The organism is Paenibacillus sp. FSL P2-0089 (genome assembly GCF_038595095.1).
Taxonomy (GTDB): Bacteria; Bacillota; Bacilli; order Paenibacillales; family Paenibacillaceae; genus Paenibacillus_AQ; species Paenibacillus_AQ silagei.
On record NZ_CP152006.1, the window covers coordinates 3,573,711 to 3,631,381 of the forward strand.

General features: G+C 47.8%; 47 protein-coding genes (1 of these 47 only partly in view). 44 read left to right on the forward strand and 3 right to left on the reverse strand.

Features of this window, described 5'->3' with window-relative positions; translation table 11 throughout:
* The 15 genes from NST69_RS14730 to NST69_RS14800 all read left to right on the forward strand — a co-directional run.
* A protein-coding gene (locus NST69_RS14730) for an ROK family protein (protein ID WP_342549845.1) crosses the window boundary here: on the forward strand, positions 1-206 show its 3' end. 712 nt of this gene lie to the left of the window's left edge; only the last 206 of its 918 coding nucleotides appear in the window; the start codon falls outside the window, past its left edge; the stop codon is at positions 204-206.
* A 27-nt stretch (positions 207-233) separates the two neighbouring features.
* A complete protein-coding gene (locus NST69_RS14735; protein WP_342549846.1) occupies positions 234-1,820 on the forward strand; it encodes an FAD-dependent oxidoreductase in 1,587 nt (528 codons plus the stop codon).
* Positions 1,821-2,540: 720 nt separating this feature from the next.
* A complete protein-coding gene (locus NST69_RS14740; RefSeq protein ID WP_342549847.1) occupies positions 2,541-4,073 on the forward strand; it encodes a PAS domain-containing protein in 1,533 nt (510 codons plus the stop codon).
* 265 nt (positions 4,074-4,338) lie between these two features.
* Entirely contained in the window at positions 4,339-5,808 is a 1,470-nt protein-coding gene (locus NST69_RS14745; protein ID WP_342549848.1) for a nucleotidyltransferase family protein, read from the forward strand.
* A 26-nt stretch (positions 5,809-5,834) separates the two neighbouring features.
* Positions 5,835-7,619, forward strand: coding sequence for an ABC transporter ATP-binding protein (locus NST69_RS14750; protein ID WP_342549850.1), 1,785 nt, complete (start codon positions 5,835-5,837; stop codon positions 7,617-7,619).
* Positions 7,620-7,642: 23 nt separating this feature from the next.
* Positions 7,643-9,424, forward strand: a complete 1,782-nt coding sequence (locus NST69_RS14755) for an ABC transporter ATP-binding protein (RefSeq protein ID WP_342549852.1) — start codon at positions 7,643-7,645, stop codon at positions 9,422-9,424.
* Positions 9,425-9,454: 30 nt separating this feature from the next.
* Complete coding sequence (locus NST69_RS14760) at positions 9,455-9,607, forward strand: hypothetical protein (RefSeq protein WP_342549854.1); 153 nt, start codon at positions 9,455-9,457, stop codon at positions 9,605-9,607.
* A gap of 72 nt (positions 9,608-9,679) precedes the next feature.
* The gene (locus tag NST69_RS14765) at positions 9,680-11,041 is read left to right on the forward strand and encodes a hypothetical protein (RefSeq protein WP_342549856.1); all 1,362 of its coding nucleotides are present in this window, start codon (positions 9,680-9,682) and stop codon (positions 11,039-11,041) included.
* Positions 11,010-12,494 carry a radical SAM protein gene (locus NST69_RS14770; RefSeq protein WP_342549858.1) on the forward strand — a complete coding sequence of 495 codons (1,485 nt, stop codon included), beginning with the start codon at positions 11,010-11,012 and terminating at the stop codon, positions 12,492-12,494. Before NST69_RS14765 ends, NST69_RS14770 begins: the two co-directional genes overlap by 32 nt.
* Before the next feature lie 16 nt (positions 12,495-12,510).
* On the forward strand, positions 12,511-13,332 hold the full coding sequence (locus NST69_RS14775; protein ID WP_342549860.1) for a hypothetical protein: 822 nt from the start codon (positions 12,511-12,513) through the stop codon (positions 13,330-13,332).
* Between the two features lie 3 nt (positions 13,333-13,335).
* Positions 13,336-13,995: a hypothetical protein gene (locus NST69_RS14780; protein WP_342549861.1), complete on the forward strand. Its 660-nt coding sequence runs from the start codon at positions 13,336-13,338 to the stop codon at positions 13,993-13,995.
* Complete coding sequence (locus tag NST69_RS14785; protein WP_342549862.1) at positions 13,995-15,353, forward strand: radical SAM protein; 1,359 nt, start codon at positions 13,995-13,997, stop codon at positions 15,351-15,353. Before NST69_RS14780 ends, NST69_RS14785 begins: the two co-directional genes overlap by 1 nt.
* 16 nt (positions 15,354-15,369) lie before the next feature.
* Positions 15,370-16,311, forward strand: coding sequence for a radical SAM protein (locus NST69_RS14790; RefSeq protein WP_342549863.1), 942 nt, complete (start codon positions 15,370-15,372; stop codon positions 16,309-16,311).
* A complete protein-coding gene (locus tag NST69_RS14795) occupies positions 16,308-17,462 on the forward strand; it encodes a hypothetical protein (RefSeq protein ID WP_342549864.1) in 1,155 nt (384 codons plus the stop codon). Before NST69_RS14790 ends, NST69_RS14795 begins: the two co-directional genes overlap by 4 nt.
* Positions 17,463-17,551: 89 nt before the next feature.
* Positions 17,552-18,049, forward strand: a complete 498-nt coding sequence (locus tag NST69_RS14800) for a DinB family protein (protein ID WP_342549865.1) — start codon at positions 17,552-17,554, stop codon at positions 18,047-18,049.
* A 29-nt stretch (positions 18,050-18,078) separates the two neighbouring features.
* Here the strand turns inward: NST69_RS14800 and NST69_RS14805 are convergent, their stop codons facing one another.
* Both NST69_RS14805 and NST69_RS14810 read right to left on the reverse strand, forming a co-directional pair.
* Positions 18,079-19,455: an MmgE/PrpD family protein gene (locus NST69_RS14805; protein WP_342550179.1), complete on the reverse strand. Its 1,377-nt coding sequence runs from the start codon at positions 19,453-19,455 to the stop codon at positions 18,079-18,081.
* A 146-nt stretch (positions 19,456-19,601) separates the two neighbouring features.
* Entirely contained in the window at positions 19,602-20,564 is a 963-nt protein-coding gene (locus tag NST69_RS14810; RefSeq protein ID WP_342549866.1) for a LysR family transcriptional regulator, read from the reverse strand.
* Positions 20,565-20,786: 222 nt separating this feature from the next.
* Between NST69_RS14810 and NST69_RS14815 the strand changes: the two genes are divergently transcribed.
* The 26 genes from NST69_RS14815 (at position 20,787) to NST69_RS14940 (ending at position 51,635) form a co-directional block, all read left to right on the forward strand.
* Positions 20,787-21,344, forward strand: coding sequence for a DJ-1 family glyoxalase III (locus NST69_RS14815; protein ID WP_342549867.1), 558 nt, complete (start codon positions 20,787-20,789; stop codon positions 21,342-21,344).
* Between the two features lie 14 nt (positions 21,345-21,358).
* Positions 21,359-21,910: a DJ-1 family glyoxalase III gene (locus tag NST69_RS14820; protein ID WP_342549868.1), complete on the forward strand. Its 552-nt coding sequence runs from the start codon at positions 21,359-21,361 to the stop codon at positions 21,908-21,910.
* Between the two features lie 26 nt (positions 21,911-21,936).
* Entirely contained in the window at positions 21,937-23,817 is a 1,881-nt protein-coding gene (locus tag NST69_RS14825) for a glucose PTS transporter subunit IIA (RefSeq protein ID WP_342549869.1), read from the forward strand.
* Positions 23,818-23,830: 13 nt separating this feature from the next.
* The gene (locus NST69_RS14830; RefSeq protein ID WP_342549870.1) at positions 23,831-25,246 is read left to right on the forward strand and encodes a 6-phospho-beta-glucosidase; all 1,416 of its coding nucleotides are present in this window, start codon (positions 23,831-23,833) and stop codon (positions 25,244-25,246) included.
* A gap of 199 nt (positions 25,247-25,445) precedes the next feature.
* The gene (locus NST69_RS14835; RefSeq protein ID WP_036726939.1) at positions 25,446-26,123 is read left to right on the forward strand and encodes an MBL fold metallo-hydrolase; all 678 of its coding nucleotides are present in this window, start codon (positions 25,446-25,448) and stop codon (positions 26,121-26,123) included.
* A gap of 27 nt (positions 26,124-26,150) precedes the next feature.
* Complete coding sequence (locus NST69_RS14840) at positions 26,151-27,116, forward strand: acyltransferase domain-containing protein (protein ID WP_342549871.1); 966 nt, start codon at positions 26,151-26,153, stop codon at positions 27,114-27,116.
* 165 nt (positions 27,117-27,281) lie between these two features.
* Positions 27,282-29,081, forward strand: coding sequence for a sensor histidine kinase (locus NST69_RS14845; RefSeq protein WP_342549872.1), 1,800 nt, complete (start codon positions 27,282-27,284; stop codon positions 29,079-29,081).
* On the forward strand, positions 29,078-29,923 hold the full coding sequence (locus tag NST69_RS14850; protein WP_342549873.1) for a response regulator: 846 nt from the start codon (positions 29,078-29,080) through the stop codon (positions 29,921-29,923). Before NST69_RS14845 ends, NST69_RS14850 begins: the two co-directional genes overlap by 4 nt.
* A gap of 255 nt (positions 29,924-30,178) precedes the next feature.
* Complete coding sequence (locus NST69_RS14855; RefSeq protein WP_342549874.1) at positions 30,179-31,474, forward strand: extracellular solute-binding protein; 1,296 nt, start codon at positions 30,179-30,181, stop codon at positions 31,472-31,474.
* Positions 31,475-31,559: 85 nt separating this feature from the next.
* Positions 31,560-32,444, forward strand: coding sequence for a sugar ABC transporter permease (locus tag NST69_RS14860; protein ID WP_036690801.1), 885 nt, complete (start codon positions 31,560-31,562; stop codon positions 32,442-32,444).
* Positions 32,445-32,456: 12 nt separating this feature from the next.
* Complete coding sequence (locus NST69_RS14865; protein WP_036726921.1) at positions 32,457-33,284, forward strand: carbohydrate ABC transporter permease; 828 nt, start codon at positions 32,457-32,459, stop codon at positions 33,282-33,284.
* A gap of 23 nt (positions 33,285-33,307) precedes the next feature.
* On the forward strand, positions 33,308-34,915 hold the full coding sequence (locus NST69_RS14870) for a 5'-nucleotidase C-terminal domain-containing protein (protein ID WP_342549875.1): 1,608 nt from the start codon (positions 33,308-33,310) through the stop codon (positions 34,913-34,915).
* Between the two features lie 574 nt (positions 34,916-35,489).
* Positions 35,490-35,945: a GntR family transcriptional regulator gene (locus NST69_RS14875; protein ID WP_339314306.1), complete on the forward strand. Its 456-nt coding sequence runs from the start codon at positions 35,490-35,492 to the stop codon at positions 35,943-35,945.
* Positions 35,938-36,627: an ABC transporter ATP-binding protein gene (locus NST69_RS14880; RefSeq protein WP_342549876.1), complete on the forward strand. Its 690-nt coding sequence runs from the start codon at positions 35,938-35,940 to the stop codon at positions 36,625-36,627. Before NST69_RS14875 ends, NST69_RS14880 begins: the two co-directional genes overlap by 8 nt.
* Positions 36,624-37,433, forward strand: coding sequence for a hypothetical protein (locus tag NST69_RS14885; RefSeq protein WP_339314310.1), 810 nt, complete (start codon positions 36,624-36,626; stop codon positions 37,431-37,433). The genes NST69_RS14880 and NST69_RS14885 overlap by 4 nt, the downstream gene beginning before the upstream one ends.
* 14 nt (positions 37,434-37,447) lie before the next feature.
* Positions 37,448-38,710, forward strand: coding sequence for a hypothetical protein (locus NST69_RS14890; protein WP_342549878.1), 1,263 nt, complete (start codon positions 37,448-37,450; stop codon positions 38,708-38,710).
* Between the two features lie 118 nt (positions 38,711-38,828).
* The gene (locus NST69_RS14895; RefSeq protein WP_342549879.1) at positions 38,829-39,818 is read left to right on the forward strand and encodes an alpha/beta hydrolase; all 990 of its coding nucleotides are present in this window, start codon (positions 38,829-38,831) and stop codon (positions 39,816-39,818) included.
* 256 nt (positions 39,819-40,074) lie between these two features.
* A complete protein-coding gene (locus NST69_RS14900; protein ID WP_342549880.1) occupies positions 40,075-41,544 on the forward strand; it encodes an N-acetylmuramoyl-L-alanine amidase in 1,470 nt (489 codons plus the stop codon).
* Between the two features lie 125 nt (positions 41,545-41,669).
* On the forward strand, positions 41,670-42,911 hold the full coding sequence (locus NST69_RS14905) for an MFS transporter (RefSeq protein ID WP_209870908.1): 1,242 nt from the start codon (positions 41,670-41,672) through the stop codon (positions 42,909-42,911).
* An 83-nt stretch (positions 42,912-42,994) separates the two neighbouring features.
* Positions 42,995-43,681: a response regulator transcription factor gene (locus NST69_RS14910; protein ID WP_342549881.1), complete on the forward strand. Its 687-nt coding sequence runs from the start codon at positions 42,995-42,997 to the stop codon at positions 43,679-43,681.
* Positions 43,668-44,657, forward strand: a complete 990-nt coding sequence (locus NST69_RS14915; RefSeq protein WP_342549882.1) for a HAMP domain-containing sensor histidine kinase — start codon at positions 43,668-43,670, stop codon at positions 44,655-44,657. The genes NST69_RS14910 and NST69_RS14915 overlap by 14 nt, the downstream gene beginning before the upstream one ends.
* A gap of 82 nt (positions 44,658-44,739) precedes the next feature.
* Positions 44,740-45,423, forward strand: coding sequence for an ABC transporter ATP-binding protein (locus NST69_RS14920; RefSeq protein WP_342549883.1), 684 nt, complete (start codon positions 44,740-44,742; stop codon positions 45,421-45,423).
* Positions 45,420-48,083, forward strand: coding sequence for an FtsX-like permease family protein (locus NST69_RS14925; protein ID WP_342549885.1), 2,664 nt, complete (start codon positions 45,420-45,422; stop codon positions 48,081-48,083). Before NST69_RS14920 ends, NST69_RS14925 begins: the two co-directional genes overlap by 4 nt.
* Before the next feature lie 73 nt (positions 48,084-48,156).
* Entirely contained in the window at positions 48,157-49,041 is an 885-nt protein-coding gene (locus NST69_RS14930; protein WP_342549886.1) for a CPBP family glutamic-type intramembrane protease, read from the forward strand.
* A gap of 297 nt (positions 49,042-49,338) precedes the next feature.
* The gene (locus NST69_RS14935; protein WP_342549887.1) at positions 49,339-50,088 is read left to right on the forward strand and encodes a MerR family transcriptional regulator; all 750 of its coding nucleotides are present in this window, start codon (positions 49,339-49,341) and stop codon (positions 50,086-50,088) included.
* 20 nt (positions 50,089-50,108) lie between these two features.
* Positions 50,109-51,635 carry a right-handed parallel beta-helix repeat-containing protein gene (locus NST69_RS14940; protein WP_342549888.1) on the forward strand — a complete coding sequence of 509 codons (1,527 nt, stop codon included), beginning with the start codon at positions 50,109-50,111 and terminating at the stop codon, positions 51,633-51,635.
* Positions 51,636-51,639: 4 nt separating this feature from the next.
* Here NST69_RS14940 and NST69_RS14945 read toward each other — a convergent pair whose 3' ends face one another.
* Positions 51,640-53,907, reverse strand: coding sequence for an AraC family transcriptional regulator (locus NST69_RS14945; RefSeq protein ID WP_342549889.1), 2,268 nt, complete (start codon positions 53,905-53,907; stop codon positions 51,640-51,642).
* A 303-nt stretch (positions 53,908-54,210) separates the two neighbouring features.
* On the opposite strand from NST69_RS14945, the gene NST69_RS14950 reads away from it, so the two are divergent.
* From NST69_RS14950 to NST69_RS14960, 3 genes are read left to right on the forward strand one after another with little or no spacing between them, the layout of a single operon-like run.
* Entirely contained in the window at positions 54,211-55,137 is a 927-nt protein-coding gene (locus NST69_RS14950; protein ID WP_051478139.1) for an ABC transporter permease subunit, read from the forward strand.
* Between the two features lie 15 nt (positions 55,138-55,152).
* Positions 55,153-56,022, forward strand: a complete 870-nt coding sequence (locus NST69_RS14955) for a carbohydrate ABC transporter permease (protein WP_209870928.1) — start codon at positions 55,153-55,155, stop codon at positions 56,020-56,022.
* Between the two features lie 42 nt (positions 56,023-56,064).
* Positions 56,065-57,633 carry an extracellular solute-binding protein gene (locus NST69_RS14960; RefSeq protein WP_342549890.1) on the forward strand — a complete coding sequence of 523 codons (1,569 nt, stop codon included), beginning with the start codon at positions 56,065-56,067 and terminating at the stop codon, positions 57,631-57,633.
* The last annotated feature ends 38 nt before the right edge of the window (positions 57,634-57,671 follow it).

Genomic DNA, 57,671 nt, shown 5'->3' on the forward strand with positions numbered 1-57,671 from the left:
CGGCGGTAGACCCCGAGCTGATTATTATCGGCGGCGGAGTCATTCAGAGCCGCACGGTCTGGTGGCCGCTGCTGGCCGGGAAGGCAGGCGGAGAGCTGGCCGGCCGGATCGTGCCAGCGGAGCTGGGCAACCTGGCAGGCTGCTTCGGCGCAGCCCGGCTGGCTCTGGAACGGCTGCGCCGGGACGAAGGCGAAAGACAGATCTAACTGCTGCGGCAGGGAGGAGACAGAGAGATGGCTGGTGAACAGGAGAAGCGTTCGGATGTAGTAATTATCGGCGGCGGACTTGGAGGAACGGCGGCGGCGCTGGCCGCAGCCAAAGCCGGGCTGCGGGTGCTTGTGACAGAGGAGACGGACTGGCTGGGCGGGCAATTGACCTCCCAGGCCGTGCCGCCGGATGAGCACCGCTGGATTGAGGAATCGGGCAGTACCGCGTCTTACCGGGAGTTCCGCAGCAGAGTCAGGGAGTATTACAGGCGGAATTATCCGCTTACAGAAGATTCCAGGAGCAATCCTATACTGAATCCCGGTAACGGTTGGGTCAGCCGGCTGGCACATGAGCCGAAGGTAGCACTGGCTGTTCTGCAGGAGATGCTTGCCCCGTATGTGAATACCGGGCGGATCGAGGTGCTCTATCATACGGTGCCGGTCGCTGCCGATACTGAAGGAGATTACGTTACTGGAGTGACCGTCCGGCAGGGAACGGGCGGTAAGCTTTTCAGGCTGCGCGGCGACTATTATCTGGACGCCACGGAATGTGGCGATCTGCTGCCGCTGGCCGGAGTGGAGCATGTCAGCGGCGCTGAAGCCCGCAGTGAGACAGGGGAGCCGCACGCCCTGGAGGCTGCAGACCCGCTCGACATGCAGTCGATTACCCACGTGGCGGCGGTGGACTATGTGCCAGGTGGAGACTATACAATCCCGCGTCCAAGAGATTATGTTTACTGGCGCGAATATGTCCCATCGTTCTCGCAGTATCCGATCTTAAGCTGGTTCGCTTCAGATGCAGACGATACTAGCAAGCTGAAGCAGTTCACAATGTTCCCGAATGAGCAGGGGATTGTCTCCCTGTGGGATTACCGGCGGATCGTAGACCCGGCCATCTGGACGGAGCCGCTGAATGACGGCGAAGTCACTCTGCTGAACTGGGCACTGAACGATTACTATGCCGGGTCAATTATCGGCGTATCACCGGAGGAACGGGAGCGGCATTTGGAGGGAGCGAGACAGCTTACCCTCTCACTCGTGTATTGGCTCCAGACCGAAGCGCCCCGCCTGGACGGCGGGCAGGGCTACCCGGGCGTGCGCCTGCGCGGAGATGTGCTCGGCACAGAAGACGGGCTGGCCAAGGCCCCTTATATCCGGGAATCCCGGCGCATCCGCGGGATGTACACAATAGCGGAGCAAGATGTAAGCAAAGAGCTGCGCGGGCCGGAGGGGCCGAAGCGTTATGAGGACAGTGTGGGCGTAGGCAGCTATCATCTAGACCTTCATCCCACAACCGTAAGCCAGCGGACCTTCTATATCCCGAATCATCCTTACGAGATTCCTCTCGGATCATTGATCCCGGTACGGGTCAAGAACCTGCTCCCGGCTTGCAAGAACATCTCCATGACCCAAATCGCCAACGGCTGCTACCGGCTGCATCCTACGGAATGGAATATCGGCGAAGCTGCGGGCACCCTCGCGGCCTATGCCATCAGGCAGCAGGTGGAGCCGGCGGCGGTCAGGGAATCGGCAGAGCATCTAGAGGCCTATCAGCAGCAATTGATTGCGCTCGGTGTTCAGCTGCACTGGACCCCGGAGGAGCTGGAGGTGTAAGCGCACCTTCTCCGGTAATTCAGTCTATCTCAACAGTCTATAATCTCACATTCAAGGTAAGGTGCCTCCTCAGCGGGGTGCCTTTTTGGTATTTTCTTTTTAGTAGATGTTACCTGGCAGCAAGTAGGTGGATAAACGTATCTTGTTCAGTTGGTTTTGGCAGAAACGGAGGAAGCAAGTGGAAATTGTACAACTAAATTGCTTCAGTCTCGCTGCTCAGTAGAAAATATGAAAAATTAAGTGCCCTTTCTCCAACTACTATCCTACTATGGCCTAATCGTCCATCAGCAAGTGTAGAAAATCCAACTGTTTCCCTGATCCAAAGAAAACAAGTTCTAATCTGGAAAATAAAGCAGTACTGTATTGCATGTAATGAGTATTTTTTCAGAGCAGATCCTAGCTCACCTGTAAATAAGCATGATGTTCCTGGAGGACTTTTAAAGCTATGGAGAATGGATCCTTATAATATTTATTATAAAGGGATTCCAATTAGCCAAGCATACGAGCCCAAGTGGATTAGATTGCTTCGAAAATTTTTGAGAAAATGCAAAACGTTAGTCAAATAACAGCGGCAGTTGAGACTTTTGTCAAGTCTTATTCTGCCGTTGTTTTATATTAAATTTTAAATATAAATTTATATATAAAAGTTCAGGCCTGTTATATACTCAATCTAGCTTTCCCAAGCAGCGCACACCATGAGATGAGGAGAACTGAGAGAACATGCCAATTCTGAACAGATTCAAAGGAAACACACACGCAGGTGCACCGCCCCAAACAGACCATCAGCTGATCGACCTATTACAAAACTATGTGGAGCGTGCTGAACGCAAGGAAGAAGAGCAAACCGATACATATTCTGCCGCAGTCCCTGATGAACTGCAAGCATTGTTAACGCGACTAACGTCCGTGATACATAAGCGTGAGGACTATTACAAGGTTCGGTTGGAAATGATCACTGAAGCGATTGAGATCTCCCTGTGGGAGATGGATGTATATGAGGGTGATCCGGTGAATCCGAATAATGAGTTCAGGTGGACGGATGAGCTGCGCCGGATGATCGGCTATACGGATGAGCATGATTTCCCCAATGTGCTGGAGAGCTGGTCCAATTGCCTTCATCCCGAGGATAAAGAGGGGGTACTGCAGCTGTTCGCAGATCATATGCTGGACCGGACGGGCACGATCAAATACGACATTGAATACCGGCTCAAGACGAAAGCAGGCGAGTACAAATGGTTCCAGGCGACGGGCACAACCGTACGTGCCGCTGACGGATCACCTATTATGGTAGCCGGAGCTTTGCTGGATATTCATGATAAAAAAATCAAACAGGACGAGCTGGGCGCACTGGTGGTCCGCTATGATCTGGTGAACCGCGCCCTGGTGGAAGCACCTTGGGATATGGTGGTTATCGCAGGAGATCCGGTCAACCCGGATAATGAGTTCTGGTGGTCGGAGCAATTCCGCCGAACGATTGGTTTTGAAGGCGAACATGATTTCCCGAACCTGTTAAGCAGCTGGAGCAACCAGCTACACCCCGAGGATCTTCAGCCCACGCTGGACGCCTTCGCCAATCATCTTAATGACTACACCGGGCAGACGGACTATACAGTGAACTACAGATTGCGCTCCAAAAATGGCGAGTATCGCTGGTATCACGCAGGCGGTGAAACGATCCGGGACGAGCAGGGTATCCCTCTGCGGGTAGCAGGAACGATTCGTGATATTACGCAGGAAATCAATAAAGAGGATACAATCAGACGGGTAAACCTGCAGATGGAAGGCTTGCTGACTGCGATTAACGAGATTGTTCACGGGATTGTATCGGTAACAGAGCAAGCTCAGGATATCGCCGAAGTCCAGGAGCAATCCTACAAGGCTGCAGTTGATGTGAAAGAAAAAACGAATGAAACCAAAGAAATCACCAAATTCATCAGCGAAGTCTCGAATCAGACCAGTCTGCTCGGGCTGAATGCTTCCATTGAAGCTGCTCATGCGGGGGAGTATGGCCGGGGCTTCTCTATTGTGGCAAGTGAGGTGCGCAAGCTCGCAGACCACAGCAAGATGGCTTCGAACAATATTGAGAAAACTACGCAGGAGATGAATGACCGCATCGACCATATTATCAGCACCATTAACGGCATGTCTAGTTTGACCGAAGCACAGGCTGCACTGACGCAAGAGGTTAATGCTTCTGTCGAGGAAGTAAGCAGGATGTCGGAGGAGCTGTTAGGTATTCTGCGTACTTTATAATAACCACTTAAATTACCGGTTAATGAAAAAAATACAAAAGTGTCAGTGATCAAAAAGCGAAATGCAGATAAAAGCATTTCGCTTTTTCTGTTCAAATTAGAGAAGATACGAGGGTTCATCATTTTCAATAAATACTTACTGGTGATGATGGAAAAACAAACTCTAAAAGACCTATAATCTGTAAGGTTGTCAAAGAAATAACAACCAAATAAAATAACTATATGAAGAATACAGTTTATATGCGAAATGGAACAGGAGGAGTAATGTGCATGAGTTGCAGTTATTAATGGATGGATTTCTGGAGTTTAGTGCGAAAAATTGGACTGATAAACAATCAATCGATAAAAAGCTTTTGAGATTTATACAAAATCATAAGCTTATTGGAAAAATTGATGGATTCTTACTTGAAAAGCTACAACACACTGAAATGATAAGTCAGTATTTTTATGAACAGTTAAAGTCAATGAGATACAAATTAGGGGTAGAAATTAAAGAACATACTCTGGCAATAATCGAAATAATGAACATCTTCTTCGAAATGGAAATAAAAGATCTTCCGATTGTTTTAAAAGGATTATCTATTTATGGTTTAACAAACAATGTAAACAGTATTAAAAAAAGTTCAGACATTGATTTGATTTATTCCGATCCTGTATTACTCGAAGCCTTACTTAAGAATATTGGATATAGGCGTGTAGAACCGAAAGGAACACATGAACACTGTGTAATGCTTAAAGGGAATATAATATTAGAAATTCATAACTACTTCCCGGTGATTGATTATACAGAGGAAATAAGTAACAAAGCAAAGAAAGCAAAGGCTAATCATTTCAATGTTTTTTTTCAAATTCCAACTCTACAAACAACAAAATTAACTTACCAAGACATGCTGAGTGGTGTTATATCTTGTGACTTTCTAGGCGGAGCTTTAATTTTAGATGCGAATTTTCAGGTTTTGCTAATTTCGGCACATCTCTTTAGAAGCTATGTAAATTCTCAATTTCAATATTCTTGTGGTGTTACTTTGTGCGAGTTGCTTGATGTTTTGGATATGGTTAATCACAGTTCGTTTGATTATCTGATATTCGAGAACTATGTGAAAATGTATAATGCAAGTTCTTCTGTAGAATTTGTAGCTTACTTAATTAAAACAATTTTTAATCATAATAAATTTAGTGAATATTTTCACAAAAAAGAAAGCCTTTTTCCAAAATCCTTATTTTGGTCTGGAGCAATGTACATTCCATCTCACAAGGAAGAGTTTTTGTATCATGGAATTAATGAATTCGTCAGTAAACTTGTTACAAATCGAACAATTCCACTTGGAGATGTAGAAACAGAACCCCTTCAAGAACTTCTTTATAATTCTCATGGGGTGGCAAATGTAGAATATATTAGTTTTAGAAAGAATGATGGATCTCTTGTTATCAAATTGAAGTTCCCCAAATTAATTAATGACTTAACCGCCGATGTATTTGAAATATTCTTCAATAGCAGAAGGTGCTGTTTTGTTGTGGAGAATGGTGAAATTCAGACAGAAGCGAAACCTGAAGGCTGCAACTGGATGTTAATTGATTATGTGATGAAGTATAGCGTAATTATTGAGCTGCCGTTTAACTTATTATTTGAATTCAAGCAAGACACGATCGGGATGGTTATTGGAATTACCAGATGGGGAAACGGTCCATTAACAACCTTGGTCCCGGTTCTTATAGATTCTCCAAATAAATGTTAATAGAAACGATTCAGGGAGGGAGTTCCTTGGGATTGCTAAAAAGATATTTAGATTTATTGAAGTTAACATATAGATCTATACCGCTTTGGTCATCCTATACAATATTTAACAATATATTCGGTGTTATTTGTAACTTTTTAGGTTCTGTTATTCTAATCCAAGTTGTATTGAACGGTATTAATACCAATAAATCATTCATCGAGATTATAATTCCTGTTGTGTTCATTCAAGTTGTGGCCCTACTTGGTGGAATAAGTACATCACTGTATTATAGCAAAATTGATCCAATTGCCCGGCAAATTCTTCACAAGAAAATTGTTTTACAATTATTACATACTATTATGCGGACAGATATTAAAAACTTGGATAACTCAGCTTATCTTAACGATTTTTCCTTTACTATAAACCAGGTCGAGAAGAGAACAACGGGGAGCATATTGTTAATATCCAATTTGTTATCAAATCTAGTAGGAATATGTGTAACCGTTTCAGTCATTGGATTTATGCATTTTGAACTAGTTGCAATAGTAATTGCAACGCTCTGTGCCGCCTTTTTAATCAACACTGCATTAATAAAGACGCAATTCCAGTTCGACCAGAAAATCATCTTACCAAATAGAAAGAAAAAATACGTTGAAAGAACCTTTTATATGAAAAGATATGCGTTAGAGCTAAGATTGTATCCAATAAAAAAGTTATTGTTTAAATTGTACGATAATTCTGTAAAGGAAATATTGCACACCACGAAAAAGTACGGCTGGAGAACAGGTGCTTTGAATTTCTTGAAAGCCTATAATCAAGAAGTTATCTTGTATTGGGGAACCATGTTAGTTCTTTTACTCTCAATGATTCACAATCGAAGTGAGATTCAGGCTGTTAATATAATTCCTATAACAATAGCAGTATATAGTTTTTCAGGCTATTTATTTGGATTGACAGAGGTCATTACTTCATTTAAAGAATATCAGCTTTATTCAGATAAGTTATTTCCATTTTTGCAACCGAAAAATTCTTTGGAAAATCAAAAGGGTTTACCTATTCAATTAAATACTGGCAATACTATCGCTTTTGAGAATGTAAGCTTTAAATATGCAGCAAATGATAAACAAGTATTAGAAAATATAAACCTCCGCTTTAATCCAGGTGAAAAGATAGCTTTGGTAGGAGTAAACGGTTCAGGAAAAAGTACTATCATCAAATTATTGCTCGGTCTGTATGACCATTACTCTGGTGAAATCACAATTAACGGGCGTTCTGTTTTGGAGCATGATATACAGAAGTATCGTGAGCAGTTCTCAGTAGTGCTACAGGATTTTCAATATTATGCATGTACGGTAGCGGAAAATATACTAATGGACAAAGCGGATAGACCTAAAAATACTGTTTTAGAGCAAATCGAGTTAGCCATTAATGAGGTAGGTTTGGATCTGAATTTAACGCCGGATGAACTATTGAATAAATTCATAACAACTGAATTTAGTACCGATGGTTTGAGCTTATCTAAAGGGCAATATCAAAAGATGGCTATATCCCGTGTTTTTGTGAGTAAAAGGGATTTTATTATACTTGATGAACCTACCAGTGCATTGGACCCTGTTGCGGAATATCAAGTATTCAATCACATACTAGAGCATTTTCATGATAAGACTATTATTATTATTTCCCATCGTTTAACAGCTACAAAATCTGCCGATAAGATTTATTTAATTGATGAAGGCGCTATAAAGGAAAGTGGTACACATGAACAGCTCTTAAGTCAAGATGGGAAATATGCGCAACTCTATAGACTTCAAGCAGATAAATACCTGTAATACAGGGCTGGTGGTGAAATAGAATGAACAAGAAATATTTTCTTATGGATAGCATATTTTACCTTGAATCAATTTTCAAATATGACTGGATCAGGATACCTGGCATAATTCTTACCGCATTATTTGTTGCTTTCGACACTTGGTTCATAAAGGTGTATGCAATTAAAGTAATCTTAGACGCTTTAATGAATAATTTTGACTTCAGACGAATTATCATTATGGTTTCTATTGCTGTTGGTTTCAAAACCATTAAGCTAGCTTACGATTCTGTTTGGGAATATTACGCGAAACGCTCTGACCATATCATCATTTCTGGTTTTCAGCATGTTGCTTTCAAGAAGGCAAATGAGGTAGATATCAATTGCTATGACAATACAGATTACTATAACCAATATATCTACTCTGTAGAAGAAACATCCACAAGGCCGATTCTTTTCTTAAATAGTTTATTTCAACTATTCCAAACATTTTTCACCATTACATTAGCTGGAATTTTTATTCTGATTAGTGATCCTCTAATATTGATTTTTGTTATTATTCCCATTCTAGGAGATTCATTCGTAAGAATCAGGATGATTAAGGCCCGATTAGAGCGGACAAATGCAATCCTCCCCGAAAAAAGAAAAATGGATTATGTGCTCCGAACCAGTTATATCCGTGACAATGCGATAGATATTCGTATAACCAATATTCATTTAGTGCTTAAAGATCTTTTTTTAAGTGGCGTAGAAAATATAATTGATATCTATAAGAAATTCAGTAATCGTTTTACAAAATTGTACTTAGTTAGTGATGCCTTTACTCATATTAATAACACTTTGATCTTGCTGTACCTCATTTATAAAATCGTAGGTACACAAACACTTAGCGCAGGAGATTTTATCGCGATTAAAGAAGCTGTTGCTCTGTTGAGCAGCAATCTTGGCAAGATTATGGAGAGAATTCAGGCATTTCAGGAGCATAACATTTTTATAGAACGTTTCCGTGCTTTTTGCAGTTATAAAAATATGATAACTGATGGCGATTCCGGGATTCCTCAAGCTGATTCATCACCTTATCTTCTTAAGCTGACTAACGTGTCGTTTAACTATAGTAATCATTTCGATGTTCTGAACAATATCAACATTGCCATTAAGGCTGGAGAAAAAATAGCGATTGTAGGCAAGAATGGTGCTGGCAAAAGTACGTTAATCAAGCTTATTATGCGCTTATACGATGCCACCAAAGGTTCAATAGAATTTAAAGGAGTCGATATTAGAAAATTCAATAAACAAGAATACCTTTCTCAATTTGATACCGTGTTTCAGGATCACAATAGCTATGCCTCTTCACTGATTGAGAATATCCTGTTTGAGCATAACCCTTCACCTGAAGAGATTGAAAAAATGATGGATATATTGGATAAAATAGACTTTACTTTGTTTTTAGAGGATAAGAACAAGATAGAACTCGAGTTGACAAAAGAATTTTCAGAGGAGGGGATCGTTTTATCTGGCGGCCAAAATCAAAAAGTGGCATTGGCTCGTGCACTGTACAGAGAGCATTCTGTATTGATACTCGATGAACCCTCAAGTGCATTAGATTCCATATCAGAACATAGGTGGATGCAATTAATGGAGAAAGTTTCCATCAACCGTACAATCATTTTAATCTCGCACCGGCTGTCCTCCGTAAGAGATTCAAATTGTATCTACTATATGGAAGATGGCCGAATTCTTGAATCTGGCCAACATGATGAACTAATGGCTCTTCGCGGACACTATTTTCAAATGTTTAAAGTACAAGCGGATGCTTATGCCGGGTAACATGACAATACTGGAAAGGGGGTGAATTTAATGAAAAAAGAAAAGTCTCAAGTCAATGCACAATTGAGTGCAGATACAATTGATCAACTGATAAGCGAGATCGTGAATACAAAGGATTGGTCAACTCTAGTGCCTGACTACGATGAAGATGCACTAATGGTAAGTTGGACTAGCAAGAGTTAAGGGGTTATGGGCACTTAATAGATTTTGTATTAAGTGCCCTAATCAACTACGCCTATAAGGAAGAATACGTTTATGAACAATATATTATTAATTTCATTACCCTCGTTTTGGGGACGTAAATATGTTTATATTGAAAATCATTGTCTAATTCTGTTATCTCAATATGCTGCGGCATGTGGCCTTCAAGTATCTATCATGGATGTTGCTTTGGAACAAACGAATTTTTCAGATCTGACAAAAAAAATAAACGAAATTAAACCGGAACTCTTAGGCATTCTTATATCAAAGAAAAATTATGAATTAGCCTTGAAGACAAGGGATGAACTTGCTGATCAATTTTCTTTTCATTGCGTATTGATATTTGATGATTCTTTTGAACACCATGAACAAGCTCATTACATCACTCATGATAGTTTATCTGCGGATACCAATTTTAGCGGGTTCGTTTCAGTAGTCTCTATGCTTCTCCAATGTCCGTTTCAAGCTCCTGCTTATAATGAAGCAATTTTTTTAATGGGTAGAGACTACTTAAAACAAGTACTTATGGAAGGGGGGGAATGTGAGGTGTTTGGCGGTTTAACTGAAAACATGCGTTTTTCTCCTACAGATTATTCGCTTGACACTAATCTTCACCCTACCCTCAAACGCGATTTTAATACTTTGCTTTGGGAAATTAAAGTATTATGCAGACATTTCAATGTTCGAAAAGTAAATATTATTGACAGTCATCTTTCTAAGAATCTTACGAATTTAAAAAAAGTAATAGAGTACTTAGATACCAAGCGATTATCATATGTGAAAATTGGTCTTTTACTAGAGTTAGAATGTTTATCTCAAGCTGATGTATATCTATTAAAACATAATTACAATTCGATTTTTAAAATATCTCTTTTATCGAATTATGTAGATTCCAGGCAAATTGAGCTTATTCAGAGCATGACTATTTATAACTGGCGTATCAAGCTTTGCTTTGAATTGTTTAATAAAAACTCAAACGTTGATGATGTTTGCTTTGTACTCAATCAATTACGAAAAGGTATGTTTTCTATTTCTCCTAATTCGCTGATTAAAGGGAGTAGTGATAATCAGGTCCTCAATAAAACTCAAACAATTATCGCATTGCTTTATTATCGTGTATTCTATACATTTCATCAAAAGATAATTCAATATGAGAATCAAAATAAGTATGAATTGAGAAGCGGCATAAGCAAGAATTACCATTCAATCCCCCACATACAAAAACAGATTGACAAAATGTCAAATTTGCTAATGAGTGTATTTCTGGATGTTATCGAATCAACAATTTGCCATTGTCTTCAAACAAATCTCAGCACAAAGGAGATTATTCTCCTATTATTAGAACAATTTCATGACCAAATACTGTGTATTGAAGGTGATTTTGATGCTCATTTATCTGATCCATACAGGGTTTAAACAATATGAGAACGCTTATATCGGAGAAAATATGAGCCTAGCTTACATTAGCTCTAGTGTAAAACAACAGGGCCATGTTACACGTATTTTAGATTGCATGGTAGATCATTGGGATGAGGAGATGTTGGTTCAAGAATTGATTGAAAAAAAACCTGATATGGTATTGATGACTTTATATGAAGAGAACAGTAAAGAGGTACTAACCTTTATTAATATGCTACAAGAGGCTGGATACAGTGGTCAAATTCTACTTGAAGGAATTTATGTGACTCTAAACCCGCAGTTAGTCTTAAAATCTTTAATTAACTCTCACAATGTGTGGTGTATTCGAGGAGAAGGTGAAGAGGTAATTCTGGATTTCATAAAAGAAATCTCGAAAGGAAATGAATCCCCTAATATTAGGGGGATAGCTTATATGAAGCAAGGAAATATATACAATACCAACTATATAAACATCATCGACTCTCTCAACAATCTCCCGTTACCTGACCGTTCAGTGATGGATCGTATATATAACAATCAAGACGTTCCAGTCTACGTTGTTTCCTCCCGCGGGTGTTATGGAAACTGCACCTTCTGTATCTTAAATAATTATTACACAGCTCTTTCAGGAGATAATAAAAATAAAAAGTGGAGGGAAAGATCAATCCCTTCAGTAGTAGATGAAATTGAAGCTCTAATACTTCGTTATCCAAAAACAATAATCAAGTTTCTTGATTATAATTTTATGGGATTAAACCCTGAACGTAGCTTTCAATTTGCTGAAGAAATTAAGAAACGCAACCTTTCTTTTAAGTTTAGCATAGAGTGTCGCGTTAACGATATTCGGGAAGATTTATTGGTAGCACTAAAAGAAGTGGGATTGGTGTCAATTTTTTTAGGAATAGAATCAGGATCTCAGGGTGCATTAAACCGGTTTAGAAAAGAGATTACGGTTGAACAAAGCCAGAGGGCCATTGATTTAGTGCGTAAACTAAAAATAGGTTTAAAAATGGGGTTTATTTTGTTTGATGAATTTACTACTTTATCAGAGGTTGAAGAAAATACTGAATTTCTTCATAAAAACCATTCGTGCGTTTTCCATGCGTACCGTCCGCTAATTGTAAAAAAATACAGTTACAACAATCGAGAAATTAAACAACCAGTTATCCGTGATAAAAAAGTTAGGCTAATATATGAGGTGATTAAAGAGACTCGTGAAAAATTTCTTCCCTACAGGGATGAATTGGAGAAATACAGAAAATCAGCGGCTAAAGCTGGGGAACTCCATGAAAAAAAACTATATTCCATTATTGGAAGATTTATTATTTTTGATAAATACGCAATGAAGCATTTATTTTTATTATGTGAAAGTAATGCCTTCAGCCCGGAGTTAGTCCGCAGCGAAATGCAAAATTTCACGACAGAGTTCCTTAGTGAAGTTCAAGCAGAGTTCGGAAAAATAATAAAATAAACAGAGGTGTACAATTATGGAAAAAATATGGATGAATGTTCTTGGATTTAAAATTTGTATTCAAACCTCAGAAAAGCCCTTAACTCGTGATCTTTATAATACATTTCATCATTTTATTGACCAGAATGAAAATTGTCTAGCAGATATTGATATTTGTATTAAAGAAACCGATAGTAAAGATTTTCAAATCCTGTTTGGAGATAGAATGAGTGCATGTGTACGGGTAAATCTGTATCCCAAAGTATGTGATATCATTAGGCGCGCAATAATATACAATTCGAACTTATTTTGTTTTCATGCAGCTGCCCTAGAAAAAAACGGAAAAACATTTGTATTTATATCGACAGGAAATAGTGGAAAAAGCACTCTATGCACTGCATTAATCTACAATGGATATAAACTATTGACAGATGATACATGCTGGATAGATCCCATAAAAGGAATTATACATCCATACCCTCTTGCAATCGGCACGAGACATAAAACGTTAGAGTTGTTTCCATCTCTACATAAAATAGCTATTGAAACATCGTTCCCTGGTAAACTTATACTGCCAGTAAGTGAAGAACGAGTGGCTTCAGCCAGTAAAGTTTTCGCTTTTTTTAATTGGGAGTTAGACTTTGATAAGTCCGAATTTCATAAAGAAGCTGTTAGCTTTGAAGAAATGACCTATCATTTGCTAAGCCATTCATATAGTTTTAAATACTGCGAAAACAAAACTAAAACTGTTAATGAATTAAAAAATACGGTTGAAAACTGCAGAAGTTATCATCTCATGGGCCACAATTTAAATCAACTTCCGAATTTATTAGAACGTATCGCAGCAGTAGAGGAATAAAATATGAACAGGTATATATACAATTTTTTAGACGAAATAACCAATATATATGACGATATCTGGATTCAAGGGACCCATGACACGGGAAAGACTACATTTCTAAAATACCTTTACGATCTTGACTCACGTCATAGTCACAAATGGCTGATTGGAGGATGTTCGCCAATACATAGCCTGAGATATTACAACACCATAATAGAAAACATCACTAGGATGACGTTTAAACCTGGTAGCTCCTTATGCATATACATTGACGAAATTGAAGATAAGAATTTAAAGAAGATTAAGGATACTATCAATAAATTAAAAATACCAGTGAGGCTGGTTGTAGCTTCTCATAATTCACCAAATGATAATACAGGTTTCATTAAATATGAAATGTCGAAAATCCTTTCACTAGCAACTTTGATTGAACATTTTAAAAACCAGCTTCCCGATGACTCCTTATTTTTGTACGCTCAAAATATAGCAGATTTCTTCTATTTATTAGATCATATTGAGGACATTAATTCTGATATGGATATAAAATCTATAATTCGAAGTAATCAGATTATTACTGAGGATAGACAACATACAAAAAAAACAATTGGACATAGCATTTTCAGATTCAACGCAACGGAATACGAGCAAATCACTGTATTAAAGTTTAAGGAGTTGGAATAATGAGCGTAGCTTTATCAATTAGCACCCAAGTGATTCTTTTATCAAATATTTTAGACGGACGTTGGTTTGCTTTATCAAATCTCAGTGCAATCCCAGATTGCCGCAGTATAACTGTTAACGAGCATAACTTAACTTCATTAGTCGGAAACAAAATTTCAATATTATTACAACCTATTGTTGAAGAATTATTAAAAGAAAATATTGAATGTAAAAACTATAATGATCTTCCATTTCATCATCTGATATTTAATACTACTGAGAAATGCAACTTATCATGTAAGTATTGCTATTTCTCAGCGAACTCATCAGGAGAATCCATTAATGAAGATATTATTGAACACTCTATACGCAAATGCTTAGATTATATGAATGATGACTCGAAGTTGACAGTACTATTCCAAGGCGGTGAAGCCTTATTAGGCTACAATGCTATTCGTAGAGCTCTTGAAAATCTGGGTGAACAGCCGCGTATTCAATATCAAATTCAAACCAATGGTACATTAATCAACAAAGAAATTATGGATTTCTTTGAAAAGTTCAATATTCATGTGTCCTATAGCATGGACAGTTACCTGCAAGAGCACAATAACCTTCGCTCTTCTCACACAGGTTCATTTACCCGGAAAATCCTTCAGGTAGCTGATATGTTTAAAGAACGCGGAATTGATTATGGTGTAATCTCAGTCGTGTGCAAAAACAATATTGAAGATCTGAAGCAACTGTTCCATGAATTCGTTCAGCATGGCTCTAACATGTTTGCGTATAATCTTTTATGGCCTATCGGTAGAGCAGAGAGTGAAGGATTGGATGATCAAGTGGTTCCAACAGACGATCTGATTGATAGCTTGTTTGCGGTTTATAAGGAGATCTATGAGTTCAATATTGAACAAGGTTATGCACCCTTTGAAAAGTTTCGTGAGCGCAACCTTTATATGTTATGGAGAAGACTTTTTTATCGGAAGCTGTCTAATTATATGTGTATGAATACGCCATGTGGAGCTGGTGTTAATACATTAACAGTAGATACAAATGGTTTAGTATATCCTTGCGCTCTGATGCTTCCATCTCTTCGAAAGGGGTTTGAGATCGGAAACATATATACTGATAGCATATCCACCTTACTAAATCAAGACAGTTTAATAAAGCATCGCCACTTGGACCAAATACCTAATTGCGGGACATGCAGCTTCCGGGCCTCATGCTCTGCTGGAGGCTGTGGTATGGCATTTTATCATTACAAGGATAGCAAGAATATCAATGCGCCAAGCATGTATTGCAATTATTATTATGGAATCTTATTTCGTATGATTGAACATGCAATGCAGAGTTCAGGTGTTCATTCTCTTAAGAATTATTAATGGGGGGAATATAAATATGAATATTTTCTTGGAAGTTACCAATTACTGTGAGTTAAAATGCCGCTTTTGTGTCGCGGATTTGGGTTACAAATATCCAAGTACAAACCTTTCGATGAATGTCGTTGATGAGATCATAGAAAAATATAGATACGATAAAAAAAATGCAGTATTTATAACGGGAGGGGAACCTCTGTTACATCCTCAATTAGCAGAAATAATTCAGAAGTTCGCTTCAAACCATTTCTATACCTATATCACCACAAACGGACAGCGCTTACAGGATGAAAAATATGCGGTGAAGTTTATGACTAGTGGAATTCGCCGCATTGCGATTCCTATATACGGAAGTAACGCTGAAGTTCACGATAATATGACAGGGATCACCGGTTCATTTGTGGCACTCCAAAGAGGCCTGGATCATATTTTTTATATTAAAAATAATTATTTACCTCACATTAAAATAGAACTTCGTTTACTTATGGCAAAATTTAATATCAGTGAAAATGAACATATTATTGAATGGATCATGGATAAGTATCCAGAGGTAGACTATGTTTCATTGATGGGACTACAATTGTCAAGTCGAACAAATAATTATGAAGATATGATTGAAATATCAATGAGTGAAGCCGCTGCCGATCTTCGCACCTGCTTGACCAAAATTCGCGAGTATAATGTTAATGGCTTGATTTCCGGAATACCACTATGTGTATTGGGCGAAGATTTTGCAGATTTTTATGCTACTCAATCCACAAAGGAGAATTCAATTCGCTTATTTCCGCATCTTTCAATCCAACCACACCTAAAGACTTTGAAAGACGGCCTTTATAGGGAAGAGTCATCCAAACAAAAAGCACCGGAAATATGCAATAATTGCAGATTTGAACATTTATGCGATGGAATTCAAGAAAGATATGTACATAAATATGGATTTAGTGATTTAAAAGCAATCTTATGAATGAAAACATAACCAGTCTGAAAACCGAAGCCTGCTCTGATAATAACAAAACGCTATGGTCCAAATTTTGTACTTGCCTTAAACAAAAGAACTTCGATGAAGCTATAGAATTTTGGGAGCCTCAAACACGTAATATATTTCGTAAAAACTTAAAAAACTTTAGGCGTAAACAACTACATTGGAAACTGGTTCAATATGTTACAACAACAGATGATGGATATATAATCATTAAATACACAGGACCTAAAGGGTTTTTACCAAAAGTCTGTTTAATATTTAACCGTTATCGAGCTGGACAGTACAGCTATTGTGGCAGGTTAATTTCATGTTCATACGATATTGTCAAAAAATTGAGAAATAATGGTTATGGATTCTTTCGCTCTATTTGTGGAGTTGCACTTAAAAAATTTGATGTTGCATGCAGAGAATTTAAAAATGAAACTGTTATTAAAAAATTCTCCATACTACAGCAAGAAGAAAAAAGATTTTTAGGATGGTCGTACTCTAATTCAGTAGCTTCTTTTTCTCCCGCGCGTGAGTATATTTTTGAAACCTTTATCATTTATTCCACTTCGGACTGCTCTGATTATTTGGTTATGTTTCATGAATTGGATGAGTTCATAAGGGGGGTCTGGAACAGCATTCATAAATCAATTATACGAGTAAATATATATCATCGTATCCAAAATGATTCAAAAAAAAAGGCAGTTCCTAAATCAGCATTTGTAGCACCAGGGAATAATGATATTTTTATTTACAATGCTTCTATTAATTTAAATGTATTAAAGCATGAAATGCTTCATTGTGTCATTTATTCTGTTACATCCGCTTGGCCACCTTTATTTTTTAGAGAAGGTTATGCAGATTCTTATATGATAAATGAAAAAACAAAACACTTTATTTTAAACGAACACTATCCCGCTTCATTTTTACAGTACGATTCCTTATTTTTTGATTATACTGAATACCCGCCCATGGTTTCAGGCTTAATGGTTTATTATCTAATTCAAGAGTTTGGAATTGAGCGTTTCTACTCAGCTTATAAAGCAGCCGAAACCATGAGCGTAAATAAAACATTAAAATATGAATATGGTTTGAGTATTACCCAATTAAGGAAAAAAACTATTCATTACCTAAAACAAGTTTTATGAACCGGGCTAGATTTGACAATCCTCTTGAGTAGAGCTATATTGAATTTCGGTAAATTATATTTCGCACAATCAATAGGAGGATCATACTGATGTCCGAATCCAACCAAGCTTTTGGTCAAGCGCTGGTGAAATCTTTGGTAGGGGAGCGCGGACATATTCCGATCGCCCGGGCCTTGCCGGATCTGACACTGGAGCTTGCAGGTTATACAATAGAAGGAATTCCTTACTCCATCTATCAGCTGGTGAAGCATATGGACTTCTGGCAGGATTTCATGCTGACCCACCTGGAGGGCGGCCAGCCTCAGCGGCCTACAAGCGTACAGGAGAGCTGGCCTGCGGAGAAGGCCCCGGCAGAGGAAGCCCAGCTTCAGGAGGCCATCACACATCTGCTGCAAGGTGTCGATAAGGCGGTTGCTATCGCTCAGAGCGCCAAGCTTGACGAGCCATTGGCCCATTTTCCCGGGGAGACCAAGGGCGGACTTCTGCGCAATATCGCCTCCCATAACTCCTACCACCTGGGGGAGATTGTTCTGCTCCGCCGTCTGCAGGGTGCGTGGCCACCGCCAGGGGGCGGTTATCCTGCTTGAGGACCAGCTAATAGAAGCCACTAAGTCATTCAGATCCGAAGGAGCATATCGGCATTGCTCGTGTTCTCAAGATTTTTGATCAGTCTGATTCTGTCCTGTCCGTTTCTCTCACACGGCGTGCCTGCAATCAATTGACTGAATTTGTGTTCAAGCATCTCCCAGCCGAACGGGGTTTCTGTATCGCCAAGCGGAACAGGCATCCACTTCTCGTATGTACTGCCGTCATGTAATGTCAACACAACACGTGCAGCACAAAAATGCGTCGGGTTCTCATGCAAGTACTGCTGCACTTCCTCATCCTGGGTGACTGTTATTTTTTGAACCAATTCATGAATCTCAGGATCTTCAAAGCTTCTGAAAATTAAAGCCTCTGAATCCATACGGCCATACTTGAGTGCTACGGCTGAAGTAAACTGTGTGCTGGCCTGAGCTCCTATGGCTGTCTTGGGTTTGGGGTTATTTAGACGATAGACGAAGGAAGACGTTCTCACATCGACGGATTTTATCTTCGAAGGTGTGAGATCATACTTATCCCGCATTTCCAGCATGGCATCCAGTGTGGCATGAAGCCCGCGCTGGCAGGCATGACGTTTGAAATAGATACTGGTTATTTTGAAGTTCTGGCCCAATCCCTCAAGCACCTGACTCGTATTACAATGACCGCTGGTACCCTTGAACGCCTGGAAAAACCCATATTTCCCTTCAAGCGCAGCATCCGGGCCGGTAAATCCGCAGGCCGCCAGTCTTACAGCCCTCATCCCTGTTAGAGCAGCCCAGCCGCTGCACAGAATTTTGCCGGAAGTCCCGTCGTTCTGATATTCTATTAATCCCCCTGTGAAGAGCGAAGCAATTCCCATAGCATCCTTGGTCCGGGAAGTATCCGCATCCGTTAATTTGCTTACCAAAGCAGCAGCCGCGACCGCCCCGCATACCCCGGTAGCATCAAAGCCCCGTTCCCGGTACATAAAGGGATTAATCGCCTCGCCTAATCTGGCGTACACATCATATGCTGCCACAATTGCCGTAATCATCTGTTTGCCGTCCTTGCAGTGCAGCTCTGCCATACTAAGCAGGAGGGGGACCAGCACAGAGCCAGGATGCCCCATGGCGTGGCGGTATCCATCATCCAGATCTGCGCAACGTGCCAGCATCGTATGTACGAACACCGCTGTATCTGAACTGGTATGGATCTCCTCCTCACCGATCAGCGATACCGGAGCTTCACTTGTATTCAAGCTATCTGCCATCTGCGCATACTCCATAATGCGCTCACTTGTTTCAGAGTAACGGCCGAACACCAGATTCCCGTAGGCATCCAGGATCACCTGTTTACCAACCTCTATAGCCCTTTCGGATAGATCCTCATACCGGAGACGGGCCACATAATCTGCCAGTTCAACAATCATGTAACTCACAACCTTCACCTCATTATTTTGACTTCAACCTGCAGAAGTTTACACAACAAAATATAAGGTTGCGTTATTGCTTAACTCAAGCACAAGTTAACTGCACTTACTCAACTTTTGGATGCATAGGAGCAAATCAAGCATGCTTAAGACTGCTGGAGATAAGATGCAGGGCTACAGTAGCGTTTTACTATTTTTTTCAAATCTTCCGTATAGGACGGGAAAATTTTATTTCTATGATAAATTAGCGCCAGCGGGTTAAAGTAAGCAAAGTCCGAAATCGGAAACACATGAAGATGGGAGTTCGTATTACCGGACTCATTAAGCCCATCGATTCCCCTGAGATACATTGTGAGACAGAAGCTGGCTGCATAGTCTTCGGCACACAACAGATGATGGATATCAGGCTGAGTCAGTTCATTAATGCAGTTCAGCGAGATTCCGCGTTCAGACAGATGCTTGTCAAGCAGAATACGGGAATTGAAGTTTTTCTTGTTCAGCACAAACGGCACATGCTGGAACAGTCTGAGGTCGGCACCATCGGCAAACGTATTGATACATCCCGGATATTGATCCGGAAAATACTGCTTCAGCAAATTGTCCGAGATCACAATATACATCTGCTCATGGAGAATCGTCTCGTACTTCACAAGTGGAGTAACAATATTATCAACACCAGACAGAAACAGATCCAGCGAATTGTTCAGTACCATCTCCTGCATCTGCGGTGAAGTCCTTCGATGAATAATCAACTCGACCTTGGGGTGAAGATCGTAGAACTCCTTTAACAGCTTTGGAACAATAATGGGATAGCGCCCTTCAGTGATCCCGAAGTGGATGGTACCCGATTTATCTTCCTTAAGGTCTATGAGCTGATTCTCCATATTTTGATCCAGAAGCTCAATCTGACGCAAGGTGTTCTGCATGATTTTCCCGGCGGAGGTTAAGGTTATTTTGGGCTTCCTCTCAAAAAAAGCAACACCATGCTTCTCTTCCAGCCCTTTTAAGTATTTGCTTAAAGATTGGTGGGAAATATATAGACGTTTGGCTGCATTTGAAATGTTCAGCTCTTCGGCCAGAACTAGAAAGTATTTATAGTTATTGAGCATGAGTACCTCCTGATTAGATCCATTCGAGATTTTGACGGTAATTGTGATAGTAACTGTACCATCTTACTGCAGCTAATAGTTACATACAAGCAGTATATATGTGCTTTCGAGTTGCGTATGTTCATGCTAAATTATGAATGTAACCGCGGCTACATTAGCGTTGTAAGCGTAAGCAGGCGACTGTTGTCCTGCAGGAAATTGAAATAACAGGAGGGTATGAACGTGAGCAAAGTTGCAGTTATACTGGCAGAAGGATTTGAAGAGAGTGAAACACTGACCATTGTGGATATTTTGAGACGGGCACAGATCGAGTGTCACATGTTCAGTACAGCAGATGAACTCGTTCGCGGCAGTCACGACATTGTAGTCAAAGCAGATGCAATTATTGGTGATGATGTTAAAAGCTACGACATGATCGTACTGCCCGGAGGCATGCCGGGAGCGGCTAATCTTCGCGATGACGACCGGGTCATCAGACTGCTCCAAGAGATGAATGAAGCGGGGAAATTTGTAGGAGCGATGTGTGCAGCTCCTCTTGCATTAGGCAGAGCAGGGGTGCTGGAGAATAAGAACTTCACCGCTTATGTCGGTTATGAGGACAAGTTCGAAACGAGCGGCTCCTTTAAGGAAGATGTTGTTGTCATTGACGGCAATCTCATTACAAGCCGGGGACCGGCAACCTCTTATGCGTTCGCTTACGCATTGGTGGATGCATTAGGTGGAGATAGTAGGGCTGTCAAGAACCGAATGGTATATTTCAACGCATTTGATGCTGAATAGGAGGAATACACATCATGAGTAAAATAGCAGTACTGATGGCGGAAGGTTACGAAGAAGGCGAAACATTAACCATTGTAGATATCTTGAGAAGAGCCGGACTGACCTGTGATACATTCTATTTCGGCGACAAGCTGGTTAAGGGCATGCACGGCATTTATGTGGAGGGTGACAAGCCTTTTGGCGAAGAAGTTAAAGCGTACGACATGGTTGTACTGCCGGGCGGCCGTCCAGGGGGACAGAATCTGAAAGAGAATCCGGACGTTATTGCAATGGTGCAATACTTCAACCAGAACAATAAATACATCGCTGCAATGTGCTCGGGAACCGTCGTCTTATCCGATGCTAAAGTTATTGAAGGCAAAGAGGTAACGGGATATGTGGGCTATGCGGAAAAGCTGATTGGCGGTATTTTCAAAGACCAGGTCGTTGTAGCGGATCAGAATCTTGTTACGAGCCAGGGTCCGGCAACGCCATATCCGTTCGCCTATAAGATTGCGGAAATCTTCGGCAAGGATACTTCAGCTCTGCGTGAGAAGATGTTATACGATATGGCCGGGGGCAAGTAGAGACAGCTAAGAAGGCGGGGGAACTTATGAAAACAGAGGATTTGGCAAAAGAGATTATTGCCAACATAGGTCAGGATAATATTACGTATGCCACCCATTGTGCAACAAGATTGAGATTCAATGTAAAAGATGAATCTCTGGTCAATTTGAAAGCGCTTGATCGGTTGGAAGGTGTGCTCAGAGCCCAGTTCAACAGCGGACAGCTGCAGATCATAATTGGTGCAAAAGTCAAAATTGTATTCGATGCAGTAAGTGAACGACTCGATCTGGAGAATTCAGATATCGAAGTCAAAAGTGTGAAGCAGAAAAAGAATGTGATATCACGGGTTGTAGAGACGATTGCAGGTATATTCGGACCTGTAATCCCTGTATTGATCGGATGCGGCATGGTCAAGTCTGTACTGGCCATTCTGACTACCATGAAGCTCTTGGAGACAACAAGCGGCGCGTATGTAACCTTTAATCTGATTAGTGATCTGATCTTCTATTTCTTCCCCTTCTTCCTAGCGGTTAGTGCAGCCAAGAAATTCAAAACAAACGAGTATCTGGCAGTCGCCCTCGCTGGGGCGTACATGTACCCTACCATTATGGAGGGGGCGGCCAAAGCAGCGGAGACAGGTATTACCAGCATAAGCTTTTTTGGGCTACCGTTACTGCTGGTCAATTATAAATCCACCATTATTCCGATCATTCTCTCCGTATGGGTCATGAGCTATGTGTACCGCTTCGTGGACAAACGCATCCCGGATATGTTCAAAATCCTGTTCGTTCCGATGCTTGTGCTATTCATCATGGTTCCACTGGGACTGATCGCCATTGGGCCGCTTGGAACCTACATCGGCAAGGGTGTAGCCGCGGTTGTCACATATCTGTATACGGTGAATGGTGTCATCGGCTCCTTCCTGTTCGGAACCTTCAGACCGATTCTGATTATCTTCGGCATGCACTATGCGATTACACCCATCAACAGCCAGCTGATTGCAGAATACGGCTATTCCGTAATTTCACCGGCGAACCTGACAGGGAATCTGGCTCAGGCCGGAGCTTGTCTGGGCGTATTCTTCTTATTGAAGCATAAAGCCAGCAAGTCAAGTGCATTATCCAGCGGTGTAACCGCATTATTCGGGATCACAGAGCCGGCGATCTTCGGATTCAATTTGAAGTACAAAAGACCATTTATCTGTGCCATGTTAGCCGGTGGTATTGGAGCTGCTTATATTAACTTCTGGGGCGGCGGTGCTACAGCCTTAATCTTGCCGGGCATCCTGGCATTGCCAACGTATATCGCGGACAGCTATATTCACATCATTATTGGTATTGCAATCAGTATTATTCTTGCTATGGGGGCTGTGCTGATCTGGGGCATTGAAGAGGATATTCCGGCAACCGCTAATGCTGCTTCCGGAGATGCTCCTGCTACACCGGTTAGCCCTGGGACCAGCGAAGCTGCCCGTCCGGCAGGCCCCCTTATGATCTGCTCCCCTATTAATGGAACAATCAAAGATATCACAGCAATTGATGATCCGATCTTTGCTCTGGGCAGCGGGGCAGCCATTGAATCCGTGGATGGAAAGGTATATGCCCCGTTTAACGGAAAGGTTGTATCCTTATTTCCAACCCGTCATGCGATTGGTCTGATGTCCGATGAAGGTGTTGAGATGCTGGTGCATGTCGGAATCAATACGGTCAAGCTGAAAGGCAAGCACTTTACTGCACATGTGCAGCAGGATCAGATTATCCGGCAAGGTGATGTGCTGCTGGAATATGATGTTGAAGCGATCAGGGCAGCCGGATATGATACTGTCGTTCCCGTTATTATCTCTAATACTTTTGATTATCAAGGTGTAGAACAGGTTGCTGCCGGTCGTGTGGCCCCGACTGAGCACCTGCTGCGTATACAAGTCTGAAGGAGGAGACATCATGAGCAAGTTAGCAGAAGACTTCCTGTGGGGAGGCGCTGTAGCAGCCAATCAGGTTGAAGGGGGCTGGAACCGGCGCGGCAAGGGTGTCAGTGTTGCAGATGTGATGACAGCTGCTGCGCATGGTGTAGAGCGGAGAATCACCGATGGAATTGAAGAGAATGTGTATTATCCCAGCCATGAGGCAAGTGATTTGTATGCCCGCTACAAGGAAGATATCAAGCTGTTTCATGAGATGGGGTTCAAATGCTTCAGAACCAGTATCGCTTGGACCCGGATCTTCCCCAACGGGGATGAAGTAGAGCCGAATGAGGAAGGGCTGCAATTCTATGATGACCTGTTCGATACTTGCCTGGCCTACGGAATTCAGCTCGTGGTCACAATCTCGCACTTCGAGATGCCTTATCATCTGGTGACAGAATACGGAGGATGGCGCAACCGCAAATTGATTGATTTCTACCTGAACTACTGCGAAGCCATCTATACCAGATACCGGACCAAGGTCAAGTATTGGATGACTTTTAATGAAATCAATATGATTGTACGGAAGCCCTGGAAGCCTGGAGGTATTAAGTGGGCTGAAGGGGAGAACAAGCTGCAAACGATGTATCAGGCAGCACATTATATGCTGGTAGCCAGTGCAAGGGCTGTCAAGCTGGGTAAAGAGATCAATCCCGAATTTGTCATCGGCGGAATGTTCCTTCATCCAACGTCTTATGCAGCAACCTGTGATCCTAATGATGTGCTGGCCCATGTCAAAAAACTTCAACAAGCCTACTTTCTGCTCGATGTTCATGTCAGAGGGAAGTACCCGGCCGCGTACTATGCCTTTCTGAAGCAGCACGACCTGGAGATCCAGACAGCGCCTGAGGACGCAAGAATTCTAACCGAGGGAACGGTAGACTATATCGGCTTCAGCTATTATTCCAGCTCTGTTGTTATGGCTAATCCCACAGACCAGGATAAGAGCGAGGGGAATGAGATCAGCGGATACAAGAATCCGCTCCTGCCGGCCAGTGAATGGGGTTGGCAGATTGATCCGGTCGGACTCAGAATTACGCTCAACTGGCTGTATGACAAGTACCAAATTCCACTTTTCATCGTAGAGAATGGTCTTGGTGCCGTAGATACACTGGAGCAGGATGATAAAGTGCATGATCCTTATCGAATTGACTATCTTAGACGGCATGTGGAAGAGATGAAAAAAGCCATCCTGGAAGATGGGGTAGAAGTGATGGGCTATACCCCTTGGGGTTGCATTGATCTTGTCAGTGCAGGAACAGGAGAAATGAAGAAGAGATACGGCCTGATCTACGTTGATAAAGACAATGATGGCAAAGGCACCTTAAGAAGGGTCAAAAAAGATTCGTTCCACTGGTACAAGGAATGTATCGCCAGCCACGGGGAGAATTTATAGGCAACAATCATTCGGCATGATTTGCAACAAAAAAGAAATATACGTTTTTATGTGGAAAGTCTGCAATGCTAGGTTGCAGGCTTTTTGCTATGGAAGCAATAACATTCATTGACAGTTCGTGAAAAAGTAGATGATAATTTAGTAGATTCATCCTATAAATAATGGAAATTAGATCTATCAAATCTTCAAGGAGGCGGGCATGGAAGCAACCTATGATCTGTTTACGATTAAAACGCATTGCATGAATTTCCTGAACTACGCATATCTCGGTATTGACAAGACTTCCCGCAAAGCTTTTGTAGTTGATCCATCCTGGGATGTATCGCAGATGATCCGTATTCTGGATTCGCATGAGGCCACAGTCACGGCTGTTCTGCTGACCCACTCTCATTTTGATCATACCAATATGGTGAAGAAGCTTGAACTGCTCTATCGTCCTACTGTCTACATCTCCAAAACCGAGGCAGATTACTATAAATACCGCTGCAACCGGCTCCGAACCGTCGAGGACATGGACCTCATTCGTATCGGTGATTCACGGATTACCTGTCTTGTGACGCCCGGCCATACGCAGGGAAGTGTCTGTTACTGGGGGCAGGACCATCTGTTCTCCGGGGATACGGTATTTATTGAAGGCTGCGGCTTATGCGACAGTAGCGGAGGCTCGGCTGAGGATATGTTCAATAGCATCCACCGGCTCATCCGGCTGATTCCTCCCAGCACGCGGGTATACCCGGGACATTCCTTCGGCGATCCGCCAGGCAAAGAGATGAGCTATCTCTACAAAAATAATCTGTATTTCCAGATTGATGATATCAATCATTTTGTGAAATTCAGGAACCGTAAGAATAATGCCAGACTGCTTGATTTCAAATAAGCCGCTCTACAATCAGGGGGGACGGAAATGCACAGCGAAATCGTATTTATGTTCTCCGGGCAAGGCTCGCAATATAATAAAATGGGGCTTGAATTGTTCGGGAAGCAGCCGGTATTCCGGCAATCGATGGAACGCCTGGACCGGATTGTTCATCAGCTGACCGGCAAGAGCGTGATTGAAGAGCTGTATCAGAACTCACGAGGTAAGGGCGCCAGCTTCGAAAATATTGTCTTTTCCCATCCTGCAATCTTCATGGTGCAATACGCGCTGGCGGAGACTCTGGAAGCTGAGGGAATCACCCCACGCTACACGCTGGGAGTAAGTCTCGGGGAGTATGTGGCGCTGGCGGTGGCTAAAGTACTGACGCCTGAACAGGTGCTGGAGCTGATCGTGACGCAAGTACGGCTGCTAGAGGATACCTGCGACAACGGTGCGATGATTGCTGTTCTGGATCATGTGCAGCTCTATCACCGGAACGCCGAGCTGAACACCCGCTCCGAGCTGATCGCAGTGAATTTCGACAAGCACTTCACCATCGCCTGCAGAAGCGGGCATACCGGCGAAATCCAGCAGTTCCTCAGAGCACAGGGTGTGGCCAGTCTGAAGCTGCCTGTGAACTACGCCTTCCATTCCTCATTCATCGATGAACTGGAGAAGCCTTATCGTACATATATGCAAAAGATCGATTACAAGACGCCTGCTCCGGGAGTGACACTGGTATCGGCCATGACCGGGGGGAAGGTGCAGACGGTGGATGAATCCTTCCTGTGGGATGTGGTGAGGAAGCCGATGAATTTCCGCACAGCCCTGGAGGGTCTGAGTGCCGGCGGGCCGCGGTTGCTGCTCGATCTGAGCCCGTCGGGTACACTGGAGAACTTCAGCAAGTATATTCTCGGCAAGCCGCTGGCCCATAAGGTCCGGTCAGTGATTACACCGATGGCCAGCGAGCTGAAGAAGCTGAATGAGATTGTGAATGATACCTTAGAAGTCTGATTAAGCCCAATCCCTACAAGCAGCGTTTTCTCTAAGTTATGGAGAGCCGCTGCTTTTCTGTTGTTGTAATTTGTGTATAATACATGTACAACCATACATGTAACGGAGGGAACGATGAAGCGGTTCATGCCATATCCATCCCTCTCGAAGAGGTTAAGGGCGTATATGCCCTTTCTATTCAGCGGAAGTATGCCGCTGCGGCGGAAGATTCTGCTAAGCAACCTCCTGATTGTCCTGCTGGCACTGGTGATTTTCATGGTCAGCATTCAGCGGATTGTCTTCAATCAGACCCTGGAGAGAACCACGGCAAGCTCACAGCAGGAAGTGAGGCTAGTCAAACAGTCGATGGAGACGGTGTTCCAGTCGGTCCAGAATTTCACCAAGTTCGTGCTGATCAATCAGGACACCCAGAAGCTGCTCAGCAGCGATGCCGGTGCCGGCAATGATGTTGCTGCACTGAAGTCGATCTACAATACACTTGCAGCGATGCTAGTAACCGAGCCGAATATTGATTCCGTAATTATAGAATCCTTGAGCGGCAATCTCTATTACACCTCCAATCTGACTGGCGTGACCCGGGAGAGTCTGGGAATCTATCCCAAAGCGGAGATCGATGCAGCCAGAGGCGGGGCGGTCTGGGCGGATTCGCTTACGCCTCACTTTCTGTCCGGGATGAAGCATAAGAATATGATCAGTGTGGGCAGAGTCATTAAAAGCATGGAGAGTGGGACCCCGCTAGGCTATATCTATGTCAACATTGACGAGCGGACACTTGCCCGCCTCTATCATAATGAACAGAGCCCGGAGAGCGCTACACTGGTCATTAACCGGAACGGAAGAATCATCTCTGCGAATGAAGCCTCAAGGGTGAATCAGCCGGTCCCGGAGGCATCCCTCACGGATTGGGTCAAGTCAGTCTCTCAAGGGACCCGGACCCAGGAGGTCGCCGGAGACCGTTATTTAGTATCCATGCAGAGTCTTGCTCCCTATGACTGGAAGGTAGTCCAGCTGGTGACGATATCAGAGCTAACCTACGGGTACTGGAAAATCGCTCTGCTGCTGGCCGGGTTTGGCCTGATCAGCATCCTGTCGGCCGTGCTTCTGTCTATTCTGTTCGCCCGCCGGCTGACCCGGCCGCTCAGCCAGCTTAGTGAGGTGATTGTCGAAGTGGGCAGCGGGAATCTGGAACGGCGCGCCGCCGCCGATTCTGAGGACGAGGTCGGGCGGCTCGGAGCTACCTTCAATGAAATGGTGGAGCGCATCCAGGGCTTGATGGTCCAGGTGGAGACGGAAGAGAGGACCAAACGGATGCTGGAGCTGCGGTTGCTCTATTCGCAGATCAAGCCGCATTTCCTGTACAATACACTGGATACCATTCGTGCGATGGCTGTGATGTCCGGGGCGAAGGACATTAGCAAGATGCTGAAGGCACTGGGTGAGTTCTACCGGATCTCGCTTAGCAACGGACAGGAGCTGATTACGGTGGCCCAGGAGCAGAAGCATCTGGAGAGCTACCTGTATATTCAGCAGATCCGTTTCCCTAAGCTGAACTACCGGATATGGATCGAGCCGGGGCTGGAGTCCTGCCTGGTGCCGACCATGCTGCTTCAGCCGCTGGTCGAGAATGCGATCCACCATGGCATTAGAGGGATGGCGGACGGAGGCTGGTGTGAAATTACCTGCGAAGCGGAGACCACGAAAGGACAGAGCCGGCTCTGCTTCACCATCCGCGACAACGGCAAAGGCATGAGCGAAGAGCAGCAGCGGCTGATCTGGTCCGGGCATGACAGTGCGGAGAGGTACAGCTTCGGACTCCGAAACATTCAGGACCGCATCCGCCTGCGGTTCGGCGGGGTCTACGGAATCTCTCTGACCTCTGAGCCGGGCAAGGGCGTAGAAGTGAAGCTGCGCTTGCCGCTGCTTCTGCAGACGAACGAACAGGAAGAGGGGACAGTCAGACTATGAGTACAGCACCGGTAGCCCGCGTCCTGATTGTGGATGACGAATATTATTTCAGGCAGCTCCTGATCCGTCTGGTGGACTGGGAGGCCGCCGGGTTCGAGGTGGCCGCAGAAGCGGATGACGGCACGGCCGCATTGCAGATCATCGGGGAGCAGCCAATCGATCTCATCATTACGGATATTGAGATGCCGAATATGAACGGGCTTGAATTCATTGGGGAAGTTCGTAAGCTGAATTCGGCGGCCAGGCTAATTTTCATCACCAGCTACGATAATTTCTCTTATGCCCAGCAGGCCATCTCGCTTGGAGCGGACCATTATCTGCTGAAGCCCGTCGATGAGGATGCTGTCGAACAGGCCCTCCGCACGATCCGGACGCAGCTGACGGAGAAGTGGGAGGCAGAGCGCTACATCAACCGGCTCAGAATCAAAGCCGGGGATGTGCAGGAGCCGCAGGCAGGCGATGCCCGTGCGCAGAAACGGCAGAGCAGCGGCACGGCCTTAATCGGCAAGACCATCGCCTATGTGACGGCACATTACGCTGAGGATACATTGTCACTCCAGAGTACGGCCAGCGCCATGTTTGTGAACCCGAGCTATTTAAGCCATGCGTTCAAGAAGGAGAACGGCGAGTCTTTTGTGGAATATGTAACGAACGTCCGTCTTGGGGAGGCTATGAAGCTGCTCAGCCAGGGGGCCACCGGGGAGGAAGCCCCGGCACCCAAGATTGCGACGATTGCCCGGCAGGTGGGCTATAAAGACCCGTTCTATTTCAGCAAATGCTTCAAGAAACGTTACGGAATGACCCCGAATACCGTATACAGCGGTTCCTATTCGGATACATAAAGAGCAGCTATACTCAGAGTCCGGTGTTTTGCAGCCGGGCTTTTTCATTTGATTACATTTTCGCTGATTAAAGTTAACCCTGTGTAAAGCTGCCGTAAAGATGGGAACGCCCCGTAAATTAAGTGTAAAGTAATCTGACATACCTAAAAATTTTACTGTTAGAACCAATATATCTCCATTCGTGCACGGCGGTTCACTTGTTAAGATGATACCTGTAAGTCAAAACCCGAAATATTGAAAGGTGGTCCAACACAAATGTTCGGAAAAAAGCTTGGGGTAGTTGCAGCATCCATCGCGCTCAGCAGTGTAGTGCTTAGTGCTTGCGGAGGAGCCAATGGTAACGAAGGGGCAACTCAGAATCAGGATGCGAAACCGGCGGAAGGCAAGGAATCTGTCTCCTTATGGATGTTCGATGCAGATCCGATGTATCAGGCTGCTGCCGAGGCTACCGCAGCGGAAGTCGGCGTGGATTTGAACTATGAGTACATACAGGACGAGACCTACAAGACCAAAATCAGTGTTGCACTGGCTGCCAATGAGCTGCCGGATGTCTTCCAGCAGCATGCCGGGAAGTCCTACCGGACACCTGTACTGCAATCAAAAACGGTAGCCCCGCTGAACGATACCCTGGATTCCACGGGACTTGGTGCGAAATTTTTGGACAACCAGCTGGTGAAGGAGGAAGACGGCAATATCTATTCCGTTCCTTCCAACATCAGTACAACCCTGGTCTTCTACTATAACAAAAAGCTGATGAGCGATCTGGGCGCTACGCCTCCGGCAACCTGGGACGATCTGCAGGCGCTTGTAACCAAGGCCGAAGGTAAAGGGATCATCCCTATCGCCCTCGGCGGCAAGGAAAGATGGCAGGGCGATCTGCTGTACAACATGCTCGTAGCGCGTCAGGACGTTAACGCCTTCGACAATGCGATTAAGGGCGATGCGAAGTTTACAGATGCTCCATTTGTAGATGCAGCGAAGCAGGTAGCCACCCTGGTAAGCAGCAATGCCTTCCAGAAGGGCTTCCTCGGCTCGGCTTACCTGGATGCCCAGGAGCTGTTCAAGAACGATAAGGCTCTGATCTGGATTGACGGCAGCTTCAACTTCGGCGCGCTGTCGAAGGCCATGGGCGATAATCTCGGATATATCGCATTCCCTAAGACTGGTGCAGAGGATGTCTACAGTGCGACGATCGGCTTCCAGAACTCGGCGGCACCTTACTCCTTGTTCGTGAACAACAGCTCTAAGCATCTCGACAAAGCCAAGGAATTCGCTATTAAGCTGTCCCTCAAGCTCAATGATGAATTCGTACGCAAAGGCCTGCCGGGCTATGCCGCCAGCGAAGTGAAGTCGGAGTCGCAGAATGAGCAGCTCTCCGCTTATGCTACGGATATCAGCAAAACAGCCAAAACCCAGGCGATGTGGTTCGGCCTGCTGTCGGCAGATACAGGTCAGGAATACCGCGATATGACGCAGCAGCTCTATGGCGGCAATCTGACGCCTGAGGAATACACAGCACAGCTGGAAACATTGCTCCGTTCGGCAGAGTAAGACGGGTTTTACAAATATAATAGGGGAAAGGCGATGCAGTCTCTTGGACCGCATCGCTTTTCTGCACTCTGATAGGTGGATAGTGATGGAAAGAGCGCTCTCGGATAAGAAATTAATCGCTTTGTTTCTAGTGCCCGGTTTAACCGTATTTCTGGTCTTCTATTTCGTGCCGATCCTCATGACGGCGTATTACAGCTTCCAGGAGTGGGACGGGATTAACCCTATGGCCTTCGTGGGCCTGGACAATTACACCAAGATGTTCACCGCAGATAAAAGCTTCTGGAAGGCGGTATGGAACAGTGTAGCCTTCCTGCTGACAGGCGTATTCGTTCAGCTTCCGCTCTCGTTCGGCCTGGCGCTGCTGGTCTCCCGCAAAATGAAGGGACGTAAATGGTTCCGCAATATTTACTTTTTCCCGGTGGTCATGTCAACGACGATGGTCAGTCTGCTGTGGGTCAAAATCTACGATCCGAACATCGGGATGCTCAACACGCTGCTGGAGGCTGCTCACCTGGGCAGCTGGGCCCAGGCCTGGCTTGGAGATACCAAGACGGCACTCTTGTCTGTTCTGATTGTAACAACCTGGCATTATGTAGGCTATAACATGCTGATCCTGTTCGCCGGTATCCAGGGCATCTCGGAGCAGTACTATGAGGCCGCGAAGCTGGACGGAGCCGTCGGCTGGAAGGCCGTCCGTTATATCACGCTTCCGTTATTGTCTGATGTGCTGCGGATCTGTGTCGTGCTGAACGTGATTTATGCGCTCAAGACTTTTGAAAGTGTGTATGTTATGACCAACGGCGGACCGCTGCATTCTACGACCATGATTGCCCTGAAAATGTTCCAGGAAGCGTTCCTGAAGCAGAACTTCGGTTACGGCAGCGCACTTGCTGTGTTCATGGTGCTGGAGTGTCTGATCATCGCCTGGGTGCTCAATAAAGTGCTTACCCGTGAAAAAATTGAATATTAAGGAGGACCGGACATGCTGAAGAGTACTAAAAACACAGGCCTCTATCTACTGATGGGCCTCATTGCCGTCCTCCAGTTGTTCCCGCTCTACTGGCTTGTGGTCAGTGCATTTAAGGATAATTCGGAGATTATCGGTGGAGTAGTCTGGGCGCTCCCTACAGAATGGCGGTTCAGCAATTTCTCAGAAGCCTGGGTAAGCGCCAAGGTGAATCAATACTTTTTCAATAGTGTGTCAGTTACGCTGATTACCCTCTTGTGCGTGCTGCTGTTCGCTTCGATGATGGCTTACGCGCTGACACGGATGAGATTCAAATATAACGGATTGATTCTGTTCATTCTGCTCATGGGGGTCATGGTGCCGATTCATGCTACGCTGATCCCGCTGTTCATGATCCTGAAGAATCTCGGCCTTCTCAGCTCACGGCTGTCGATTATCCTGCCGTACATCGCTGTGAATCTGCCGATTGGCGTCTATATGCTGTCGGCGTTCCTGCGGAGCATGCCGAAGGAGCTGGAGGAGGCTGCGTTCATCGACGGCTGCGGGGTGGTGAAGTCCTTCTTCAAGGTCGTGCTGCCGCTGCTGAAGCCGCCGCTTGCCTCAGTTGCGATCTTCGTATTCCTCGCCGTGTGGAATGAGCTGCTGATGGCGGCAACCTTCATCCAAAAGGAATCGCTGCGGACGCTGCCACTCGGCTTGATGAACTTCAGCGGCCAGTATAGTATTAGCTGGGGACCGCTGGCCGCAGCGATGGTGATCTCCACGCTGCCGATTCTGCTCGCTTATGTGCTGTTCAGCGACCAGATGGAGAAGAGCTTCACCGCAGGTGCAATTCTGAAATAGAGAAAAGAGAAGGGTGAAAAGAGATGATGGAACCGGCAGCAGGCCGTAACCTGCGCAAGATCGTGATTATCGCTACCTCGGATGTTCATGGCAATCTGTGGGGCTACCGTTATGAAGACGGACTCGATACCGTAAATGACGGGCTCGCCAGAGTAGCCGCTTACGTCCGTGAACTTAGAGAGAGCGGGACGGAGATTTTGCTGATTGATAACGGTGACATCTTCCAGGGGAATATGCTGACTGACGATGTCTACAATAAGCGGCCGGATGAGAGGCATCCGGTTGCGGCGGCACTTAATGCCATGGGCTATGCCGCGCTGACGCTGGGCAATCATGAGTTTAACTTCGGCCTTGGCCTGATCGAGCGAATCAGGCAGGAGCTGAGCTTCCCGGTGCTCGCGGCGAATGTCTGGGATTCAGAAGGCAGACCGTTTGCAGAGCCGTATGTGATCCTTGAGCAGCAAGGCATCCGGATTGCGGTCATCGGACTGACGAACCCCAACGTTCCGCGCTGGGATGGAAATAAGGTTGAGGGACTAAGGTTCGGACATATGGCCGAGACCGCGCAGGCGATTGCCGCCTCCCTCCGTGCGGAAGGGAAGGCGGACCTGATTGTGATCAGCGCCCATGCAGGCATGGTTGCAGAATTCGATGAAGAGAGCGGCTCGGATGCCGCCGGACGGATTGCGGAGCTTGTTCCTGAAGCAGATGTGCTGCTGGTCGGCCATATGCATATTACCGTGAACCAGCGTATAGGGAATACCGTTATTGGCGGACCGCGGGACCGGGGGCGGGAAGTTGTACGCTTCGACCTGACACTGGAGCTGGACGGCGGCCCACCTAAGGTTGTGAGCCGCGAGGTCACGGTGGTAGATATGAGCGGCTGGGAGCCGGACACGGAATTGCGCAGTCTGGTTGCCGAGGCGCATGAAGAGACCCTACAGTTCATCGCCGATGGCGGCGGTGCCTCTTCCATAGAGGGGGAGGGCGGCATTTTGGGCTATGCGGCCGCCGATTTCCAGCCTGAAGAGACTGCCGGCCTTCCGGCGGGACGAGTGCAGGATACGGCGGTCATTACCTTGATCCAGCGTGCCATGCTGGAGGCCAGCGGAGCAGATGTTGCCGCTACAAGCCTGTTCAACGACAAGGCGGATCTGAAGCAGGGACCGCTGACGTATGCAGATGTCTACCGCATTTATCCTTTTGACAATGTACTGTATGTCGTTAGGGTCACCGGCAAGGAGCTGAGGGCTTATATGGAAGCTTCGGCTGCCCACTTCCGGCAGTGGCAGCAGGGGGACACGGAGATTGCCGCTGATCCCGAGGTGCCGAGCTACCTCTACGATATGTTCGCCGGGATTAATTATCAGATCGATATCTCCCAGCCGGTAGGCCGGCGGATCATCCATCTGGCCTACCGGGGCAGACCGCTTGCCGATACGGACGAGCTACAGCTTGCCGTCAACAATTACCGATACAGCAGCCTGTTGAAAGCCTCTGGACTGGTCAGCGCCGTCAAGCACTGGGAGTCGGACTGCAGCGTCCGTGACATGCTGGTTCATTACATCAGGGAGCGCCAGACGATCATACCGGAGGTAGATCATAACTGGTCTATTGTGGGGATGGATTGAAAAGGAGCAGCACCTCTCATTGATGAAAAGTCAATGAGGGGGTTGCTCCTTTTTTATTGTATAGGAAACTATAGTTTCCTTCTGCTGTGGAAAAGGTGTGTGTAAATTTGTGGATACGAATTCTTTGAAAGATTCGTAGAAGGACTTTGATGCTGAATGTGACTGAAGGCTGAGGGTATGCTTACAACCGAATACAATGGGCTGTTACAGTGGAATATGGACCCAATGTATGTGAAAAACAGCATACATTGTGCTCGCAAACAGGCGCACGGCCTGAATATATGTGAAAAACAGCATACATTATACTCGCAAGCAGGCATACGACCTGAATATATGTGAAAAACAGCATACATTATACTCGCAAGCAGGCATACGACCTGAATATATGTGAAAAACAGCATACATTGTGTTCGCGCGAAGGTAATCTTGTTCATCCTTTAGGATGATTTTTTTCTGTTCACTTATTTTCAGATATTAACCAACTATTGACAATCCGATGTATTAACTGCATAATACACTGTGTAGTGTATGAACCACTTAATACACACACTTGCAAGTATAAGGGGTGTCAATATTGAACACAGTCAACGATTGGTCCGGCATCTCCTTCAATAGCCGTGATCCTGTTTATTCTCAAGTCGTTCGCCTTTTCAAAGAGAAGATCGTAACCGGCGTTATTCAGTCCGGGCAAACCATACCGTCCAGAAGAGAGCTGGCAGCAATGTTAAAGATCAACCCGAATACGGCTCAGCGGGCCTATAAAGAAATGGAGGATCAGCGATTGATTATAACAGAGGGGAACTCCCCAAGCCGCGTCACTCTGGAACTGGATGTATTAAGGCAAATCCGTGCGGAGCTGCTCGGTACAGCCGTTGAGGCCTTCGTGGCTTCCATTCGCAACATCGATGTTCCTCTTGACGAGCTGTTGAATGTGGTTCAACAGAAATATACCGAGGCACAAACGGAAATCAGCCAGAATCCCCCGGGAGACTCCGTTGATGATGGAAGAGGAGGAAAGAATCTTGATTGAACTTATGCATGTTAGCCAACGGTACAGAATCAGGGAGGTCCTTAAGGATGTCACATTCACTGCCGAGAAGGGACAGATCACTTGTCTGATCGGAGTTAATGGAGCAGGTAAATCCACTGTACTCAAAACGGTAATGGGACTTACACCGATTCAGGGGGGAAGCATTCAGATTGATGGCAAGCCGATTAGCCCGAATACTTATGAACAGATATCCTATATCCCGGACCATTTGGCTATTCCAGCTTCCATGAAGCTCTCTAATGCACTTCGGTTCATGGAAGACTTCTATAACAGCTGGAACAGGGAGAGGGCAGACGAACTTATGCGTTTCTTCGATCTTGATGGCAAGGAACGGGCGGGGCGCTTGTCGAAGGGGAATGCCGCGAAGTTCAATCTGGTGCTCGGCTTGGCTCAGAATTCCGATTATGTGATTATGGACGAGCCCTTTGCCGGGATTGACTTGTTCATTCGGGAGAGGATCGCAGAGGTGTTCTCCAGTGAACTGGTCGGCAACCGCGGTGTACTCCTGACGACACACGAAGTGAGAGAGATCGAGCATCTGATCGACAAAGCCGTATTGCTGCGTGATGGAACTGTAGCCCGTAGTTTTGAATGCGAACAAGTCCGAATGGAGGAGAACAAATCTGTCGTTGATATCATGAAGGAGGTGCTTCTCCCTTGAATCGATATCTTAAGCTTGTCCATCTGGAAGTTCACCGCTTCAGGTATGCTATCCTCAGCCTGATGTTCCTGACGGCTACTATTCAAATGATCGGACTGGTGCACACTACCCGGCTAAGAATTGCGGGGCGGAGAGAGGCAGCCCTCCTGGGAGATCATCCGCGTAACTTTTCATTTGCCGATATCATCGGAGATTCGCAGTTCTTGTTCACGATACCTATTTTGATCAGCATTATCGTATTGGGGTTGTATATCTTTGGGATTTGGTACCGTGACTGGACTGGCAGAGATAAGTTTGCCTACCGGTTATTCACCCTTCCGGCGGCAAGGCGCCACGTATACATGGCCAAAGCCACTGCAATCTTCATATTCGTCTTTGCTATGGTTTCATTCCAATTGTTGCTGCTGCTGCTCGAACGCCAGTTGTTCGACTGGATGGTTCCCTCCGAATATCGGATGCCCTCACTTCTGGCCGAAGCGGTCGCTTCTAACCTGGTGTTTGTGCAATACTTGCTGCCGCCAGATGGATTAATGTTTGCCGTCTATTACGGAACCGGGATTCTGGCTGTCTTTGTGATCTTTACGGCAATATTGCTTGAGCGAAGCTACCATCTGGCCGGTATGATCTATGCAATCTTGTATGTTGCTTCATGCGCGGCGGTAATCGGATTCGCATTCTCCCTACATCCGTATGTGTATTTCTATCCCCGGGAGATAACAGTCATCCGTTTGTGCCTTTATATTGTTGTCATGAGCCTTACACTCACACTTGGCTTCAGGCTCGTCTCGAAGAAGATCACCGTTTAGGGAGTGAATGACTAGTGAAACGTTACACGATTACGGGCGCGCTTATTCTGTTAATAGTGGCTTCGCTTGGAACTTATTATGCTTATGGGGCAGAGTTGCGCCTGCCGGAATATCAGTTGCAGACACTGGAGGGGGATTCGGCCGAAGCGGCCCCTGTGAATCTGCTTGGGAGCTATGTGGGCGGGAAAGGCTCTTATGCTATTGAAGTGTCCGCATCGGGCAGCAAGAGAATTGAGCAAACATTTAAGGATCAATGGATGACAAACAAAGGACCTTCAGATGCGCTGGCTTATTCCGAGTTCAATGCGCTGTATGAGGAGTATTCAGAATTTATGAGGGGGAAGAAGGGGACGAGCGGCTATTACCGGGATCAAGACGCACTCATTTTTGCCAAGTCGGCTTCTATCGGTTCAACTAACTTGAAGCAAGAGGGCAAGATTCGCTGGAGCATCGATGTGCTGGATCTGGCCACGCGAAAGCAAGTCCATTATACGGATGAGCAGCCCTATTCCGCACAATACGCCAACGTGGAAGACGTACAGAAGGCTGGGTCAGAAATTCATGTACTTACTAACGTTAACAAGGTGAACCAAGATCAGGAGATAATCGACAACGTGTATAATGCTCAGACGGGTTCACCGATCCGCAGTGTCAAACTGCCCTTAGGCAAATCTTCCGAAAAGGATCGTGAGCTGCGAATACAGATCATCACCGAAGAAAAGCCGATAGTTGCCAACAGCAGGGTGCTGTTTCTGGTGAAAGAGCGCAGCAAGATCTGGACTGATGGTACACCAGCGGCAACAGACAACACTTCTGTTGTGTTCTATGAAAGACTTTTTGAATACCAATATGCTTCTGGAGAAGTGAACGAATTGCCGTTAGCTGCCAAGAGGGAAGAAGAACAAGCGCCGTGGGTTTGGACTCATTATATCCTGGAGGGAGATACGCTCACTATACTTCACACATCAGAGGAGGCGGTGACACTCAACCGTTATGACCTGTCAATCAAGATGGCTCACCCCCAAGTGACTATACATGCGAGCCAACTCGGCAAGGGGAAAATCAGTCAGGCCCAGGCGGCGAACGGCCGGGTGTATCTGCTGCTGCAAACCGGGAGCGATGTTATCAGGAACTACAGCATGCCAATTACAGCGGTAGCTGACATAACTGACGGCCATATTCTCTACAAAGGTACACCAGCGCTGGTCAAAGCCAATGGGAGACCCGTTAACCAGTTGGATGATGTCAGCTTATTGAATATGAGTATTACGCGATAAGTATCCCCCTGTTCATACTCCGTTCATATTCTCGTCACGAAGAGGACATCTTAAGCAGGTACACTGTGCATATACCGCTAAGGCGAATCTACAGATAGAAGGACAGGAGAAGATGGACATGGCAGGAACCGCTGAAATAAATAAACCTGAAAAGGGACGCAAGAAACGGAGATTATGGTTGAAAATATTAGGTGGCATTATCGGAGTGCTCGTGCTGTTCATAGGCATCACCTTTATCGTTAATGTCATCAGTAACGGGATAGAGAAGAAGAAGATCGAATCGTACGGGCAATACGTCAATGTAGACGGGAAAAAGATGAATGTGTTGATTCAAGGCAGCGGGGAACAGACCATAGTTCTCTTGCCGGGGCAAGGAACCGCTTCGCCTGTGCTTGATTTCAAGCCGCTGATAGATCAATTGACGCCTTCGTACAAAGTCGTAGCCATCGAGCCTTTCGGCTATGGCCTGAGCGATGGGACGGATAAAGAAAGAACGACAGAGAATATCATCAGTGAAATTCATGAGGCTGTGGAGCAGCTCGGTCTGAAGCGTTACATTCTGATGGGACATTCCATTACAGGACTCTATGCTGTATCATATGTAAATGCTTATCCGGATGAAGTTCAAGCCTTCGTAGGAATTGACAGTAGTGTGCCCAATCAGCCAGGCATGGATGTGAAATTGCCGCTGAAGGCCATGAAGTTTGCCAAGGATTCAGGTGTGATGCGGCTGCTAACGAAGCTCAGCGGAGATTCGTTTAAATCGCTTGACTATGATGAGCATACCAAAGAGCAGATGAAACTGATCACCAATGTACACGGCAATAACTCCACACTGATGAATGAGCTTAGCCACCTTGGTTCCAATTTCAAAAACGGCTCAAAGCTGAAATACCCGCAGGATTTGCCGGTCTTGCTGTTCGCACAATCCAATAACGAGAACAACAAGCAGTGGATTCCGCTGCATGAGGAGCAGGCGAAGCAGTCTTCACAGGGTAAATTGATCCCAATGGTAGGCTCCCATTACCTGCACCATACGAAGTACAAAGAAATCGTCGAGGAATTCAAGGAATACATGAAGACCGTTCAATTGAAGCAAGCCCAGTAGGGAGAATGGAATACTATAGTGCGGCGCCCCTCGGGGTGCCGTTTTTTCGTAGAAAGATAAGAATTTATATGCTTCGCGCTATAATTATCCTTCTATTTCTCGCTGAAACGGTACCGTCCTTTAAAAGGATGGCAAACCCGTTTCCACTTGATATAACTAATTATAAATGCTCAATTTCGCAACCTATTCCAATTATTGGAGTCTAATTTAAGAATCAGCAATTCTACAAATTAGATGAAATGGATGAGATGCACGTATGAAAAAATGTAGTTGGTTCCTCCTGTTGGCTGTCCTATTCTTATGCTTCTCGCTCAACGGGCAGGCCAGTGCCGCTGTGAAGACAAGTCCGACCATAATACTGGACGGGCAAGCAATCCCTATGCAAAAGAAAGACAAAGTCGAATTGATCAACGGCAGTGTGATGGTTCCCTTGCGGATCATTGCGGAGAATATGGGAATGGGGGTTCTCTGGAATCAACAGGTTGGAACCGTAACCATCCCGAAGGAATCCGGCAGTATAGTGCTGACGATCGGCCAAAAGAAAGCCCTGATCGATGGGGCCTCCCATTCGCTGGCCACCGCTCCCCGGAACCGTAACGGAACCACGCTGGTTCCGCTAAGGTTCATCAGCGAAGCCATGGGTGTCCAGGTGAGCTGGGACAACAGTCTCAAGGTGGTGGGCTTGACTTCAGCCCCGCTTCCGCCGGAGCAGCCGGCCATCACTCCTGCTCCGGCAAGCCCTGAAGTCCCGGACCAGCCGGTGCCCCTGCCCGCCGCAGCCGCGGCGACTTCCACCGTCCATAGTCTCAGCTTCAGCGATGACCGCCTGATGCTTGCTTTTACCGGCGATGTCCAGCCGTCTGTACATACCGGAAACGAACCGCTGCAGATTGTAGTGGAGCTGCCCCGAACGAACTTTTCCTCAGATTTCTTACAGACGGTATCGTGGGATAGCCGCACCCAATCCGGCGAGCAGACCGTTACCGGCGTTCCCAATGTCAACAAGCTGTATTACGGGCTATTCGAACCGGACGCCGCCACCTTGCGGATTGTGATTGCGCTCTCTGCGGATACGAAGTATACCAGTTACATCGAGGAGGATGCCGCCTCCCGGCTCCTGGTCGTCGATCTGAGCTCTGCCACAGCCGAATTGCCTCCGGCAGAGCCGGTCCAGCTGGGCAACGGGAAGAAGACCGTTGTTATTGATGCCGGCCATGGGGGTGCGGACCCGGGAACGATCGGCATTACGAAGAAGCTGGAGAAAGATTTCAACCTTAGCGTCGCCTTGAAGGTGGAGCGCCTGCTGCTGCAGGAGCCGGCGTTCAATGTTGTGATGACACGCCGTGAGGATACCTATCCGCCCAACAAGCAGCGGGCAGAGATGGCCAATGAGCTGCAGGCCGATGCCTTCGTCTCCATCCATGGAAATTCTGTCACAGGGTCGCCCAAGGTGCGGGGAACCGAAACCTATTATTACAGCCAGGAGAGTAAAGCCTTCGCCGATATCATGCATCGGCATCTGCAAGGGACCACCGGCTTTCCGGACCGCAAGGTTAAATACAATAAATATATCGTATTGAAATATTCCAACATGCCCGCTACGCTGCTGGAGGTTGGTTTCTTGTCCAATGCCGCCGAGGAAGCCATCCTGTTCTCCGACGATTTCCAGAACCGGGTAGCGGCTGCTATCGTAGCGGGACTGAAGGAATATTTTGGGATCGCTTGACCCCGTCTGTTCCTGCATTTATAGCTTTCAAGATCGCGGTCCGCTCCTTATAATATAGAGAGTGAAAGGAGAAGCCCGCCTTAAGAAGCTGAGCGTATTTTATCGATAAATAGGGGGTTAAATGATTGAATCAGCATGACCAAAGCGCAAATTCAGCAAGCCTGTTCCGTAATCGCTTTCTGCAGACGATTTTATTATCCAGCGTGCTGCTGCAGATCGGGATCTGGGTGCGTAATTTCGCGATTCTGCTCTATGTTGCGGAGCGGACCAATAATGATCCCTACGCTATTTCGCTGATCAGCGTAGCTGAATTTGCGCCTATCTTTGTTTTTTCCTTCATTGGAGGAACCTTTGCGGACCGGTGGCGCCCGAAGCGGACGATGATCTGGTGTGATTCCCTGTCTGCGGTATCGGTGTTCGCCGTTCTGCTCAGCATTCACTTCGGTTCGTGGGAATCCGTGTATCTGGTCGCCTTCATCTCGGCCATTCTGTCGCAGTTCTCCCAGCCTTCCAGTATGCGGTTATTTAAGTTCCATGTACCGGAGGAACAGCTGCAGCAGGGGATGGCGCTCTTCCAATCGCTGATGGCCATCTTTATGGTTCTCGGACCGATGTTAGGCACTTTCGTGTACAGCACCTTCGGCCTTGAGATCTCCATTGCCGTAATGGGCGTTGCTTTTCTGCTGTCGGCGCTCGTGCTTATTCGTCTGCCGGAGGATCATATGGAAGCCGGGACAGTTGCGGCGAAAGGGCAATTCCGTAAGGACTTCACCGAAGGCTTCCGGTATGTCTGGCAGAGCCAGGTGCTGCGGATGCTCGGACTTGCGTTTGTACTGGCGGGACTTGCCGTGGGCGCAGCCCAGGCACTGAATCTGTTCATCGTTACAGAGCGGCTTGGCCGAAGCAAGGAGTTCCTGCAATACATGCTTATGGTCAACGGTGCAGCCATGCTGATCGGGGGAGGGCTCGTGGCCGCCTTCGCCAAAAAAGTTCCGCCTCAGCTGCTGCTCGCCATGGGGATGCTGGCAGGTGCCGTATGTACGACCATTGTCGGGTTCTCGACAAGCATTCCGCTCACGCTGACCATCCAGTTCCTGAACGGGCTGATGTTCCCTTGTATTCATATCGGGATCAGTACGATGATTCTGAGATGGTCTAATAGCTCCATTGTCGGCCGGGTCAACGGGGTGCTGAATCCGATGTTCGTCGGGATGATGGTGGTGTCTATGTCTTTCTCGGGTGCGCTGAAGAGCGCTTTGCCGCTTAGTACCATTTACAGCGGAGCCGGACTCCTGTTCCTCCTGGGTGCACTTATGATGTTACCGATCATGAAGCATAAGGCGCCGGATCAGGCGCAGGCTGCCTAGTATTAATTTAATGATTTCTTTACAGGTACTCTTAATAAGAGTACCTTTTTATACATAACAGGCTACAACGGAGGCCCTTAAATATGACACAAATATTGCTGGTTGAAGACGATCCGGCCATTGCGCGAAACCTGGTGCTGCTGCTTCACTCGGAGGGGTTCACTGTCACGCACGCGCCTACGCGCAAGGAAGCAGCGGCTGCGCTTGACGGATATATGTTTGACCTGGCGCTGATTGATATCTCATTGCCGGACGGCAATGGCTTTACGGTATGCACGGAGATCAAGGAGGAGCAGGACATTCCCGTCATCTTCCTGACGGCTTCGGGCGACGAGGCGAGTGTGGTGACCGGGCTGAATATGGGGGCGGACGACTACATCACCAAGCCTTTCCGGCCACGGGAGCTGATCGCGCGGATGGGCACGGCTCTGCGAAAAAGCGGGCGCTCCGGGTCCGCGTTTGATCTCGGCGGGCTGCATGTTGATCCGGCCAGCGGAGTTGTGAAAAAAAACGGCCGGGAGGTATTCCTCTCCGCGCTGGAATACCGGCTGCTGCTCGTATTTGTGAACAATCCCAGAACCATTATTACACGGGGCAGACTGCTGGATGAATTGTGGGACGCAGCGGGCGAATTTGTTAATGACAACACGCTGACCGTGTACATCAAGCGCCTGCGGGAGAAGATCGAGAGTGATCCGGCAATCCCGCAGCTCATCCTGACGGTGCGGGGGACGGGATACCGGCTGGGGGGCAGCGATGCTGCGCAATAGAGAGGTCCGGCAGTTTGCCGTGGTGTTCGTCCTCCTCGCCGTTGCCGCTGTAACGGCTGGATTCGTCATGAACACGGCAGCGGGCGTCCTGGCCATAGGCTGCGCTGCTACTTTTGGCATAGCGTTCGTTGGATTTACCCGGGCCAGATACAGGAGCCTGGCGAGATTGTCCGATGAAATTGACCGGGTGCTGCATAATGCGGACCATCTGTTCATCGCTGATTCGGAAGAGGGCGAGTTATCCATCTTACATAGCGAGATTACCAAAATGACGCAGCGCCTCCGGGATCAGAACCGCGAGCTGATTAAGGAAAAGGGCCATCTTGCCGATTCCCTGGCTGACATCGCCCACCAGCTCCGTACCCCGCTCACCTCGGTGAACCTGATTATGACGCTGCTTGCGAATAGTCCTGCGGAAGACGAGCGGAAAGCTTTTATAAGGGAGACCGAGGAGCTGCTGATGCAGATGGATTGGCTGATTACCTCTCTGCTCAGGCTATCCCGCCTGGATGCGGGTATTGTTGTATTTCAAAGCGGGCCTATCGCCGTTAACGACCTGCTCCGCACCGCTGCTCGTCCGTTCCTGATCCAGATGGAGCTGCGCAATGTAGACTTTAGGATCGCTTGCCCTTCAGGAGTAGTGATCCAAGGCGATCCGGCCTGGCTTCCGGAAGCGATCCAGAATATCCTGAAGAATTGCCTGGAAAGCGCAGGGGAGAACGGGAAGATTGAGCTGGTCTGCACAGACAATCCGCTGTATACCGAGCTGATAGTACATGACAACGGCCCGGGCTTCAGCAAGGAAGAAATCCCCCGGCTGTTCGACCGCTACTATCGCGGCAGTAACCCTAATCATGCAGGGTACGGAATCGGACTCGCCCTCTGCAAAATGATTATCACCCGGCAGGGAGGTACCGTTACCGCACATAATCACCCGCAAGGCGGTGCGCTCTTCAGGCTTCGTTTCCCTAAGTGACGGATCTCTCACCTGAAAGTCACAGAGATGTAAGCTTGCGGCTCTATGATAGGGATAGATCAGGTGAAGGGAGAATTGCAGCATGGAGTTTTTGAGAATTGACAAGCTGAGCAAGGTCTACGGGAAGGGAGATAACCGGGTTACGGCGCTGGACGAGGTGTCTCTGACGATTGAGAAGGGGGAATTCACGGCGATCATCGGCTCCTCCGGCTCCGGGAAGTCTACCTTGCTTCACATCATCGGCGGAGTCGATGTGCCGACAAGCGGCAACGTTTATCTGGACGGACAGGATGTATATGCGCAGAGCAATGACAAACTGGCGATCTTCCGCAGGCGGCAGGTCGGGCTGATCTACCAGTTCCACAATCTGATTCCCACGCTGGATGTGGTGGAGAATATCACCTTGCCGATTCTGATGGACAAACGCAAGGTCAACGAGGAGCGGCTGAACGGTTTGCTTGAGCTGCTGGGGCTGACGGACCGGAGAACGCATCTGCCGAATCAGCTCTCTGGCGGACAGCAGCAGCGTGTATCCATCGGACGCGCGCTGATGAATGCCCCGGCGGTCATGCTGGCGGATGAACCCACAGGCAGCCTGGACAGCCGGAATGGACATGAGATTATTAATCTGCTGAAATTAAGCAATCAGAAGTATAGGCAGACCCTGCTCATCGTTACGCATGACGAGAATATTGCCCTCCAGGCAGACCGGATTATCGGCATCTCAGACGGCCGGGTTGTGCGGGACGAACGGGTACGGCCATGAATATTTTCAATAAGGTTACCCTCCAGAGCCTCAAAAAAAGCCGCACGCGGACCATTGTAACGATTATCGGAGTAATCCTATCCACTGCTATGATCACTGCTGTCTCCACCTTCGCCGTATCCTTGCAGAGCTATATGATCAAGGGCTCTATTGCCAAATACGGCGGCTGGCACATCGGGTTCCCGGCGGTGGATTCCTCCTTCCTGCAGGAACGGACACACGATCAGGCCGTAGCCCGTACAGCATCCTTCGAAAATATTGGCTATGCGGCACTTAGCGGCGGGAAGAACCCGGATAAGCCTTATCTGTTCATTGCTGGCGTAAGTGAAGACGAAGCTTCCCCCGGTACCTTGCCCGTCACTCTGGTCTCCGGCCGAATGCCGGATAACAGCAGTGAGATTCTAGTCCCGTCACATCTGGCGGCGAACGGCGGGATCAAGTTCGCGGAAGGCGACATGCTCACACTGGCTGTGGGAGACCGAATGAACGGCAACCAGCGGCTGAACCAGCATGATGCCTATCAGGCGGATAAGGCCGCTGAAGCTTTGGTGCCCCGTGCAGAGCGAACCTACAAGGTCGTCGGAATCTGCGCAAGGCCTGCTTTTGAGGAATCCGCTGCACCAGGCTATACCCTGATTACCAGAGCCGATCCGTCAGAGCGGGCGGACAGCTTCAGCTTATATGTTACCCTGAAGCATCCGCGTGAAGTGAAGGCTTACGCAAGCAGCACCGCTTCAGGCCATGCTTACATCTACAACGATAATGTGCTGCGCTTCATGGGCGTCTCAAGCAGCGGGTTGCTAACTGCTCTACTGTACACGGTTGGTGGGATCGTCGCTTTTATTATTGTGGCCGGTTCGATCTTCATGATCTACAACGCCTTCACCATCTCCCTGAATGAGCGCACACGCCAGTTTGGCATTCTCTCATCGGTGGGAGCCACAGCGAAGCAGCTGCGTAACTCTGTGCTGTTCGAAGGTCTGTGTATTGGTGCGGCCGGAATACCGGCTGGCATTCTCTTGGGAATAGGCAGCATGGGACTTGTGCTAATGGCCGTATCCAGGAACTTCGGGAATATTCTCTATTCCGGTGTACCGCTGAGCTTGAAGGTGTCTGTTCCGGCCATTACGTGTGCGGCAGCGCTAAGTATGGTTACGATTCTGATCTCGGCCTACATTCCGGCCAGGAAGGCGGCAGGCACTCCCGTGATGGAGAGTATCCGCCAGACGAACGAGGTCAAGGTTGAAGCCAAGGCCGTGAAGACGTCTAGCCGGGCGCAGCGTATCTACGGTCTCGAAGGCACCCTTGCACTTAAGAATTTCAAAAGAAACAAGAAACGCTACCGCAGCATTGTGCTGTCGCTCATGTTAAGCGTCGTGCTGTTTATATCGGCCAGCGCTTTTGTCACTGATTTGAAGCAGATGTCGGAACAGGCAGTAGCGTTCACCACCTATGATATCGGCTTCGCCACACCAACTATGAAAGACAGTGAAATGCTGGCGCTCTACGACAAGCTCAGAACCGCAGGCGGCATCTATGAGAGCTCTTACCAGACGCTGCTGAAAGTGACGGGGACAGCCCAGGCAAGCGAGCTCTCGGATGCCTATTGGGGCACAGAGGGGGACTCGGGGAAAGCAGTCAATGATGGAAAAGCAGGAAATGCAGGAAAAACAGGTGCTCCTTCGCCGGGCCGGTCGGATGAGCAGGCAACGCTGCCCGTAGATCTGCAATTTCTGGATGACAGCGCTTATCTGAAGATTCTCGAAGGGCTGGGCTTGTCCGCAGCGGAATATACAGGTCCGGACGCCAAGTTCCTCGCCGTTGCCAAATCGATGAGTCCTGCCGACGATAAGCGGCTGAAGGAGGCTGACGAGTTCCGTAATTTGTTCAAGCGTTCATCCTCTACCCTGACCATTGCCCCCGAATCAGAGGGAGGGTCGAAGATTGGGCAGGGGCATGACGTAACGGTTACGTTCGTAGAGACTGTACCGCCGGATACCCTGCCAGTTACAGGAAGCCCCGCCTCTAGTCAACCGTTCTTCTTCCGGATAATCGCTCCTTATTCACTCATCGGCAAGTTTGAGACGGCGGACAGTCCGCCGGCAGTGAAGGGCCTGACCTTTCGTTCCAAGCATCCGGCACAGTCGGTCGCGGAGATGGAGAAGACGATCCAGGGTGCGCAAATTACGGATGAATATAAGCTGTATAATGTGTATGCGATGATGGATGAGAGCCGCAATACGATATTCATCATCAACGTGTTCGCCTATACCTTCATTATCATGATCTCGCTGATCGCGATTGCCAATGTGTTCAATACGATCTCGACGAACATTAAGCTGCGCCGCCGGGAGCTGGCGATGCTCCGCTCAGTGGGAATGTCCGACCGCAATTTCCAGAAGATGATGAATTTCGAGTGTGCCTTCTATGGCATGAGGGCGCTCTTGTTCGGGCTTCCCATCGGGTTGGCCTCCTCCTGGCTGATCTACCAGGGCATGCTCATCGGCGGGGCGGACCAGATTGACTATGTCTTCCCTTGGATCAGCATCGGAATCAGCGTGTTCAGCGTGCTCCTGATCGTATTCGTCACCATGCTGTATTCGGTCAGCACAATCAAGCGGGAGAATATCATTGATGCGCTGCGGGATGATATGACTTAGGCGATCCCATCGATCCCAAGCTTGACCCTGACGTATACTGGAGGGTTTACAATGGGGGCAGGAGGGATGCACAATGGATAGAATAACACTACCTGCAAGACACAACGATGGCCGGGGATCAGCCGGGAGATGGCTGGCAATTACAGCGCTTGGGTGGCTTGCCATGACGCTGGGACTGTTCACGGCCACGGTTGCCGGCAACGCCGTCTGGGCTTCCGGTGCAACGGACAACGAAATTGCCGTTGTCCAGGCCTTGACCGCGGCGCTGCTTATTGTGCCCGCGGTCTATCTGATTCAGCGCCGGTTCCGCCTGACCGCCAGACTGCTGCCCTTGACACCGGCTGCGTTCCTGCATATGCTGGGCGGTGCAGCGTCAGCCTTGCTGATGGGGGGACTGGGCTTCATAATTACGGGTGCGCTGGGCTGGACCACCATTACAGCCTGGCATTTCTCTATGGACCTGCTGCTGGCTGTAGCCTTCAATACATGTATTGCCTTCCTGTACGAGGCGCTGCCGGAGGAATTGTCAATGAGAGGGATTGTATACAGCGGCTTACGGCTGCGCCTGCCTGCCTTCGCAGCTTACGGCGCTCAGGTGCTGCTGTTTGTGCTGGTGCCGGTTACGGTGAACCAGCTGCAAGCCTGGAGCGGAATAGGCCGCGGAAGCAGCATTAACGCAGAATATATGATTATGCTGTTATGTTATGGCACGATGCTTCAGCTATGGCGCAGCTTGACCGGATCACTGTGGGCTTCCATCGGCTTTCATGTGGCCTATCTGGAAATTGCGCGGTTCGTTATCCTGCAGCAGGACCGGCGCTTGCTGACATACAGTGAGCTGGAGGCAGGGACCGGTCCCGTTGTGATCCAGTTTGGTATAATCATTGTCGGCAGCGCTGTGCTGCTGGTACTGCTCAACCTGTGGCGCCGGCGGCGTCTGCGGACAGCCTCGCAGTAATAAACCATCATCCGGGCATGCCAATGCCGGATGATTTACTGTGCCAAACCTTCTATATAAGAAGCGCTAAAGAAATAAACTAAAAGCAAAAGAAGCGGAGGGGAAATTTGGAACTGTAGGAGCGTCAGCGACCGCCTTTAGGTTTGGATTTCTACCGCATTCAGCGGTATAAATTAGGAAATCCAAACCTAACAGCGGCCGGAAGTCCAAATGTTCACCGCAGTGACGATGAAGCTTCAAGTTCAACTCTTAAGTGCTTCTTATATAGCCAATAATATACCTATTGGAGGGAAGCCGATGTATACCGTAGGGCAGCTGTCCAAGCGAACCGGTGTGTCTGTCCGCACCCTGCATTACTATGAGAAGCTGGGCTTGCTGCAGCCGGACAGGGATACCAGGAACCAGTACCGCTCTTATAGCGAGAATGAGATTTTGCGGCTGCAGAAGATTGCTGTGCTGAAGCAAATGCATTTCAAGCTGGGTGAAATTAAAGTGATCCTCGACAACGGTGAGGTTGCACATCATGATGTTGCTGTCTGGAGCCGTGCGCTTACGCAGCAGATGGTCTTCGTGAAGCAGGAGCAGGAGAAGCTGCGGGCGGTAGAGCATCTGCTGTTCTCCACCTTGTACGCTATGCGGGCAACCGAACAAGTAAATATTGATGAGATGCTCGGATTTATCCGTGAGCTTGAACAGCCTTCCCAGGGTCCACAGCCGCGGCAGCAGGTCTTCACCCCGGAAGAGCTGGAGGTGCTGCCGATCAGCGATGTAAGTAACCCGCTCGCTATGGAGTGGTCCGATATCCTCAGACGGGTCTCAGGACTGCTGGCGGAGCCGCCTGATTCTGCAGCGGCGCAGCAACTCGCCGCCTCAATCATAGAATACGCCGACAAGATGTTCGGCGGTGATGAGCAGCTGATTCAGAAATATTGGGAGTACATTACACCACAGGAAGGACAAGCTGCACGGGTGTACGGGATGACAGACGAGGTCATGCAATATATAGATGCAATCATCCGTATTTATTTGGGTGAGGATGATAAATAAGCTGAAAAGAGAGTGCATAAATGCTAAGAATTTTCTGGAGATCGGCCATCGTGCTTAGTATTATCGCATTACCCGGATGTTCCGGCGCCCGGAACACGCCGTTATCAGTTCAAACTTCGCCGGAAGCTAAGCCGGAATACACGCAAAGTACAGCTCCGGCCCCGAAGTCCAGTGCAGTGCCGCAGCCGAATCAGGCCAACACTTACTATGTGGCAGTCGATGGAGCTGACAGTAATCAAGGGACCATAGATTCGCCCTGGAAGACGCTTCAGCATGCTGCGGACCTCGCAGAGCCCGGAACCCGTGTCTATATTCGCGGAGGCGTGTATCACCAGAAGCTGCACATCTCCAAGGGAGGCTCGAAGGATGCCGGTCCTGTCGTATTCACCGCTTATCCGGATGAGACGGCGGCTCTCGACGGCGAAGGCCTGCCGGTTGACGGCTTGGAGGGTCTGGTCGAGATCCATCGGGCAAGCTATGTAACGATTCAGCAACTGGAAATCCGCAATTACAAGACGGCATCCCTTGGCGAAATTCCCGCAGGCATCTATATTCACGGTTCGGGGAAGGACATCTCTGTGCTCAATAACCGCATTCATTCCATAGCCAATACTGCCACGCCTGAAGGAGACGGGCTAACCGGCAGGGATGCCCATGGTATTGCCGTGTACGGAACCGAAGCGAAGGAAGCGCTGCAAGGACTGACGATTGATGGTAATGAAGTGTACGATTTGGTGCTTGGTTCAAGTGAGGCGCTGGTCGTGAACGGCAATGTGGATACTTTTGAGATTACGAACAATATCGTTCATGACAATGACAACATCGGGATCGACCTGATCGGGTTTGAGGGAACGGCCGGAGACGAGCGGGTGGATCAGGCGCGTAACGGGACGGTCAAAGGAAATGTAGTATACGGGATTTCATCCAATCTTAATCCGTCATATGGGAACCCTGTACCGAATAACAGCCATTCGGCAGGCGGAATCTACATCGATGGAGGAAGATCAATCCGGGTGGAGCAGAATCGCTTGTATGATAATGATATAGGCCTTGAACTTGCTTCTGAACACAAGGGGAGGCTAACCAGTGATATTACGGTCAAAGACAATCTGATCTACCGCAACCGGCTGACAGGCATTGCAATGGGCGGTTATGATGAGGGGCGTGGAGGCACCAGCGATAGCATTGTTGAGTCGAATACGCTGTACAAGAACGACCTGCTGGGCGACGGTAATGGTCAATTGTATCTGCAAGCTAACTTAAGCGGTAATGTCATTACCGGCAATATTATCGTAGCAGGTGATTCCGGCGTTATGATCAGCAACGAATATACGAGCAACAGCAAGAATACGGTGGACGGCAACCTTTATTATGCAGAAGGAGGGGCAGATCAGGCTGTATGGGTATGGAAAAAGAAGGAATACCCCGGCTTCGCCTTGTATCAGCGCGGCACGGGGAACGATTCCAGCTCGCAGTTTGCCGATCCGCAGTTCAAGAACGCCGTCCATGAAGATTTCCGGTTGAAACCGGGGGTCCCCGTCCGATAAACGCTTAACTGTGATTCTCCCCGCCAGCCCGCTTGCGGTACTCACCCGGCGTTAAGCCAGAGGCACGCTTGAACATACGGATGAACGAGTTCACGTTCTGGTAGCCGACCTGAAGCGCGATATCCTGGATGCGCAGGTCGATATTCACCAGCAGCTCCTTGGCCCGCTCAATGCGCAGCGTGTTCAGATATTCGCTGAAGTTAATGCCGGTCTTCTCCTTGAAGATGCTCGACAGATAGCCGGAGGTCAGATTCAGCTTGTCGGCTACGATATTGAGATTGATGTCTTCCCCGTAATGCTTCTCCAGATACTCCAGCACGAAGCTGATGACCGGGTCCCGGGTCTCCGAGCCGCTGCGGACCGCCGCAAGCACAGGAGTCACCAGCTCCCGGAGCCATTCACTATACTGCTGCGTGGAATAGAAGGCGGCGAACGGCTCACCGGACAGGGCCGCGACCAGCCCCATTTCAAGCTCCGGCAGATTCAGCTTCATGACGGTCTTGCTTGTCTGTTCTGCCACTCCCGCAGCAAAAGCCCGGAAATCCTCCGCAGCGGCATCCTTATTCTGCAGCTGCTCCAGCTGGCGGTCCAGCCACCCGAACACCGCCTCTTCGCTGCCGGACTGCAGCAGGTTATGCAGCTCTTCCCCGTGAGTGACCTTCAGATGAAACGCCTTAGCCGACGAGGCCCGCGGCTCCACGATGATCTGTGTCTCCCCGTTCAGTCTGCGTTCCTTCAGCAGCTCGGACAGGTTGTGGTAAGCATCGGTAAACGGGGTTTCCCCCGAATACACCGGGCTGACCGCTATCGTGAGGTAGAGGGAATGCTCCTCTGCCAGCAGCTCCTGCAGCGTGCCCAGCACCTGAAGAATGGCGCTCTGCGGACCGGGATCGAAGAGCAGCAGCAAGAGCAGATCCTGCTCCGGCTGCAAGGCGACGTTCTCGGATTCCTCCCCGGTGAACAGGCGCTGAATCAGCTGCCATAACGCCAGCGTATGCTTCTCCGGCTCCTCCGGCAGGCGGGTGAAGCTGAGCTTGAACAGGATGGAGGCATACGGGCGTTCGGAATGCAGGGCATCCTCCAGCTCATTCAGACTTGCGTTCAGCGGAATATTTTTCACCTTATGGGTATAAGCATACTGGCGGACCAGCGAATTCTTGTGCGCCAGATCGTTCTGGATGAACCGGTTGTTCTCCAGGATGGAGCTCAGGCGGTCGCCGATAATGGCGAACTCCTTGACGCTGCTCACCTTGCCGGGGACGCTGCCGGATTTGCGGTCGAACGCGGCGATCAGGCGCTGGAGCGGCTGGTTCAGCCGGTAGCTGAACAGGAGCGAGAACAGAAGGCTGACCAGCACCGCAGCAGCGAGCAGAACTGCGAGCAGCAGCCGCATGCCGCGCAGCCCGCTCGCGATGGCGGCAACCTCGGTGACCCGGACGTAGGTGAAGCCGGTCTGCGCCCCTTTTTGATAGAAATAATACTTGTCCCCGATCCGCTCATGAGCGTTTGTATTCACGGCATACTCCAGCGCTGGCAGTTCCGTCTCTGCGGTGGAGAAGAGCAGCCGGTCCTGCGCATCCATTATATAGAAGGGATTCTTCCCGGCATCCCCGTACGCCTGCTCCAGCCGCTGCGGATTCAGCATCACAATGCCGTAGACCTCTTCATAAGGAATAGCCTTGATCATAACTGGCATCAGCCGCCCGAGCGCACGCGTGGAGCTCATTGTTGTTTCCGTAAAAGAGGCGGCAGGGAGGACCTTCAGATACTGGTTGTCCATGGTCTGGCCGCTCCAGAAATCCGCCGGATACTCCCCGCTGTAATAATATTTGCCGAACATGTCGGCCGCGGTACTCAGTCCCTCTTTCTCAAGAACATAGTCCTCCGCCTTGAAGTACAGAATGAAATTCTCAATATGCAGAAAAGGATTCCCGTACAGCGTCATCAGATCCGACTTGACCTCGCTGAGAATATCATACCGCCGGTTCTCCTTCAGATGGCTGAGAATGCCCAGGTTGGCTGTCCACGTATCCGACTGGGTCAGCGCCAGAATCATATTCTGCGTCAGCCGGAAGTGATTCTCGTACCCTTCCACCGTCTGCTTCAGACTCTGCTCGTTCTGCCGGACCACCTCCTGATAGACCTTCCCGCTAAGATATAGATGAGAGAACAGATTGAATGAAGCCAGCAGCAGGATGACGCTCAGGAAGCTGAGCATGAGCTTCACGAACAGGCCGCTAAGGGCAAATTGGCTGGTAAGCGGTCTCTTCATATGTATTCCCCCTTCAGGTGCAGCCGCTTGGTTATCGTTTTATCCTATCATAGCGGCACAAAGCTGACACGCACAATATGCACTTTTGCTGATTTATACGCTATTCTAGGGAAATACGCAAATAGGGCGAAAAGATATATAACATGCTGATAGCGCTTCCCAAAGACTTGCCGCTATAATTCGGAGACAAACCCCGGAAGCAGAGGGGAAGTTAGCTGACATTCAGCGAGCTGCATCATTAAGAACAAGAGGGGAATGCCTATGGCTCAAACGAGTGTAGTACAAGACAACTTGCGAAAGGAAATGAAAGATCCTTACCGGCGTCAAGGGCGTCTGCTGCGGACCTGGAACCATAACAAAACGCTATGGCTGCTGTTCCTGCCGTGCCTGCTGTACTATCTGATTTTCCGGTATGCGCCGATGTTCGGCCTCGTCATTACGTTTAAGGATTATAATCTGTTTAAAGGAATCTGGGCCAGCGACTGGGTGGGGCTGAAGTATTACCGGATGTTTTTTGAGAATCCTGACTTTTGGCCGCTGATGAAGAACACCCTGCTCCTGGGTCTGTACAAGCTGGTGTTCGGTTTCCCTGCTCCGGTGATCCTGGCGATTCTGCTGAATGAAGTCCGTAAGGCTGCGTTCAAAAAATTCGTGCAGACCGTCAGCTATCTGCCGCATTTCATCTCGAATGTCATTGTAGCGAGCATGGTGATTATGTTCCTGTCGCCGACAGGCGGCCTGATTAACAATCTGCTGGGCACCTTCGGGATCGGACCGATTAACTTCATGAATGAGCCGGGGATGTTCCGGGGGATCTATGTTCTCTCGGAGATCTGGCAGCATATCGGCTGGGAGACCATCATCTATCTGGCGGCATTAACGGCGATTGATCCCCAGCTCTATGAAGCAGCCGACATGGACGGGGCCAGCCGGATGCGCAAAATATGGCATGTCACGCTGCCCGGCATCTCACCCGCGATTGTCATCACGCTGATTCTGAATATCGGCAAGGTGCTGGAGATTGGCTTCGAGAAGGTATTCCTGATGCAGAACCCGGCGATCTATGATACAGCTGACATCATCAGCACGTATGTGTACCGGGTCGGTATGGAACAGGGGAACTTCAGCTATGGTGCGTCCATCGACCTGTTCATGGGGATTATCAGCCTGATCTTCATCTATAGCGCCAATTACATCAGCCGCCGTGTCAGTGAGACAAGTCTATGGTAGAGAAGAGGTGTGGTGATGAGATCACCGAGAATATCCTTGTTTAATATTGTCAGCACGTTCTTTCTGCTGATCGTTGTGGTGATTACGCTCTATCCGTTCCTGCACATGCTGGCGGTGTCTCTGAGCAGCGATATCAATGTCATCAAGAACACAGTCTCGTTCTGGCCCAAGGGCTTCAATGTGAAGATGTACGAGCTGGTGCTGGGAGACCCGAAGATCTGGACGGCCTATAAAAACACGCTGATCTACACCGTGCTCGGCACGCTGATCTCGCTGGTGGTTACGTCAACCGGGGCTTATGCGCTCTCCCGCCGGGATATGGCGCTGCGCAAGACCTTCACGATGCTGATCGTCGTGACGATGTTCTTCAGCGGCGGGATGATCCCGACCTTCCTCGTGGTCCGCTCCCTGAATATGGTCGATACCGTATGGGGCATGGTCCTGCCGGGCGCGGTCAGCACCTGGAATCTGATTCTGATGCGTACTTTCTTCTCGGGCATTCCCAAGGAGCTGGAGGAATCCGGGCGCATCGACGGGTTGAATGATATCGGGATATTCATGCGTATCATCATCCCGCTGTCGAAGGCTTCCTTCGCCACTATTGCTTTATTTTACGCAGTGGGCATGTGGAATAACTTCATCTATCCGCTCCTGTATCTGCGCACCCCGGATTTGTTCCCGCTACAGGTGCTGCTCCGCAATCTGGTGCTGGCCGGAAGCGCAAGCTCGGGGGATGTGACCGGGATCGGGGGAGACAACCAGGTCGTTGAAGAGTCGCTCAAATATGCAACGATTATGGTCTCTACGCTGCCGATACTCACGGTATATCCGTTTGTTCAGAAGTATTTTGTCAAAGGCGCCATGATCGGTGCAGTGAAGGGCTGAACCGGTCTGAACCATAACTACTACTTAAGGGAGAGATGAAGAATGAACAAATGGAAGTCTGTAATGCTGCCCCTCGCGGCAGCGGCAATACTGGTGAGCGGCTGCAGCGGGGGCAATAACAATCCCGCTTCGCCTGCGGCTACGGCTGCACCTGGAGGAGAAGCTTCTCCGGCCACTTCGGAAGCGAAGCAGGCCCACACCTTCACCGCACTGCTGGACAACAATGCCACCTTCCCTTATTCCAAGGACTGGCCGGTCTGGGGCTGGATCAAGGATCAGACCGGGGTTACGCTGGAGGTGCAGACTCCTTCCGGGAAGCTGGCTGAAGCGCTGAATCTCGCGGTGGCCTCTAATGCGCTGCCGGATCTGATGTATATGCCCAACCGCAAGGAATCGAACAAATTCGGCCAGCAGGGAGCACTCGTGGACCTGATGGAATACATGGACAAGCTGCCGAATCTGACCGCCTGGATGAAGCAATATCCGGATGAGGCGAAGGCGGCGCTCTCCGCTGACGGCAAAATGTATATGTTCCCGAACCAGGGCTTCGGGGAGACGAACCGGATGATCTGGATGTACCGCCAGGATGTTTTTGAGAAGGAAGGCATTCAGGCTCCCAAGACTTATGATGAGCTGCATACGGCTCTGAAGACGCTCAAGACGAAATACCCGGACAGTTACCCGCTGTCGCTCCGTTACGGACAGATCCCCGATGAGATGAACACGAATATGACGGTCAACTATGGAACGGGCGAAGGGGCTTACTACGATTTCGATGCAAAAGAATGGCGCTATGGGCCGACAGAGGACAGCTACAAGGAAATGGTCGGCATGTGGAAGCAATTCTATGATGAAGGGCTGATTCCGCCGGACTTCCTCTCGCTGCAGACCAAGCAGTGGCAGGACATGGTGTCTACCGGCAAGTCTTTTGTAACCGTGGATTATATCAGCCGTGTGGACTTCTTCAATAATGCGATGCGCAAGGAGAACCCTGAGTTCAATATGCAGTTCTTGGCTCCTCCCGCAGGGCTTGAAGGCGGCAAGCAGCTGAATCCTTACTTCCATTACATGGAGGGCGGTCTGACGGTTGCTTCTACCTCCAAGAATATCGAAGATATCATGAGTTATATGGACTTTTTCTATTCGGAAGAAGGCCGCACGCTCAGCAGCTGGGGTGTGGAAGGTGAGACGTATGTGAAGGAAGGCGATACGATCAAGTTCAAGCCGGAATTCACCGATGTGATTGAAATGCGGAAAGCAACGGGACTTCAGACCAGCGGAACCTATACGTGGATTGACTTCAATGCCCATCTGTCCCTGTTCTCGGATGACCTGAAGCACGCCTATGAAGAAGCCGTCAAATACGATCCGGCCAACATGCAGCCGCGTCCGGCCTTCACCGAGAAGGAGAATGAAGTCATCTCGATCACCGGACAGGCGATCAAGAAGCACCGTGATGAGAGCTTTGCCAAATTCGTGACCGGCTCCCGTAAGCTGGCGGACTGGGATAAATATGTTGAGGAGATCAACAATCTGGGCGTGGACAAGCTGCTGGCAACGTACAAGGAAGCGTATGACCGTGTTCAGAATATTCAATTGAGCAGCAACTAACCGGGTACTGACCGCAGGGAAGAACCGCTGAAGCACAG

Bases quoted from the DNA above. Each gene is read 5' to 3' on its own strand.
- NST69_RS14785 (WP_342549862.1), top strand. From the start codon at position 13,995: ATGAGCGTAGCTTTATCAATTAGCACCCAAGTGATTCTTTTATCAAAT.
- NST69_RS14805 (WP_342550179.1), bottom strand. From the start codon at position 19,455: ATGATTGTTGAACTGGCAGATTATGTGGCCCGTCTCCGGTATGAGGAT.
- NST69_RS14820 (WP_342549868.1), top strand. From the start codon at position 21,359: ATGAGTAAAATAGCAGTACTGATGGCGGAAGGTTACGAAGAAGGCGAA.
- NST69_RS14855 (WP_342549874.1), top strand. From the start codon at position 30,179: ATGTTCGGAAAAAAGCTTGGGGTAGTTGCAGCATCCATCGCGCTCAGC.
- NST69_RS14915 (WP_342549882.1), top strand. From the start codon at position 43,668: ATGCTGCGCAATAGAGAGGTCCGGCAGTTTGCCGTGGTGTTCGTCCTC.
- NST69_RS14935 (WP_342549887.1), top strand. From the start codon at position 49,339: ATGTATACCGTAGGGCAGCTGTCCAAGCGAACCGGTGTGTCTGTCCGC.
- NST69_RS14940 (WP_342549888.1), top strand. From the start codon at position 50,109: ATGCTAAGAATTTTCTGGAGATCGGCCATCGTGCTTAGTATTATCGCA.
- NST69_RS14835 (WP_036726939.1), top strand. From the start codon at position 25,446: ATGGAAGCAACCTATGATCTGTTTACGATTAAAACGCATTGCATGAAT.
- NST69_RS14960 (WP_342549890.1), top strand. From the start codon at position 56,065: ATGAACAAATGGAAGTCTGTAATGCTGCCCCTCGCGGCAGCGGCAATA.
- NST69_RS14930 (WP_342549886.1), top strand. From the start codon at position 48,157: ATGGATAGAATAACACTACCTGCAAGACACAACGATGGCCGGGGATCA.
- NST69_RS14825 (WP_342549869.1), top strand. From the start codon at position 21,937: ATGAAAACAGAGGATTTGGCAAAAGAGATTATTGCCAACATAGGTCAG.
- NST69_RS14910 (WP_342549881.1), top strand. From the start codon at position 42,995: ATGACACAAATATTGCTGGTTGAAGACGATCCGGCCATTGCGCGAAAC.
- NST69_RS14755 (WP_342549852.1), top strand. From the start codon at position 7,643: ATGAACAAGAAATATTTTCTTATGGATAGCATATTTTACCTTGAATCA.
- NST69_RS14845 (WP_342549872.1), top strand. From the start codon at position 27,282: ATGCCCTTTCTATTCAGCGGAAGTATGCCGCTGCGGCGGAAGATTCTG.
- NST69_RS14895 (WP_342549879.1), top strand. From the start codon at position 38,829: ATGGCAGGAACCGCTGAAATAAATAAACCTGAAAAGGGACGCAAGAAA.
- NST69_RS14735 (WP_342549846.1), top strand. From the start codon at position 234: ATGGCTGGTGAACAGGAGAAGCGTTCGGATGTAGTAATTATCGGCGGC.
- NST69_RS14830 (WP_342549870.1), top strand. From the start codon at position 23,831: ATGAGCAAGTTAGCAGAAGACTTCCTGTGGGGAGGCGCTGTAGCAGCC.
- NST69_RS14780 (WP_342549861.1), top strand. From the start codon at position 13,336: ATGAACAGGTATATATACAATTTTTTAGACGAAATAACCAATATATAT.
- NST69_RS14840 (WP_342549871.1), top strand. From the start codon at position 26,151: ATGCACAGCGAAATCGTATTTATGTTCTCCGGGCAAGGCTCGCAATAT.
- NST69_RS14900 (WP_342549880.1), top strand. From the start codon at position 40,075: ATGAAAAAATGTAGTTGGTTCCTCCTGTTGGCTGTCCTATTCTTATGC.
- NST69_RS14775 (WP_342549860.1), top strand. From the start codon at position 12,511: ATGGAAAAAATATGGATGAATGTTCTTGGATTTAAAATTTGTATTCAA.
- NST69_RS14950 (WP_051478139.1), top strand. From the start codon at position 54,211: ATGAAAGATCCTTACCGGCGTCAAGGGCGTCTGCTGCGGACCTGGAAC.
- NST69_RS14760 (WP_342549854.1), top strand. From the start codon at position 9,455: ATGAAAAAAGAAAAGTCTCAAGTCAATGCACAATTGAGTGCAGATACA.
- NST69_RS14800 (WP_342549865.1), top strand. From the start codon at position 17,552: ATGTCCGAATCCAACCAAGCTTTTGGTCAAGCGCTGGTGAAATCTTTG.
- NST69_RS14920 (WP_342549883.1), top strand. From the start codon at position 44,740: ATGGAGTTTTTGAGAATTGACAAGCTGAGCAAGGTCTACGGGAAGGGA.
- NST69_RS14865 (WP_036726921.1), top strand. From the start codon at position 32,457: ATGCTGAAGAGTACTAAAAACACAGGCCTCTATCTACTGATGGGCCTC.
- NST69_RS14955 (WP_209870928.1), top strand. From the start codon at position 55,153: ATGAGATCACCGAGAATATCCTTGTTTAATATTGTCAGCACGTTCTTT.
- NST69_RS14945 (WP_342549889.1), bottom strand. From the start codon at position 53,907: ATGAAGAGACCGCTTACCAGCCAATTTGCCCTTAGCGGCCTGTTCGTG.
- NST69_RS14770 (WP_342549858.1), top strand. From the start codon at position 11,010: ATGCTCATTTATCTGATCCATACAGGGTTTAAACAATATGAGAACGCT.
- NST69_RS14795 (WP_342549864.1), top strand. From the start codon at position 16,308: ATGAATGAAAACATAACCAGTCTGAAAACCGAAGCCTGCTCTGATAAT.
- NST69_RS14790 (WP_342549863.1), top strand. From the start codon at position 15,370: ATGAATATTTTCTTGGAAGTTACCAATTACTGTGAGTTAAAATGCCGC.
- NST69_RS14740 (WP_342549847.1), top strand. From the start codon at position 2,541: ATGCCAATTCTGAACAGATTCAAAGGAAACACACACGCAGGTGCACCG.
- NST69_RS14925 (WP_342549885.1), top strand. From the start codon at position 45,420: ATGAATATTTTCAATAAGGTTACCCTCCAGAGCCTCAAAAAAAGCCGC.
- NST69_RS14810 (WP_342549866.1), bottom strand. From the start codon at position 20,564: ATGCTCAATAACTATAAATACTTTCTAGTTCTGGCCGAAGAGCTGAAC.
- NST69_RS14850 (WP_342549873.1), top strand. From the start codon at position 29,078: ATGAGTACAGCACCGGTAGCCCGCGTCCTGATTGTGGATGACGAATAT.
- NST69_RS14870 (WP_342549875.1), top strand. From the start codon at position 33,308: ATGATGGAACCGGCAGCAGGCCGTAACCTGCGCAAGATCGTGATTATC.
- NST69_RS14860 (WP_036690801.1), top strand. From the start codon at position 31,560: ATGGAAAGAGCGCTCTCGGATAAGAAATTAATCGCTTTGTTTCTAGTG.
- NST69_RS14765 (WP_342549856.1), top strand. From the start codon at position 9,680: ATGAACAATATATTATTAATTTCATTACCCTCGTTTTGGGGACGTAAA.